Source organism: Dolichospermum sp. FACHB-1091, from assembly GCF_014697585.1.
Taxonomy (GTDB): Bacteria; Cyanobacteriota; Cyanobacteriia; order Cyanobacteriales; family Nostocaceae; genus Dolichospermum.
Genome location: NZ_JACJSB010000035.1, coordinates 1 through 46,785, shown reverse-complemented (window position 1 = coordinate 46,785; position 46,785 = coordinate 1). Strand labels below are relative to the sequence as shown.

Annotated in this window: 46 protein-coding genes and 1 pseudogene; 23 read left to right on the top strand and 24 right to left on the bottom strand. The window is 37.2% G+C overall.

The annotated features are described in order from the left end of the window. Positions 1–118: 118 nt before the first annotated feature. The gene (locus H6G25_RS18450) at positions 119–1,900 is read right to left on the bottom strand and encodes a M61 family metallopeptidase (protein WP_190393750.1); all 1,782 of its coding nucleotides are present in this window, start codon (positions 1,898–1,900) and stop codon (positions 119–121) included. Between the two features lie 202 nt (positions 1,901–2,102). On the opposite strand from H6G25_RS18450, the gene trpD reads away from it, so the two are divergent. Next, the gene (trpD, locus tag H6G25_RS18445) at positions 2,103–3,149 is read left to right on the top strand and encodes an anthranilate phosphoribosyltransferase (RefSeq protein ID WP_190393749.1); all 1,047 of its coding nucleotides are present in this window, start codon (positions 2,103–2,105) and stop codon (positions 3,147–3,149) included. 7 nt (positions 3,150–3,156) lie between these two features. Here trpD and H6G25_RS18440 read toward each other — a convergent pair whose 3' ends face one another. Then, positions 3,157–4,185, bottom strand: coding sequence for a retropepsin-like aspartic protease (locus H6G25_RS18440; protein WP_242035021.1), 1,029 nt, complete (start codon positions 4,183–4,185; stop codon positions 3,157–3,159). A gap of 132 nt (positions 4,186–4,317) precedes the next feature. On the opposite strand from H6G25_RS18440, the gene carA reads away from it, so the two are divergent. From carA to H6G25_RS18415, 5 genes are all read left to right on the top strand, one after another. Next, on the top strand, positions 4,318–5,463 hold the full coding sequence (carA, locus tag H6G25_RS18435) for a glutamine-hydrolyzing carbamoyl-phosphate synthase small subunit (protein ID WP_190393748.1): 1,146 nt from the start codon (positions 4,318–4,320) through the stop codon (positions 5,461–5,463). A gap of 255 nt (positions 5,464–5,718) precedes the next feature. After that, positions 5,719–6,063: an anti-sigma factor antagonist gene (locus tag H6G25_RS18430; RefSeq protein WP_190393747.1), complete on the top strand. Its 345-nt coding sequence runs from the start codon at positions 5,719–5,721 to the stop codon at positions 6,061–6,063. 740 nt (positions 6,064–6,803) lie between these two features. Beyond that, positions 6,804–7,283, top strand: a complete 480-nt coding sequence (locus H6G25_RS18425) for a ribonuclease III domain-containing protein (RefSeq protein WP_028083670.1) — start codon at positions 6,804–6,806, stop codon at positions 7,281–7,283. A 580-nt stretch (positions 7,284–7,863) separates the two neighbouring features. Then, a complete protein-coding gene (gene rlmB / locus H6G25_RS21375) occupies positions 7,864–8,736 on the top strand; it encodes a 23S rRNA (guanosine(2251)-2'-O)-methyltransferase RlmB (RefSeq protein WP_190393753.1) in 873 nt (290 codons plus the stop codon). A 158-nt stretch (positions 8,737–8,894) separates the two neighbouring features. Beyond that, entirely contained in the window at positions 8,895–9,197 is a 303-nt protein-coding gene (locus tag H6G25_RS18415) for a DUF1816 domain-containing protein (protein ID WP_190393746.1), read from the top strand. 488 nt (positions 9,198–9,685) lie between these two features. On the opposite strand, the gene H6G25_RS18410 is transcribed toward H6G25_RS18415, so the two are convergent. Continuing rightward, entirely contained in the window at positions 9,686–10,429 is a 744-nt protein-coding gene (locus H6G25_RS18410) for a DsbA family protein (protein WP_190393745.1), read from the bottom strand. A 149-nt stretch (positions 10,430–10,578) separates the two neighbouring features. Between H6G25_RS18410 and H6G25_RS18405 the strand changes: the two genes are divergently transcribed. The 3 genes from H6G25_RS18405 to H6G25_RS18395 all read left to right on the top strand — a co-directional run bounded on the left by H6G25_RS18405 (position 10,579) and on the right by H6G25_RS18395 (position 14,194). Next, positions 10,579–11,349 carry a pentapeptide repeat-containing protein gene (locus H6G25_RS18405; RefSeq protein WP_190393744.1) on the top strand — a complete coding sequence of 257 codons (771 nt, stop codon included), beginning with the start codon at positions 10,579–10,581 and terminating at the stop codon, positions 11,347–11,349. Positions 11,350–11,483: 134 nt separating this feature from the next. Further along, entirely contained in the window at positions 11,484–13,175 is a 1,692-nt protein-coding gene (ilvD, locus tag H6G25_RS18400) for a dihydroxy-acid dehydratase (protein ID WP_190393743.1), read from the top strand. Between the two features lie 104 nt (positions 13,176–13,279). Beyond that, the gene (locus tag H6G25_RS18395) at positions 13,280–14,194 is read left to right on the top strand and encodes a glutaminase (RefSeq protein WP_190393742.1); all 915 of its coding nucleotides are present in this window, start codon (positions 13,280–13,282) and stop codon (positions 14,192–14,194) included. Here the strand turns inward: H6G25_RS18395 and H6G25_RS18390 are convergent, their stop codons facing one another. Continuing rightward, entirely contained in the window at positions 14,195–15,574 is a 1,380-nt protein-coding gene (locus H6G25_RS18390) for a hypothetical protein (protein ID WP_190393741.1), read from the bottom strand. A gap of 529 nt (positions 15,575–16,103) precedes the next feature. On the opposite strand from H6G25_RS18390, the gene psaA reads away from it, so the two are divergent. From psaA to H6G25_RS18365, 5 genes are all read left to right on the top strand, one after another. Beyond that, positions 16,104–18,362 (top strand): photosystem I core protein PsaA, encoded by a 2,259-nt coding sequence (gene psaA, locus H6G25_RS18385; RefSeq protein ID WP_190393740.1) that lies wholly within the window; start codon positions 16,104–16,106, stop codon positions 18,360–18,362. Between the two features lie 120 nt (positions 18,363–18,482). Then, a complete protein-coding gene (gene psaB / locus H6G25_RS18380; RefSeq protein ID WP_190393739.1) occupies positions 18,483–20,714 on the top strand; it encodes a photosystem I core protein PsaB in 2,232 nt (743 codons plus the stop codon). Positions 20,715–21,090: 376 nt separating this feature from the next. Continuing rightward, positions 21,091–21,531: a transposase gene (locus H6G25_RS18375; protein WP_190393738.1), complete on the top strand. Its 441-nt coding sequence runs from the start codon at positions 21,091–21,093 to the stop codon at positions 21,529–21,531. Positions 21,532–21,940: 409 nt separating this feature from the next. Beyond that, on the top strand, positions 21,941–22,258 hold the full coding sequence (locus tag H6G25_RS18370; protein ID WP_190393737.1) for a hypothetical protein: 318 nt from the start codon (positions 21,941–21,943) through the stop codon (positions 22,256–22,258). Further along, on the top strand, positions 22,255–22,617 hold the full coding sequence (locus H6G25_RS18365) for an aspartyl protease (protein WP_190393736.1): 363 nt from the start codon (positions 22,255–22,257) through the stop codon (positions 22,615–22,617). Before H6G25_RS18370 ends, H6G25_RS18365 begins: the two co-directional genes overlap by 4 nt. A gap of 227 nt (positions 22,618–22,844) precedes the next feature. Here H6G25_RS18365 and H6G25_RS18360 read toward each other — a convergent pair. The 4 genes and pseudogenes from H6G25_RS18360 to H6G25_RS18345 form a co-directional block, all read right to left on the bottom strand. After that, a pseudogene (locus tag H6G25_RS18360) lies at positions 22,845–22,925 on the bottom strand (element excision factor XisH family protein); the annotation flags it as partial. A gap of 62 nt (positions 22,926–22,987) precedes the next feature. Then, positions 22,988–23,269, bottom strand: a complete 282-nt coding sequence (locus tag H6G25_RS18355) for a hypothetical protein (protein ID WP_242035020.1) — start codon at positions 23,267–23,269, stop codon at positions 22,988–22,990. 124 nt (positions 23,270–23,393) lie between these two features. Further along, positions 23,394–23,729 carry a XisI protein gene (locus H6G25_RS18350; RefSeq protein ID WP_190393735.1) on the bottom strand — a complete coding sequence of 112 codons (336 nt, stop codon included), beginning with the start codon at positions 23,727–23,729 and terminating at the stop codon, positions 23,394–23,396. Beyond that, positions 23,717–24,133, bottom strand: coding sequence for an element excision factor XisH family protein (locus tag H6G25_RS18345; RefSeq protein WP_168539227.1), 417 nt, complete (start codon positions 24,131–24,133; stop codon positions 23,717–23,719). Before H6G25_RS18345 ends, H6G25_RS18350 begins: the two co-directional genes overlap by 13 nt. Before the next feature lie 367 nt (positions 24,134–24,500). Between H6G25_RS18345 and H6G25_RS18340 the strand changes: the two genes are divergently transcribed. After that, the gene (locus tag H6G25_RS18340) at positions 24,501–26,081 is read left to right on the top strand and encodes a phospholipase D-like domain-containing protein (RefSeq protein ID WP_190393734.1); all 1,581 of its coding nucleotides are present in this window, start codon (positions 24,501–24,503) and stop codon (positions 26,079–26,081) included. Positions 26,082–26,330: 249 nt separating this feature from the next. On the opposite strand, the gene H6G25_RS18335 is transcribed toward H6G25_RS18340, so the two are convergent. The 6 genes from H6G25_RS18335 to H6G25_RS21370 form a co-directional block, all read right to left on the bottom strand. Next, positions 26,331–26,660 (bottom strand): XisI protein, encoded by a 330-nt coding sequence (locus H6G25_RS18335; protein WP_190393733.1) that lies wholly within the window; start codon positions 26,658–26,660, stop codon positions 26,331–26,333. Next, a complete protein-coding gene (locus tag H6G25_RS18330) occupies positions 26,648–27,064 on the bottom strand; it encodes a XisH family protein (protein ID WP_190393732.1) in 417 nt (138 codons plus the stop codon). The genes H6G25_RS18335 and H6G25_RS18330 overlap by 13 nt, the downstream gene beginning before the upstream one ends. 25 nt (positions 27,065–27,089) lie before the next feature. Further along, complete coding sequence (locus H6G25_RS18325; RefSeq protein WP_028082540.1) at positions 27,090–27,494, bottom strand: type II toxin-antitoxin system VapC family toxin; 405 nt, start codon at positions 27,492–27,494, stop codon at positions 27,090–27,092. Further along, positions 27,494–27,730, bottom strand: coding sequence for a hypothetical protein (locus tag H6G25_RS18320; RefSeq protein ID WP_190393731.1), 237 nt, complete (start codon positions 27,728–27,730; stop codon positions 27,494–27,496). Before H6G25_RS18320 ends, H6G25_RS18325 begins: the two co-directional genes overlap by 1 nt. Before the next feature lie 235 nt (positions 27,731–27,965). Next, positions 27,966–28,160: a type II toxin-antitoxin system HicB family antitoxin gene (locus tag H6G25_RS18315; RefSeq protein ID WP_236097086.1), complete on the bottom strand. Its 195-nt coding sequence runs from the start codon at positions 28,158–28,160 to the stop codon at positions 27,966–27,968. Between the two features lie 89 nt (positions 28,161–28,249). After that, positions 28,250–28,414, bottom strand: coding sequence for a type II toxin-antitoxin system HicA family toxin (locus tag H6G25_RS21370; protein WP_242035019.1), 165 nt, complete (start codon positions 28,412–28,414; stop codon positions 28,250–28,252). 252 nt (positions 28,415–28,666) lie between these two features. Between H6G25_RS21370 and H6G25_RS18305 the strand changes: the two genes are divergently transcribed. From H6G25_RS18305 to H6G25_RS18295, 3 genes are all read left to right on the top strand, one after another. Further along, a complete protein-coding gene (locus H6G25_RS18305; RefSeq protein WP_199319807.1) occupies positions 28,667–29,131 on the top strand; it encodes a hypothetical protein in 465 nt (154 codons plus the stop codon). Between the two features lie 80 nt (positions 29,132–29,211). Beyond that, positions 29,212–29,529: a hypothetical protein gene (locus tag H6G25_RS18300; protein WP_190393729.1), complete on the top strand. Its 318-nt coding sequence runs from the start codon at positions 29,212–29,214 to the stop codon at positions 29,527–29,529. Then, on the top strand, positions 29,526–29,888 hold the full coding sequence (locus H6G25_RS18295; RefSeq protein ID WP_190393728.1) for an aspartyl protease: 363 nt from the start codon (positions 29,526–29,528) through the stop codon (positions 29,886–29,888). Before H6G25_RS18300 ends, H6G25_RS18295 begins: the two co-directional genes overlap by 4 nt. 77 nt (positions 29,889–29,965) lie before the next feature. Here the strand turns inward: H6G25_RS18295 and H6G25_RS18290 are convergent, their stop codons facing one another. From H6G25_RS18290 to H6G25_RS18270, 5 genes are all read right to left on the bottom strand, one after another. Then, positions 29,966–30,187, bottom strand: a complete 222-nt coding sequence (locus H6G25_RS18290; RefSeq protein WP_190393727.1) for a type II toxin-antitoxin system HicB family antitoxin — start codon at positions 30,185–30,187, stop codon at positions 29,966–29,968. Next, positions 30,187–30,441: a type II toxin-antitoxin system HicA family toxin gene (locus H6G25_RS18285; protein WP_190393726.1), complete on the bottom strand. Its 255-nt coding sequence runs from the start codon at positions 30,439–30,441 to the stop codon at positions 30,187–30,189. Before H6G25_RS18285 ends, H6G25_RS18290 begins: the two co-directional genes overlap by 1 nt. 149 nt (positions 30,442–30,590) lie before the next feature. Continuing rightward, positions 30,591–31,982, bottom strand: coding sequence for a hypothetical protein (locus H6G25_RS18280; protein WP_190393725.1), 1,392 nt, complete (start codon positions 31,980–31,982; stop codon positions 30,591–30,593). A 135-nt stretch (positions 31,983–32,117) separates the two neighbouring features. Continuing rightward, positions 32,118–32,804, bottom strand: coding sequence for a DUF3226 domain-containing protein (locus tag H6G25_RS18275; RefSeq protein ID WP_190393724.1), 687 nt, complete (start codon positions 32,802–32,804; stop codon positions 32,118–32,120). Then, complete coding sequence (locus tag H6G25_RS18270; RefSeq protein ID WP_199319805.1) at positions 32,797–33,897, bottom strand: AAA family ATPase; 1,101 nt, start codon at positions 33,895–33,897, stop codon at positions 32,797–32,799. Before H6G25_RS18270 ends, H6G25_RS18275 begins: the two co-directional genes overlap by 8 nt. A gap of 664 nt (positions 33,898–34,561) precedes the next feature. On the opposite strand from H6G25_RS18270, the gene H6G25_RS18265 reads away from it, so the two are divergent. Beyond that, positions 34,562–36,064: a DNA methyltransferase gene (locus H6G25_RS18265; protein WP_190393723.1), complete on the top strand. Its 1,503-nt coding sequence runs from the start codon at positions 34,562–34,564 to the stop codon at positions 36,062–36,064. Positions 36,065–36,084: 20 nt separating this feature from the next. Then, on the top strand, positions 36,085–37,179 hold the full coding sequence (locus tag H6G25_RS18260; protein ID WP_190393722.1) for a hypothetical protein: 1,095 nt from the start codon (positions 36,085–36,087) through the stop codon (positions 37,177–37,179). A 69-nt stretch (positions 37,180–37,248) separates the two neighbouring features. Here H6G25_RS18260 and ahcY read toward each other — a convergent pair whose 3' ends face one another. Next, the gene (ahcY, locus tag H6G25_RS18255; RefSeq protein WP_190393721.1) at positions 37,249–38,523 is read right to left on the bottom strand and encodes an adenosylhomocysteinase; all 1,275 of its coding nucleotides are present in this window, start codon (positions 38,521–38,523) and stop codon (positions 37,249–37,251) included. 331 nt (positions 38,524–38,854) lie between these two features. On the opposite strand from ahcY, the gene H6G25_RS18250 reads away from it, so the two are divergent. Continuing rightward, the gene (locus H6G25_RS18250; RefSeq protein WP_190393720.1) at positions 38,855–40,207 is read left to right on the top strand and encodes a mechanosensitive ion channel family protein; all 1,353 of its coding nucleotides are present in this window, start codon (positions 38,855–38,857) and stop codon (positions 40,205–40,207) included. Positions 40,208–40,650: 443 nt separating this feature from the next. Then, on the top strand, positions 40,651–40,902 hold the full coding sequence (locus H6G25_RS18245) for a hypothetical protein (RefSeq protein WP_190393719.1): 252 nt from the start codon (positions 40,651–40,653) through the stop codon (positions 40,900–40,902). A 392-nt stretch (positions 40,903–41,294) separates the two neighbouring features. On the opposite strand, the gene H6G25_RS18240 is transcribed toward H6G25_RS18245, so the two are convergent. Further along, positions 41,295–42,827: a YifB family Mg chelatase-like AAA ATPase gene (locus tag H6G25_RS18240; RefSeq protein WP_190393718.1), complete on the bottom strand. Its 1,533-nt coding sequence runs from the start codon at positions 42,825–42,827 to the stop codon at positions 41,295–41,297. A gap of 445 nt (positions 42,828–43,272) precedes the next feature. Continuing rightward, a complete protein-coding gene (locus tag H6G25_RS18235) occupies positions 43,273–43,368 on the bottom strand; it encodes a cytochrome b6-f complex subunit PetL (protein ID WP_190393717.1) in 96 nt (31 codons plus the stop codon). A 134-nt stretch (positions 43,369–43,502) separates the two neighbouring features. On the opposite strand from H6G25_RS18235, the gene aroB reads away from it, so the two are divergent. Further along, on the top strand, positions 43,503–44,597 hold the full coding sequence (gene aroB, locus H6G25_RS18230) for a 3-dehydroquinate synthase (protein WP_190393716.1): 1,095 nt from the start codon (positions 43,503–43,505) through the stop codon (positions 44,595–44,597). A 117-nt stretch (positions 44,598–44,714) separates the two neighbouring features. Here the strand turns inward: aroB and H6G25_RS18225 are convergent, their stop codons facing one another. Further along, positions 44,715–45,080, bottom strand: a complete 366-nt coding sequence (locus tag H6G25_RS18225) for a hypothetical protein (RefSeq protein ID WP_190393715.1) — start codon at positions 45,078–45,080, stop codon at positions 44,715–44,717. A gap of 289 nt (positions 45,081–45,369) precedes the next feature. Beyond that, positions 45,370–46,785, bottom strand: a 1,416-nt coding sequence (locus H6G25_RS18220) for a C2 family cysteine protease (protein ID WP_190393714.1), incomplete at its 5' end; no start/stop codon positions are given.

Here is a 46,785-nt window from a genome sequence, read left to right as displayed (position 1 = left end):
CCCCTCCTCGCACCCCCCTCAATCCCCCCGCTGCGGGGGGAAGAAAAGGATAAACTTTTGATATTGGAGGGGGTTGGGGGTGGGGTTCTTGTACCTCATAACATCGGGAAGTGCTATATTACTGAATAGTTGACAGCGGTACACCTAACCAACCGACAAAGTTCTCCATTTCTCTAGAAGAGGGATTTTCCACAGATTTAAGTTGATATTTACCGGGAATTGCTGCTGCTAGGGTGATAGAATAAGTTCGCAATTCATCTTGATGGAAAACAGTAACTTGGATCAAATCATTTGCTTGATAATCCTTCAATCGTGCATTTAACTGATTTCCTACCTTAATTCCATCAATAGCTAATAATTCATCTCCTGCATCAATTCCTGCTTTTTGTGCTGGTGAATCTGCTTCCACAAATTTAATTATTTCTCGACCATTTTCGCTATTTATCCTCACACCTAAATAAGGTTCTTCGTTCTTTTCTTCTACTAATTGTAAACCAAAATGTTGCAAATATTGATTAAATGGTAAATCTTCGAGTCCATGGAGATAACGTTTAAAGAAATCTCCTAAATCCATATCCGCTACAGATTCAATTACCTCCTCTAATTGTTCGGGAGTATAACCAATTTCTGCCTGGCCAAATTGCTGCCACATTTGCCGCATGACATCATCTAAAGAACGTTTATTTTCATGATGAACGCGAATTAATAGATCTAACAAAAGTGATACCATTTCCCCTTTTAAATAATAGGAGATTTGGGAATTACCACTATTAGCATCTGGACGATAAAGTTTAATCCAAGCGTCAAAACTTGACTCAGATAAAGGTTGTACTTTGCGTCCGGGAGTCATCAAATATCTGGTAATTTCCTTACTCAAATAATTCAAATATGCCTGGGTATTATAAATACCTGCCCGTAAAGGAATAATTAAATCATAATAACTGGTTGTTCCCTCACAAAACCATAAAGATGGTGTATAGTTTTCCTGATCATAATCGAATATCTCTAAACCTTGGGGACGAATTCTTTTCACATTCCATAAATGAAAAAATTCATGGGCAACTAATTGTAAAAATGGCTCATATTTATCTGGAGTCCGAAATCCAAATCTTTGATAAATTAAAGAACAAGAGTTTTTATGTTCTAAACCACCAAAAGCTTGTTGAAATAAATGCAGTAAAAACACATATCTATCATAAGGTAAACCATCAAATATTTGCGCTTCTATTTCAATGATTTTTTGGAAATCATTAATCATTTTTTGTGGTTGAAAATTACCTTTTCCCCAAATTGCTAACTCATGGGGTTTATTCAAAACCTCAAATTTATGTAATTGATGACAACCAATTTCAAAAGGACTATCAACTAAAGTATCAAAATCTGCGGCTAAAAAAGTATTTTTTGTCTCTGAAACAGTTGGTAAAGCAGTGGTTATTTGCCATTGGGGGTGAGGGGGAATCACAGTTATTTTTAAAGGTAAATTCTCCCAATTAGGGATTCTAAAAAACAGCGCTGCACCATTAAAATAACCGTGATTGGCATCTAAATGATTTGTTCTTACTGATAGTTCATTAGCAAAAATACGATAAGATAAAGTTACCTGAGAAATATCAGCTTTTTCTACTTGCCAATGATTTTTACTAACTTTTCGCCAAGGTAAATGTTCAGTATTCGCAAAAGCGGTAAAATCTTGTAAATTTCTTGCATATTCCCGCACCAAATATGATCCAGGTGTCCACACTGGCATTTTTAAATCAAGAATTTCTGAGGTATAATTAACAATGTGTAATGTCACTTCAAACAGATGGGTTTCTGGTTGAGACATTGCCACTAAATAATGAATTTGGGGAGCTATTTCTGGAAGTTGATTATTTAAAAGTGGTGCAGTTGGTTTAGTCATCTTGTTTGTGAGTTTTGATAAATGGGTAAATATCATGATCTGGCAATTACAATATAATAGCATGAGCAATTATAAACAAAAATTACCAAAATTTAAACTTATTACTTAAACCTCATCTTTGCCTTCTTTCTCCGCACCTCCGCGCGAAACAAAAAGCCATTTTTCGGTAGAATTACATCTAACATCATTAAAAACCCGAACAATGGATTTCACTATTTGGTCTAACTTACTCAAACAATTATTGGAAGGTCAATCATTATCCCGCACCCAAGCAGCGGAATTAATGCAAGGGTGGATAAAGGAAGCTATTCCCCCAGAATTATCCGGAGCGATTTTAATGGCTTTAAATTTTAAAAGTGTTTGTGCTGAAGAATTAACAGGCATGGCAGAAGTCTTAAAATCTCTGTCTTCCGTAACTATAAACAAAAGCGACCATACCCAATTTCTGCCATTAATTGATACTTGTGGTACTGGTGGTGACGGTGCTTCTACATTTAATATTTCCACCGCTGTGGCTTTTGTGGTCGCTGCTGCTGGTGTACGGGTCGCTAAACATGGTAGTCGTTCTGCTTCTAGTCTCACGGGAAGCGCTGATGTTTTAGAAGCATTGGGAGTTAATTTGACTGCTACCAGTGAAAAAGTCCAAGCAGCAGTCGAAGAGGTGGGAATTACCTTTTTATTTGCACCGGGGTGGCACCCAGCACTGAAAGCAGTTGCCCCTTTACGGCGAAATCTCAAGGTAAGAACTGTATTTAATTTACTAGGTCCTTTAGTAAATCCCCTGAATCCTACTGGCCAGGTGATTGGTGTGTTTGATCCGAAACTGATAGCTACTATGGCTGAAGCTTTGCATCTCCTGGGGACACAAACGGCTATTGTTTTACATGGTAGAGAAAAATTAGACGAGGCTGGTTTGGGTGATATTACTGATTTGGCAATCTTGAAGGATAGTCAAGTATCCTTAACTACTCTTAATCCCCAGGAGGTAAATGTCAAAACTGCTGACATTACCGCTGTTAAGGGTGGTAATGTAAAAGAAAATGCTGTGATTCTCAAAGAAGTTTTGCAGGGAAAAGGTACATCACAACAACAGGATATAGTAGCGTTAAATGCCGCCCTAGCATTGCAAGTAGCCGGGGTTGTTCCCTGGTTAAATCATACTCAGGGAGTGACTCTAGCTAAAGAAATTTTACAAAGCGGTAGTCCCTGGACAAAGTTGGAACAGTTAGTTAAATTTCTGGGTGATTAGCCTATTACTAAGTTTGGGGACGAAATTCCACAACATTACGTTTTATGGTTACATCATAATTACCGAAGAAATCATGTCCTAAAAGTCCAGTTTCTAATTCCGTACCAGCGATCGCTACTGGAACTTTATTTACTGTCATTCCCCCGACTTCCATGGAATCAAGGTAGCCAATGGGAAATTCCACAGCTTTAGCACTAGCAGTATTGGCTTTAGCTTTCCCTGTTGGTACTACACCTAAAGCTGCTGCTATATTTTCAGTAATTACAGTCCCACTTGCACCTGTATCTACAATCATTTCAAATCGCTGTGTACCATTGAAAGTAACTTCAATAATTGGTGTACCACCCATTCGCCGCTTAATTGGGACAATAAATACCTCATTTTTGCTAGGGAGCATTGCTAATGGAACGGTGGTAGAAGATAAAAATGGTTTTGAGCTTTTGATAGTAGTTTGTGGTTTGGGAACATCAATTATCAGCGGTTGTGGCTGGGTAACGGATGATGTTAAATTTGTTGGTTTAGCTTGTTGACGAGCATAAGCAATTTCACGACGATACTCAACAATTTGACTTTGAGCAAAAGTGAAATTGCTACTATCACGCTTAATCTTTTTCATGAGAGCGATCGCATCTTGAAACAGACTGATTACCAAATTCCAATCATCCACAGATACAGCAGATTGACTGATACTTTTAGCACCAGCAGCTTTATCGAGAGCCATTTCCAAAGTGCTTAATTGAGCTGGAGAAGATTCTAGTGGGTTTGATGTTGGACTGACTAACGGTTGTTTAAACTGACTAGGAGAATGAATTGCGGCCAAACTCCCAGTAGCCAAAGATGGCTTAGATTCATCCGTGGTTATTTTCTGCTGATCTTGATTACAAGCAGCAGTTAGAAATGCTAAACTAACCGAACAAGGAATGAGGGCTAGACGAGACAAAGAGTATTTAAGCATAATGGATATTTTAACCGCCCTGGCTGCTCTTACCAAGTTTAACCCCGCCACCAAATTAAAAATGCTTGGCCGTTTAATCATTGCAATTTTTAATTAATTCTGACTGAAAATCTAAAACCCCGAACTCATGGGATAATAAACAGTCGCAGTGAGAGACTGGAAAAGAAATCAATTCAAAATTCAAAAAAACTTTTACCCATTATCCAATTATCTATGCCTCTATCTGAAACAATTCCGGCTTTACTGGTCTTAGCAGACGGCTCTACTTATCGCGGTTGGTCCTTCGGTGCTACGGGGACCGCCATTGGAGAAATCGTATTTAACACTGGTATGACCGGATATCAAGAAGTGTTAACCGATCCTAGTTACTGTGGACAAATCGTTATTTTTACTTATCCTGAATTAGGTAATACTGGTATTAATTCCGAAGATGAAGAGTCTAATAAACCTCATGTTCAGGGAGCGATCGCCCGGAATATTTGTCACAAACCGAGTAACTGGCGTTCCACCCAATCCCTACCAAAATACCTGCAAAAGCACCAAATACCAGGCATTTATGGCATAGATACCCGGTCACTAACCCGGAAAATTCGGATGTGTGGAGCGATGAATGGTGGTATTTCCACAGCAATTCTCGATGAAACAGAATTGTTAGAAATGGTACAAGCTGCTCCCAACATGACAGGTTTAAACTTAGTCAAAAAAGTAACTACAAAAGCCGTTTATGAATGGCAAGAAACCACAACAGCCCCTTGGGAATTTAACCCCGAAGCCGTAGCTAAAATTAGGGAAACCTACACCGTTGTGGCCTTAGACTTTGGAATCAAGCGGAATATCTTGCGGCGTTTAGCCAGTTATGGTTGTCGTATTATAGTTGTTCCTGCCGATACACAACCAGAAGAAATTCTCAAATACAATCCAGATGGTATTTTTCTCTCCAACGGACCTGGAGACCCTGCCGCAGTCACAGAAGGTATCAACACCACCAGAGCCTTACTAGACAGCCAAAAACCCATGTTTGGCATTTGTATGGGACACCAAATTTTAGGTCACGCGCTCGGAGCAGAAACCTTTAAACTAAAATTTGGACATCGGGGTTTAAATCAACCGGCGGGACTGCAAAAGCGAGTAGAAATTACCAGCCAAAATCACAGTTTTGCCCTTGACCCAGACTCCCTACCAACTACAACCGTTGAAGTCAGCCATTTAAACCTCAACGATTTAACTGTGGCAGGAGTGCGACACAAATCTCTACCTGTGTTTTCTGTTCAGTATCATCCAGAGGCCAGTCCTGGACCCCATGATGCTGATTACCTGTTTGAACAGTTTGTGCTAGAAATGCAAGCAGCACGTCAATAAATTTTAGATTTTGGGTTGCCGATTTGAGATTGAACCCCCGGATTAAACCACAAAGGCCAGGAGTTACGCATTGACAGCTGGGATTTATGCCAGCCAGCAGTGCTAAAACCTAAACCCAAAACAATCTCAAATCTCAAATCTCAAATCTCGAATTTTTAGTCATGGACAAATTGCCCACAAACCATCTATACTAGAACGTTTACTTTTAGTAAAAAGCATGAGGAGGAAATTATAGCTGAACCACTAAATCTAACCGTGAGCCTGAGAGGTACACGCGAACTCCGGGATAACTGTCAGCTATTCCGCCTCACAGGCTTATTAGACGCTTTCTCTGAGCCAACATTTCGGAAGACACTCGGTAGTAAAATTGATGAAGGTCCAAAACACATAATTTTGGATCTTTCACAAATAGACTTTGTGGATAGTTCTGGATTGGGTGCGCTTGTACAGCTGGCAAAGCAAGCTCAAACTGCCAATGGCACTTTACAAATTGTCACTAATGCCCGCGTCACCCAAACCGTTAAGCTTGTTCGTTTAGAAAAGTTCCTTTCCCTACAAGTGTCAGTTGAGGCGGCCTTAGAAAATCTCAAGGCATCTTAATTGTTTGAGTAGAAAATCTAGGTTAGGCTATCCGATGTCAAAGGATAGCTTAATTTTTATAGAGCAAAAATCTATCTCTTAGTCTAGTAATCAAGTAAAAACACTTAATTTAATGTGAAATTTTCAAAAAATTGTAGGTTGGGTAGAACGGAGTGAAACCCAACATTGGCAGGTACTTTTCCATCTTCGGATTTGTCGTATGAAATACAGCACTTCCCGATGTTATGAGGTACAAGAACCCCAACCCCCTCCAATATCAAAAGTTTATCCTTTTCTTCCCCCCGCTGCGGGGGGATTGAGGGGGGTGCGAGGAGGGGGCTTAAGATGTACCTCATAAGAGCGGAAACCCCTGTAATTTTTTGAGTTGGGTAGAACGGAGTGAAACCCAACATTGGCAGAAGTTGATCAGATTTTGTTCCTCAAACCAATCTCCATAAACCTGGAATTTCCGACTTAAAGGAAACATATTCTAATATAATAGAAATTCTGAAATTTTGATAGCAACACTATCCTAGTCGAAAATACTAACTGTGAATAAACTTAAATCATCTGGTTTACGTGACGCTACACTATGACAGTCCACCAACTTAGTTGATAGGTCGAGAAAACAATACCAGTAAATTTTGGTTATCGTTACTAATTTATAATATGCTCAGTATGCGAACATTGCTTTTGCCATCAGAGTAATGTTGGCAAAAATTATCTCCCGATGTAGTGCTTTTTTAAGGAATGATTAATCTGTGAAGTCGAAGGAGGAAACAGCCCAACATGAAGAAGATGAAACTACCGCGCAGGATTCATCAGACATTAACCCATGGTTGGTAAATGCGACCCAACTGCCTCAGCAAATATCCCCAGATCAAATAAAACAGATATCTCCTTCCGCTTTAGCTTATTTGGGGGACGCAATTTATGAATTATATGTTAGAATGTTTTTTCTGTGGCCACAACAACGACTGGAAAACTACCATCGTTCCGTAGTGGATCAGGTAAGAGCAGAAACACAAGCGATACATTTGCGAATGTTAACTCCTTACTTGAGGAGTAACGAATTAGAAATTGTCCGCAGAGGTCGTAACTCTGCCCATTGTCGTCATAAACGACTCAATCCCGAAATTTATCAACAGGCAACTAGTCTAGAAACCCTAGTTGGCTATTTATATCTTACTGATTACCCCCGTTTAACCGAACTTTTACAAAAACTCCCTCTGGAAAAATAGTCAGAAGCTGCATCTGGCAATTATTACTGATTTGTAATGGTTCATTAAATGAATGTCATCGGGCTGTTCACTGATTTAAATCAAACCTCAATACTGAAATACTGCTATGGCAAGTCAACCCAAAAAAAATAATTCCGCGAACCAATCTAAGCGTGGGCAACCCGTAAAAATCAAGGGTAAGCGCGTTGTTCCTCACTCTGTCCGTAATCAAGGCAAAAGTGAAAGTAAACCTCGCACCTCTCGTTATGGTGCTGATAAATCCCCAGAAGTTAGATTAAATAGAGAAGATAAGTCTGATGTTCCTAAACTCCGCATATCTCGTTATGGTGCTGATAAATCCCCAGAAGTTAGATTAAATAGAGAAGACAAGCCTTATACTCCTAAACCTCGCACCTCTCGCTATGGTGCTGATAAATCCCCAGAAATTAGATTAAATAGAGAAGACAAGCCTTATACTCCTAAACCTCGCACCTCTCGCTATGGTGCTGATAAATCCCCAGAAATTAGATTAAATAGAGAAGACAAGCCTTATACTCCTAAACCTCGCACCTCTGGCTATGGTTCTGAGCAGTCTTCAGAAATCACATTAGCTGAAGGTAAACCCTTCAATGCTAGATACCGTCCCTCTTACCCATCTTCTCAGCCGTCTTCAGAAATTACACCCACGGAAGAAAGTGATCTCATTTACGGTCGTCACCCAGTTTTAACTGCTTTGGAAAATGAACGTAGTATTAACAAGCTGTGGATTACTACCCGCCTCCGTTATGATCCCAGATTTCATCATTTGATTTTGCAAGCTAAGGATAATGGCGCAGTTATTGATGAAGTTGAACCCATGCGGTTAGACCAAATTACTGGTCGGGCTAATCACCAAGGAATAGCCGCTCAAATTTCTCCTTATTCCTATACTGAATTAGAGGATCTGATTACTAAGGCTAAATCTATTACTGATCCTGTAATTGTTGTTGCCGATGGTATTACTGATCCCCACAACTTAGGGGCAATTATTCGCACAGCAGAAGCTATTGGCGCTCATGGTTTGGTGATTCCCCAAAGAAGAGCGGCAGGAATTACTTCAACGGTGGTGAAAGTGGCAGCGGGAGCATTAGAAACCTTTCCTGTAGCTAGAGTTGTTAATCTCGGTCGGGCTTTAGAACAGTTAAAAGAAGAAGGTTTTTGGATTTACGGCACTGCTGTTACAGGTAGCGAACCATTGCAAAGCGTTAAATTTAGTGGTCCGGTGGTTTTAGTTGTGGGTGGTGAGGGTGAAGGTCTGGGAATGTTAACACAACGTTCTTGTGATGTTTTGGTATCTATTCCCTTACAGGGTAAGACTCCTAGCCTCAATGCTTCCGTGGCAACTGGTATGGCACTTTACGAAATTTATCGTCAAAAATCGCAAAATACGCTGTACTTTGATAAACTACAAACAATTGCTTTGACAAAAGAATAATCAAAGGGTTTGTAGTTAAACCAGTCGGGGTAAAATTGGACAAAGCTGATTTAGTGGACAAATATCCACGAAATCAGCAACTATAAAGAAATGTAAAAGATAATAAATTTAACCTATTCTCACACACTCAGTCACACCTTTATCATTCAGCGGAAACCATGAAAACAATTTGGAGTAACCTTCAAGAAGGGTTGATTAATACATTAAATGTCCTGGGACTTGCTTGGTGGGTGAAAATTATCACACAAAATCCCAAATGTACATACTACTTCGGTCCATTTTTCAGTTCTGTGGAAGCAAATAAAGCCAGTCTTGGCTATATAGAAGACCTGGAAATTGAAGGGGCGCAGGGAATTATAGTCAATGTAGAACGCTGTAAACCTAGTGTGTTGACAATTGCTGAAGATTTGGGGGAATGGATTGACCGTAAAGTAAAGCCTGTCTTTAGCGGTCAATTATAGTCTAACAAGCAATTGGGCTGTCACAGTTCCCGGGCTAATCCTGGGAACGAACTGCGTCTAATCCGGACTTTAATTCTAACCCATATTCCGCACTTCATAATGTATTATGAGCCTTTTCAAGAATTATGCTTAATAATGGTTAAATGATTAAGTATTAAAACTGAAAATTTTTGATAACATAAGTATTGTTAAAAACAATATAAAATAAAATTAAGGAAATATTCGTATATTACAACCCATGTTCCGCAGATACTAAGGCAAATTTAGGAATTAAAAATTTAGAGAAAGTGAAGCCTGAAAAGATTGCCTAACAAAGATTTAGGAATTGAGAAGTGATAAGTATAACTTTTCACTTCTCATAAGACTACTCCTTACACTTATGGTAATTAGAACAGATAATCAATAAGTGCAACCTCTAGCTAAAGATGCAGATTTGTTGACAATGGCAATAAAGTTGGTATAAAGTATTACCAATTCATCAAATATGATTATTTACCCCCCAATATTTCTTCAACTTCTGTTAACTTCACAGGTCCAGAAAAATTCTCACTGGTAATAATAAAAGAAGGTGTTCCCCCCAGTCCTAATTTTTGTGCTAATAATAGGTCATTTTGGATAGGTTTAATGGCTAATTTGCGGTCACTAGCAAATTTTGTGAGATTTAATTTTAGCTTTTTAGCTGTATCTAAATATAAAGTCTCACCCAATTGTTTTTGATTTGTAAACAAGGCATCATGATATTCCCAGAACTTACCTTGTTGAAATGCTGCCCAAGCTGCTGTAGCTGCTGGTAATGCTTGTTCATGAATTTGATAAAGGGGAAAATGTTTATAAACTAATGTGAATTTATTAGGATATTTTGCTAATAAATCTTTTAGCTTTTTATGTGCTTCTGCACAATAAGGACATTCAAAATCAGAGAATTCTATCAATACAGTTTTTGATTGAGTCGCACCAATTGTAGGAGAATCACCAATTGTAGTTTTGGGATTTGTTTGCAAATTATTGATAAATTCTTGTCGTGATTGTTGTAGTTTCTGTTGTTGCTGCTGCTGATATGCTTCCACAGATTCAATAATTATTTCTGGGTTTTTGCGAATAATTTCTAGAACTTGTTGTTCAAGTTGGGGATCTATTTTAGTATCAGCTTGAACGGGGAGTGACCAGCTTAAAATTAGGCAGATAAAGCTGAAAATTACTAAATTTCGGAAATTAGTAAAAATTTTGAACATTTGTCAATATTATAGAATTAGCAATGTAATTTTATCAACTAACGGAGAAAACGGCAATTATCCCAATTTTAGGGAATTATGCCTTTTATGAAAATTTATATTTAAAACATATTTTAAAATTAAAACTGGGGTGAATACAAAAATAAATCATGAACAGTAGAATTTTGGCCGTATCTGTATTTTTATTTACGGCCAGCCTAGTCAGTACAGTTGAAGCTGCAAATTATGAAGATATAAGACAGTTATTAGCAAGTAAAGAATGTCCAAGATGTCTTCTCACCAATGCTGGTTTAGTCATGGCTGACTTAGCCGGAGCAAATTTAAGCGGTGCTAATCTTGCTGGTGCGAATCTGAGTCGTGCTAACTTGACTGGTGCGGATTTACGAGGGGCAAATTTAAGCGGAGCAAATTTATTTGGTGTGAATTTAAGCGAAGCTAAACTCAGTGGTGCAAACTTAACTGGTGCTGATTTAAGAAACACCTTGTTAATGAATGCTGAGTTGAAAGGTGCTAATATAACAGGGACAAACTTTCAAGGTGCGGTAGGGATACCTTCGCAAATTGCAAAAGCAGAAGATTTTTACGCCTGGGGTTTAGCAGATGCAGAAAAAGGTAATCTTAAATCAGCTATTGATTATTTTAGCCAAGCGATCGCTCTCAAACCAGATTATGCTGGAGCATATTTAGCCCGTGGTGTCGCTAGTTATCAAGGTTTAGACAGAAAAAGGGCTTTAGAAGATGCCCAAAAAGCAGCAGAATTATTTGCAGAAGTCAAAAATACTGAAGGACTGAAAACAGCGCAAGCTTTCATTATAGAATTAAAAACGCCCTACACAGAAAAAGTCAATGTGGGTAAACCCAGCTTTATGGATTTTGTGGGGAGTTTAGGTTCAGTCTTATTACAGTTTCTACCCTTCTAATCTAAAATTCATTCAATCATCATTTTCTATCTGCGTTCATCTGCGTTCATCTGCGGTTAATTACCCTAGAAATCTGATTAAATTTAGTAGGATACTCACAACTAAACAATAATCCTAAACAAGGAAAAAAATAGATGCCAGACAATTTTAAGAGTAAAGCTATCACACAGGGGGTACAGCGATCGCCAAATCGAGCCATGTTGAGGGCTGTTGGTTTTCAAGACGGAGATTTTGACAAAGCCATTGTCGGTATTGCCAATGGATACAGTACCATTACCCCTTGTAACATGGGGATTAACCAACTGGCACAAAGGGCAGAAACCGCTGTAAAAAATGCCGGAGCAATGCCGCAAATTTTCGGTACAATTACTATTAGTGATGGTATTTCCATGGGAACAGAAGGGATGAAATACTCCCTAGTATCACGGGAAGTTATCGCTGACTCCATTGAAACAGCCTGTACAGGGCAAAGTATGGATGGTGTATTGGCCATTGGTGGTTGTGATAAAAATATGCCAGGGGCAATGTTAGCCATGGCCAGAATGAATATTCCTGCCATCTTTGTTTACGGTGGCACAATCAAACCCGGACATTATGACGGTAAAGACTTAACTGTTGTTAGTTCCTTTGAAGCCGTTGGACAGTACAGTGCGGGAAAAATTGACGAAAATGAACTGTTAGCTGTTGAACGTAGTGCCTGTCCCGGTGCAGGGTCTTGTGGAGGAATGTTTACAGCCAATACCATGTCTTCAGCATTTGAAGCAATGGGCATGAGTTTACCCTATTCCTCTACCATGGCCGCAGAAGACCCAGAAAAAGCCGACAGTACGGAAAAATCGGCCATTGTCCTGGTTGAAGCCATTCGCAAACAAATATTACCTCGGACAATCATCACCCGTAAATCTATTGAAAATGCCATTTCTGTCATTATGGCGGTAGGTGGTTCTACTAATGCAGTTTTACATTTTCTGGCCATTGCCCGCGCTGCTGGTGTAGAACTAACAATAGACGACTTTGAAACCATTCGCGGCCGTGTTCCCGTTTTGTGTGATTTAAAACCTAGCGGTAGATATGTAGCTACAGATTTACACAAAGCCGGCGGTATTCCCCAAGTCATGAAAATGCTATTGGCACATGACTTACTCCATGGTGACTGTATGACGATTTCCGGGCAAACAGTGGCCGAAGTTTTAGCGGATATCCCCGCAGAACCACGGACAGACCAAGATGTAATTCGTCCCTGGAATAATCCCATGTATGCTCAAGGACACTTAGCTATCCTCAAGGGAAATTTGGCTACGGAAGGAGCAGTAGCAAAAATTACTGGAGTTAAAAAGCCTGTCATTACCGGACCAGCAAGAGTATTTGAGTCAGAAGAGTCCTGTTTAGATGCGATTTTAGCAGGGAAAATCAAAGCAGGGGATGTGATTATTATCCGTTACGAAGGACCAAAGGGCGGACCTGGTATGAGAGAAATGCTGGCCCCTACCTCTGCTATTATTGGTGCCGGTTTAGGAGACTCTGTAGGATTAATTACCGACGGGCGTTTTTCTGGTGGTACTTACGGTATGGTGGTCGGTCATGTTGCCCCAGAAGCGGCTGTAGGTGGTAATATAGCCTTAGTGGCAGAAGGTGATAGCATTACTATTGATGCTCATGCCCGGTTGTTACAACTTAATGTATCAGATCAAGAATTAGCTACTCGTCGTGCAAATTGGCAACCACTTCCACCCCGATATACTAAAGGGGTATTAGGAAAATATGCCAAACTGGTATCTTCTAGTAGTGTGGGCGCTGTGACAGATTTGAATTTATTTACTAATTAGTAAGAACTGATTATATCACATCCCGGATTTATTGAATAAGTCCGGGATTTGTATTTTGTATTAGGATATTTTATATTTTTTATCTTGATTTGAGGACTAAGGTTTTGATAGGAATAAAAAACATCAATATACATGATTTATCTATTTGGGTGGAACAAGCAAAAACCCAAGCAGCACAAGGAAAAGTTATTGAACGCATTCCCCAATTAGCTATGGCTAATCCTGACTGGTTTGCTGTTAATATAATTTGTAAATCAGATGAAAATTACAGTTTAGGAAATACAGATTGTATATTTCCATTTATGAGTGCAATTAAACCGTTTTCTCTACTCTATTTATTGGAAAAATTCACTACAAAACGGATTTTACAATGGGTTGGTATTCAACCCTCGACTGCACCTTTCAATTCTTTAGCGGAATTAATAGCAGATAATGGACATCCTCGTAATTCAATGATCAATAGTGGTGCTATTACTCTCGCTGATAAGTTTCCAGGAAAAGATAGCCATGAATCTACACAATTGTTTTGTACATGGTTAAATAAGTTAGCAGGTACTAATCTATATATAGATTTATATGTTCTTACTTCAGTTCGTGCTAATCGTTCTCCTATAAATATAGATATTACTAATTGTCTCTATGAAGCTGGAAATGTCAATAATATTAAATTTGCTCTTGAAGTTTATGAACAAATATGCTGTATATCTGGAACAGTACAAGATTTAGCGAAACTGGGAAAAATACTAGCCTGTGAAAGCGGTTTGATCAATAATCAAAATCGTCAAATTGTGAATGCAGTCATGTTAACTTGTGGTTTATATGAAGCTTCCGCAGAATATAGTATCAAAATTGGTTTACCCATGAAATCAGGTATTAGTGGTGGACTTGTAACTATAGTACCAAATCAGGGAGCAATAGCCAGCTACAGTCCTGCTTTAGATCATGCTGGTAATTCTGTAGCTGGTTTAGCACTAATGGAAATTTTATCTCAAAATTTACAATTGAGTATTTTTTATTAATTACTCTTTAAGTTGAGATTTGATATTTCCCATTGTTTGAGGAACTGAATCTGTATCTACTTGCTTTGGATTTGATTCTAGTGATTCTTTTACCTCTGACTGTTGTTCTGTTTTTGGTGCTGGTGTTTCTGTAACGTCAGCAGGTTTAACTTCGGGAATTGATTGTTGTTCTGTTTTTGGTGCTGGTGTTTCTGTAACGTCAGCAGGTTTGACTTCGGGAATTGATTGTTGTTCTGTTTTTGGTGCTGGTGTTTCTGTAACGTCAGCAGGTTTGACTTCGGGAATTGATTGTTGTTCTGTTTTTGGTGCTGGTGTTTCTGTAACGTCAGCAGGTTTAACTTCGGGAATTGATTGTTGTTCTGTTTTTGGTGCTGGTGTTTCTGTAGAACTAGGTTGAGTAACTGGAGTTTTAACTGTATAATTCTGGTCTACAATGCCACGGACTTCATCTGCTGTCAATTCTCCTCTAACAATTTTTGAAAGAGTATCTTGACCATTGGGTTGATAGTTAATTAATCTGACAGTGGTGTTAAAGGCATTTTTTACAGGTTGTCCTTGATTATCGAGAAATTCTAGTTTTACCCAATTTTTGCCAGGTTTAAAGCCTTTAAGATAAATTGGTTGCCAACGATCAAGAATAAAACTTTCACCGTTAACTGTGCTACGAATACGCCAGTTGCTCATCATATCATCAGGATTAGTTTCCGCGACACTGTGCAACGGTGCATTAGTTAAGTAGAAATCCAACATAATTGGTTCTGCACCATAATTACCATTAGGACGGCTGTAGGTAAGTAAAGGTAATTTAGCATCAGGATTATTTTCCTCAGTTCTCGTCAAAATATGAAATGTGGTTTGAGCATACGCACCTTCATTTTTAAAACTTTCATGCCACGGACGAGAAGCAAAAACGCGGAGAGTATGAGTACCTGGAGATAAATTTGGTAATACTACCGATTGATTTAAGTCGTAAACGGCTATATAAGGTTCGTTATCTAAAATTAGGTGCAAATGGGGTCCAAGTTGCCATTGAGGGTCTTTAAATATTGGTAAGTCCTTAACCTGCAAACGCACGTTAACGGTATTTTCCTGAAGAACTTCATCTATTTGGGGACTGAGAATACTAACTTGGGGTTGATAACCTTCTAGACTAGGACGCAATGCTTGAATAACATCTGGTGGTGCAGTTTCCGAAAACGTCCCCGAAATTTCTGAAGCTGGTGGTGCTTTAACTTGGGGCTGAATAGATGGTTCTTTGCTGCTTGCTGCTTCAGCGCAACTGCTTAAACTCACAACTAGAACTAACGCGACAACCCATTTAATAATTGGGAGTCTCTTTGACAAAAGTTGCTGAAAAGATTTTCTCCACCCAGTGTTCATGTTTTGATCCTGTAATAGTTTTTAACAATTAACGCAATCATTGTGACGCAAATTATGACTCATGGACTATGGAATAAAAACATAAATCTATGGCCGGAGTTATAAATTTACTGACTTTTTTCTGATTACAATGGCAAATAAGTAATTTTTTTGACTGAATTTCCGGACAAGAATTTGCTTTTAGACTGCCAAATTTGTTCAAAAGTCCTTGAATAGCAAGGTTTTAAGCTGCTTTAAGTATAAATCATAATTTTTACAAATCGTTGTTATTTGTAAATTAAATGAAGAATCTATTGACATTTGGACAATATATGAATTTGTAAAGTAGATGAGACCATAAATTTGGCTATTTTTAATTATTGTTAACAGGTGTATAACAATGTGCAAGTTCAGACTCTATAATTCAACAGAAACAACTTTTCTTTTCCACACGACAACCGCATCGCCAGACCAGAGCAATCTGAAAACAGCGACTGTGTTATTCTAGGTGGTATTCATGATTCCCCATTCCTTATAGAGAGGAGGTCGAATGACGATTAGTCCTCCGGAGCGAGAGGAAAAAAAGGCAAGAGTGATCGTTGACAATGACCCGGTTCCTACCTCATTTGAAAAATGGGCAAAGCCAGGGCATTTTGACAGATCCTTAAGCAGAGGACCAAAAACCACAACCTGGATTTGGGACCTCCACGCCCTCGCCCATGATTTTGATACACATACAAGCGATTTAGAAGACATCTCCCGCAAGATATTCGCCGCTCACTTCGGCCATTTGGCTGTAGTAGCAATCTGGTTGAGCGGAATGTTATTCCATGGCGCTAAGTTCTCTAACTACGAAGCTTGGCTGGCTGATCCATTAGGAGTCAAGCCCAGCGCTCAGACAGTTTGGTCTATTGTTGGACAAGACATTTTAAACGGTGATATGGGCGGCGGTTTCCGCGGCATTCAAACCACCTCCGGCTTGTTCCAAGTATGGCGTGGCTGGGGTATCACTAGCTCCTACCAGCTATATGTAACTGCAATTGGCGGCTTGGTATTAGCAGGCTTGTTCTTATTTGCTGGCTGGTTTCATTACCACAAACGCGCTCCTAAACTGGAATGGTTCCAGAATGTGGAGTCAATGCTGAACCATCACTTATCAGTGTTGCTAGGCTGCGGTTCTTTGGGATGGGCTGGTCACTTAATCCATGTATCTGCACCAATCAACAAACTGTTAGATGCAGGTGTAGCAGCTAAGGACATCCCTCTGCCTCATGAGTTGCTGTTTGATACAGCAAAAATGGCAGAACTTTACCCTGGTTTCGCTAGTGGTTTAACACCTTTCTTCACCTTAAATTGGGGAGCTTATGCTGATATCCTCACATTTAAGGGTGGTTTAAACCCAGTTACAGGCGGCTTGTGGATGACTGATATTTCTCATCACCACCTAGCGATCGCTGTACTGTTCATCGTTGCTGGTCATATGTACCGTACCAACTGGGGTATCGGTCATAGCATCAAAGATATTCTAGAAGCTCATAAAGGTCCTTTCACTGGCGAAGGTCACAAAGGTCTTTACGAAAACCTCACCACCTCTTGGCACGCTCAATTGGCTACTAACCTAGCTTTCTTGGGTTCATTGACAATCATCATCGCCCATCATATGTACGCGATGCCTCCCTATCCTTACTTGGCGACGGACTACGCAACACAATTGTGTATCTTCACTCACCATATTTGGATCGGTGGTTTCTTGATTGTTGGTGGTGCGGCTCACGCAGCCATCTTCATGGTGCGGGATTACGATCCTGTTGTTAACCAAAACAACGTATTAGATCGCGTGATTCGTCACCGTGACGCTATCATTTCTCACCTTAACTGGGTTTGTATTTTCTTAGGCTTCCACAGCTTTGGTTTGTACATTCACAATGACACCATGCGTGCTTTGGGTCGTCCCCAAGATATGTTCTCCGACAGCGCAATTCAATTACAGCCAGTATTTGCTCAGTGGGTGCAAAACCTGCACACATTAGCTCCTGGTAACACAGCACCTAACGCTCTCCAAGTAGTTAGTCATGCTTTTGGTGGTGGAATTGTAGCTATCGGCGATAAGATCGCTATGATGCCCATTACATTGGGTACAGCGGACTTCATGGTTCACCACATCCACGCATTCACCATTCACGTTACTGTTCTCATCTTGCTTAAAGGTGTATTGTACGCCCGCAGTTCTCGTCTGATTCCAGACAAGGCTAATTTAGGCTTCCGATTCCCTTGCGATGGTCCAGGTCGTGGCGGTACTTGCCAAGTTTCCGGTTGGGATCATATCTTCCTGGGACTGTTCTGGATGTATAACTCCCTATCAATTGTAATTTTCCACTTTAGCTGGAAGATGCAATCTGATGTCTGGGGAACAGTAGACCCAGATGGCACAGTAAACCACATTACTGGTGGCAACTTTGCAGAAAGCGCTATCACCATCAATGGTTGGTTACGTGACTTCCTGTGGGCGCAAGCTACACAAGTAATTAACTCCTACGGAACAGAATTGTCCGCTTACGGGCTAATGTTCTTAGGCGCTCACTTTGTTTGGGCGTTCAGCTTAATGTTCTTGTTCAGCGGTCGTGGCTACTGGCAAGAATTAATTGAGTCCATCGTTTGGGCGCACAATAAACTGAAAGTAGCCCCAACAATTCAGCCTCGCGCACTGAGCATCACTCAAGGTCGGGCTGTAGGTGTGGCTCACTACCTATTAGGAGGAATCGCCACCACTTGGGCATTCTTCCACGCACACATCCTTTCAGTAGGATAAAAATCAGTAGAATTTTGGGTTTTGGATTCTAAGATTTTAGATTCAATCCAAAATCCAAAATCTAGAATCTAAAATTTTGCTGACACTTGATGGCTAAAGGTCAGAGGACAGATCACACCTATGGCAACAAAATTTCCAAAATTTAGCCAGGATCTCGCACAGGACCCGACTACGCGTCGGATTTGGTATGCGATCGCTACAGGCAACGACTTTGAAAGCCACGATGGCATGACGGAAGAGAATCTTTACCAAAAGATTTTCGCTACGCACTTCGGTCACTTGGCAATCATCTTCCTGTGGGCATCGAGCCTCCTGTTCCACGTGGCCTGGCAAGGTAACTTTGAACAGTGGATTAAAGATCCCCTGCACGTCCGTCCCATTGCCCATGCAATTTGGGATCCTCACTTCGGTGAAGCAGCAATTGAAGCTTTCACCCAAGCGGGTGCAAGCAACCCCGTAAACATCGCTTACTCCGGTGTTTACCACTGGTGGTACACCATCGGGATGCGGACAAACACAGAACTATACACTGGTTCCGTTGGTTTGCTCCTGTTGGCAGCATTGTTCCTATTTGCTGGTTGGTTACATTTACAACCCAAGTTCCGTCCTAGCCTCTCTTGGTTCAAGAGCGCTGAACCCCGTCTGAACCACCACCTCGCTGGTTTGTTCGGTGTTAGCTCCTTAGCTTGGACTGGTCACTTGGTTCACGTTGCTATTCCTGAATCCCGTGGTATTCACGTGGGTTGGGATAACTTCCTGAATGTAGCTCCCCATCCAGCAGGTTTAACTCCTTTCTTCACAGGTAACTGGGGCGTTTACGCTCAAAACCCTGACACCGCTGGCCATTTATTTGGTACTTCCACCGGTGCTGGGACTGCGATTCTCACCTTCTTGGGCGGTTTCCACCCCCAAACAGAATCCTTGTGGTTGACTGACATGGCTCACCACCACTTGGCGATCGCAGTTTTGTTCATCATTGCTGGTCATATGTACCGGACTAACTTCGGAATTGGTCACAGCATCAAAGAAATGCTGAACTCCAAATCTGGTTTAGTTCCCGGTAGCAAGAGCGAAGGTCAGTTCAACCTGCCCCACCAAGGTCTTTACGACACCATCAACAATTCCCTGCACTTCCAGTTGTCATTAGCTTTGGCATCTTTGGGAACTATTTGTTCCTTGGTAGCGCAGCATATGTACGCTCTGCCTCCTTATGCCTTCATCGCTAAGGACTACACAACACAAGCAGCGCTGTACACCCACCACCAGTACATCGCTGGTTTCTTGATGGTTGGTGCTTTTGCTCACGCAGCAATCTTCTGGGTTCGTGACTACGACCCCGAACAAAACAAAGGTAACGTTCTTGACCGGATGTTACAGCACAAAGAAGCGATCATCTCCCACCTTAGCTGGGTATCTCTCTTCTTAGGCTTCCACACCTTGGGCTTATACGTTCACAACGACGTAGTTGTGGCCTTCGGTACTCCTGAAAAACAAATCTTGATTGAGCCAGTATTTGCTCAATTCATCCAAGCTGCCCAAGGTAAAGCTTTGTATGGCTTGAATGTACTGTTGTCTAACCCCGACAGTATTGCTTACACCGCTTACCCCAATGCTGGTAACGTTTGGTTGTCTGGCTGGTTAGATGCCATCAACTCAGGCACAAATTCCTTGTTCCTGACCATTGGCCCTGGCGACTTCTTGGTTCACCACGCTTTCGCTTTGGCTATCCACACCACCACCTTGGTACTCGTTAAGGGTGCTTTGGATGCCCGTGGTTCTAAACTGATGCCCGATAAAAAGGACTTCGGTTATGCGTTCCCCTGCGACGGTCCAGGCCGTGGCGGTACTTGCGATATCTCCGCATGGGACTCTTTCTACCTGTCTATGTTCTGGATGTTGAACACCATTGGTTGGGTAACTTTCTACTGGCACTGGAAACATCTAGGGATTTGGCAAGGTAACGTTGCTCAGTTCAACGAAAACTCTACCTACCTCATGGGCTGGTTCCGTGATTACCTCTGGGCTAACTCTGCTCAGTTGATTAACGGTTACAACCCTTACGGCATGAATAACTTGTCTGTTTGGGCTTGGATGTTCCTTTTTGGACACCTCATCTGGGCTACTGGTTTCATGTTCCTCATCTCTTGGAGAGGTTACTGGCAAGAGTTAATTGAAACTTTGGTTTGGGCGCACGAACGTACTCCTTTAGCTAACTTGGTTCGCTGGAAGGACAAGCCCGTTGCTCTCTCCATTGTTCAAGCTCGTGTGGTTGGTTTAGCTCACTTCACTGTTGGCTACATCGTTACCTATGCAGCGTTCCTCATTGCTTCTACTGCTGGTAAGTTCGGTTGATCTTAACTACTGGTTGTAGGTAATTAAAAATCCCCTGCCTCAAGGTGGGGGATTTTTTTTAATGGGCGGGCAAGATGCCCACCCCACAAGAGGATTTTTTTAATGGGCGGGCAGGATGCCCACCCCACAAGAGGTGTAAACTATAAGAACTCCACAAGAGGTGTAAACTATAAGAACTCCACAAGAGGTATAAACTATAAGAACTCCACAAGAGGTATAAACTATAAGAACCCCACAAGAGGTGTAAACTATAAGAGATGTATATAAACTACAAAAAATAAAAAGAATGTAATTTTCTGTTTAGAGGATGGGAAATATAAAGATAGGGCAGGCAAGATGCCTATCCTACAATAAACCTAGAAAATATTTTTCTGTTATGGAAGAAGCAAGGTTAAAAATTTACCATAGGATGTTACCTCATTGGGAGTTAGATGGGGCAAGTTATTTTATTACTTTTAATACTTGGGAAAAGTTAGAACTTAACCCAGAAGCTAGGGAAATAGTTTTGAATAGTTGTTTATTTTTTAATAATCAAAGATATAAGATATTTGTCTTTGTGGTGATGATAGATCATGTACATTTACTGATGCAGCCTTTACTTAAATCAGAAAATGAGTATTGGTCTCTTAGTAGCATTATGAGTAGTATCAAAGGTTATAGTGCTAAACAGATGGCCAAGGTGATGAAACATATAGGCACTGTGTGGCAAGATGAGCGATATGACAGAATTGTTAGAAATGAGCAGGATTTTCAAGCATATTGGCAATATATCCCACATTCCGCACCCCCCAGTGTCACAATCGGTAATTATGGCTAACGCCACGCTCCGCTATCGGATTTCTGAAGACCTTTGAGGATAATTTTAATACAAAATGGTCTAAAGTTTAGGTAGCGATAGCGAAGCGCTGCTGCAAGCAGTTCGCCAATCTCAAATCCCCAAATGACCATTTTTCGTTGTGTGACAGTTTAGGGTGCGGAAGGTGGGATATATCAGACAAAATCCTGTAGAAGCAGGACTATCATCAACACCAGATATGTTTGTTTTGATGCTCTCTTTAATTTTTCTCTACGTAATTTACCTCTTTGACAGTTTGGGGTGCGGAATGTGGGTTTAATGATGAAACTAAAAAGGGAAAATTAAGTTAAAATTTATGTTTAAATAATGATAAAAGTTGCAATTAAGCACAATTTAAGTTACTCTAATAACTAGAGTTTAAGTTAATAGTATGAATCACATAACATCAAAAAAAGTGGTAAGAAGAGGAAGAATTTTTCCTGAATTAACTATATCACCAGAAGAATTAGCTAGACGAGAAGCGGAAGATGAAATATTTTATCAACGTTGTCGAGCAATTTTTGAGCGTGTCCGTCCTGAATATATTGAAAGTAACTATGGTTGGTATATTGCTATAGAACCAGATAGTGGAGAATATTTAATTGATCAGGATAGGATGCAATCTCATAAAAGAATGTTGGAAAAATATCCTCAAGCTAGACATTTCGTTTTTGGTTTGAATGAAACGGGGACAACTGGCACAATATGATAGATGGTTATTTTGGAGATAATGGGCAATTATTTTTTGAGATTGAATTAGTTACTAATGATGGCTTAAATCTTCCTATAGATGCCCTATTTGATACGGGCTTTGCAGGTTTCATGGCTATTAATACACAAGATTTAGATGGATTAGAATGGGTGTATAGTGGTGAGGAAATGTTACGGACTGCTAAAGGTGAATCAAAATTTCAGATTTATTTAGGTCAAGTGATATTAGACGGAAAGCAGTATCAAATTCCTGTGAATGTGGGTAAAGGAATTAATGAAGTTTTATTGGGTTCTGAGTGGTTGAAATTTTTGCGTTTGGTGGTGGATTTTCCAGAGGATATTTTAACTTTGGGTTGAAGAGTTTTATCTCACGCAAAGACGCAAAGGAAGAATACAAAAAATTTAACCCTCTGCAAAACCAGTAAACTATAAAGTTATGAAGCTATTTGATAAATTACAGGTTTATATCTTGCTTCGGGAATGGGTTTACCTGCTATTTCCGACATAAATAACAGCTAAATGGAAAATCAACATGAAAAAAATTTTCAACTTGACATAAAAGTAAGTTTGCAACAAAGAAACAATAAAGGATCATCAGTAATTAACCAACCATATTTTTCTAAAGCTAACCTAACTGCATTGTGAAAAAAATCTTTCGCGGACATATAAAATTAAAGTGATGATGTTTAATTATGTTACTTCCCAGTCTTGTAATTGTATAAGTAAATCATGAGAATGCTTCTCTTTCAGGTTGTTCTAATTGTGGATGTCTAATAAATGTTTCATCTTGGATACAACCATAAAAATCACTCACTTTCATGGTTTGTTCTGTTGCTGTTTCTTCTTTTGGTACAGCTATTTCATAAATAACAATAATATCAAATTCAGTTCCTTCTTTAGCCTGTGGTAAATGAATTTTTAATAGTCCATCTTTACCAATGCGCGATCGCAGTCTTAAACTTTCCATTTTTAATTTTACTTTCTCTAGTAATTTGCGATTTTTCGACATTACTTTATTTTATCATTTTTTTACCTTAAATTCTATCCTACTTTCATTATTCTTTATCTAGTGATAATTCTTAGGTTGGGTTAAGCTGCAACGAAAAACCAAAGGCTTCAACTAAAGTTTTAAACTAACTAATTGCAAATTCTGTATATTGTCTGATATCGGCTGGTTGGAAGGCTAAAACTATTTGATTTTTAGGAATACCAGCGTTAACAAGTTCGTTGGCTATACCGTATTCTGTTCCGTCTCTTTGAATCCAGATTTTATCGTTGATTATGTCAATATGAACTAAGCAACCATGCACTCGTTGATTATTTTCCCAGCCTAATGTTAGTAGTAGGTAATGATTGGCGGTTTGGTCTATGATTAGTTGTCTTTCTAGTTCACCGTAAGCGTAGGGAAGTTGAGAATATTCGGTTAAGATTTTTTGAATGATTTGGCGATAATTATTTAAGGTATCCATTGCAGTATAATCTCTTGTTTGGAGTCGAAGACAAGTAAACAAAGGCGTTGATTTTCTAATAATATTTTACCAACTGGTTCTTGAAATAGTTCTGAGTAGGTTTCTTGACGAATAGCGAGATATAAGCGGCGTTCAGGTTCTAAGCGTGTGAGAATGTCGTAATATAAGATATATTGCCCTAAAGCGTTTTCTAGGTCGGTAACTGGAGAAGCACCTATAAAGCTTTTAATTTCGACTGCTATTTTCTGTCCAGTTTTTTCGGCTGCTATGAGTTTTTCTGCACCTAAGTCTATATATAAATCTCTTATACCCCATTTGAGAACAAATGGATCTTTGGTGATTTGCCAATTATCTTTTTCTAGGGCATTTCTAACGGTATTATGGTAAATGTCTTTGGCTGGCATAGGGATAAATTTATACTGCAATATATCGTATATTAATTTGGGTATTTACAATAAAATATTAATTGTAGTTCTGTTACTTTGGTTAAATAATTTTCTGTGTGTTTTGTTAATACTGTTTTCACTAATTCAGGATAATTCATTGTTTCTATAAAATAATCTCCTGTTTGATGGGTGGAAATACTAGCAATTTTAATTGATGTAAGGTATAATAGTTTCAATCTTTTATTTTCGTAGGTTGGGTTAAGCGAAGCACAACGCACTTAAATTATAAAGATGTTGGGTTTTGTTTCTCAACCCAACCTACATAACTATCATTATTTTTTTGCAATCTTACGAACTAAAACAAATTAATACCTACTGAGAGATTATGCTTACCTTATTTAATGAACCAAATTCCACTTCGTTACTAAGTTTTATAACACAAAAAGTTAAATCACTTAACACGCAAGATAATAATAGTTGGATATTCTATGCTATTACTTGCTACTTCAATCCCAAAACATTTAAAAATTTAATAGCTGAACTCAAAAAAATACTAGGTAATAAAGGTAATAAATTATCAGGAGTGCATATATTAATTGATAGTAAAGAATGGGTCAAAAAAGTTCAGAATAAGGATGATTATATCAAAGAAATTAGTGCAAATACACAAATACCTTCCAGCCAAATTACATTGACACCTATTGATTATCAAAATAAACTTTTTCATGCTAAAGGATACGCAATGATTAGTTCTTTAGATACCAATGTTGAAAATCAACCTGAAGGTTTTGCTATTATCACTTCTGGAAATTTAACTGAATCAGGTTTGAATTCAAATATTGAACTTGGAAAAATTGTTTATGATAGTAATTCGCTTGAAGAGTTCATGAACATTTTTGTTCAGTTGCAAAATAATTATTCATTATCACCACAAAAAGAAGCTGAACTAAGAAAATATCAGATTATTGCAAAAGGCACTTTTTATCATCAATGGCATCCTACAATTAATTTAAAAATTAGACTTGAATTGTCTTCGGAAGAGAAGAAAAGATTATACGAACTGACCAATAACGAAGAAACTAGGAAGAAGTTAGAAATATTTAAACTAAAAAAACAGGAATCAATAACTGATGAACCAATAAATATACACTCAGTTTTTAAAATTTGTCCAAAGCCTATTCCTCGTGATATCTGGGCGCAATACAGTATTGATACTTTGTTAGGTCAATGGCTACCGTCTGAGATTAGTAAACTAATTGAGGAAGAAGTAGAAGAAAGTAAAAAAATTTTGAAACCACTTTTACAGGAAATTGGTGATTCCGAAAAAATAGCTCAATATACTAGAGAATTTAACGAATACGTAGACCGTAAAATGAGAGAAAATTTTATTGAGTTTAGTACAGATAATTTATTCGCTACTAAAAAATGGCAAGAAAGAGTAACAGCTTTCTTTGCAGATGATAATTTATTAAACGTTTTTATCTGTGACTATGAAAAAATTAATGTATCAGTCAATAAAATTAAATTCGATTTAATTAAGGAAATTCATAACCGCATTCAAGATTTTTATTACTCTCCTAATAGACATATAGGTTTAGGAAGAACTTTTGCCAACTTGAAAAATGAAAGTAAGCAAATAGAATTTGATAAAGAAATATCTGAAGTCAAAGAAAAATTAAAAGGAAATAGGCTAGGAGAATTATATGATGAATTACAACAAAATAATCAAACTCCCACTCCAAAAAATACAGGAAATAACCATCTTCAACCAGGTGATATTTTTATTGCTTTTGAAATAATCAATAATAACGAAGAAATTAAATACGAAAGGTTAGATGGTGTTTTTATACGTCTTGATAAATCTCATGAAGACGGCACAGTAGACACTCTAATTTACAAAACCTCTGAAAGTAGTAAAGAAAAGAGTATAGCAATAAATAAATTGAGAACTTTCAAAAAACAATAGCTCTCCTAGAATTTGTTGTTTCAATAACAATATCTCTGAACGTTCTATCACTATAACGAAGTAAATAACCTGTTTTCATTCCCAAAATATTTTCTAGTTTAACTCGGTCAAGGTTTGATATATCTGCGATTTTACCAATAGTTCTTGTAGAAATTTACTGTGCATTATGATTACACCATGATATACAAATTAGGGATAAGCAAAAAGCCTATCCCCAAAAAATCAAGTTATTAAAATTGAATAAAAAATCTAAACTGATGCAAAACCTGTAAATTGTCTCACATAAGGTGATCTAAAACCTAAAACAATATCTGTTTTTGGTACACCTAACTCTACCAACTCATTAGCTACTCCTTCCTCTGTAAAATCACACTGTATCCAGATTTTTCCATCCTTAATATCAACATGAATAACCGAACCATAAGTCCGTTTTTCACCTTCCCAACCTAGATGAATTACTAAATAGTGATTTTTTTGATCATCAAATATTAATTGTATTTCCGTTCCCTTAGCTAAATGACTTTCTGTATGTCTTGCTAATACTGTTTGTACTAATTCAGGGTAATTTATTCCTTCCATAAAACAATCTCCTCCTTCCTAGTTTCAAATATCAATAATTTTAATTTATATTCAGCAATTATTTCTTGAATCACAGGTATCAGAAAAAAAGCTGTATAGATTTCATAACTAATTGCTAAATATAAAATACGATCAGGTGCTTCTCTTCCTAAAATATAACGGTAATTAAGTGTTTGTCCTAAAGCTGTATGAAATTCACTAATCGCTGATTTTTCCAAAAAAGATTTTATTTCAACTGCTATTTTTTCTCCTTCTTTTTCTGCTGCTATAAGTCTTTCCGCTCCTAAATCAAGACGAAATTCTATAGTATCTACTATAAATCTTAACGGATCATCAGTAATTAACCAACCATCTTTTTCTAAAGCTAACCTAACTGCATTGTGAAAAAAATCTTTCGCGGACATATAAAATTAAAGTGATGATGTTTAATTATGTTACTTCCCAGTCTTGTAATTGTAATTGAGGAATGCGGGAAAACTCCCTAGTATTGTGTGTAACTAATATCAAATTATTAGCTAAAGCAATAGCAGCAATTTGTAAATCATAACCACCAATGGGTGTTCCTTTGCTAGTAAGTTCAGCACGAATATTACCGAAAATTATAGCTGCTTCATCATTAAAGGGTAAAGAGACGAATTTATCAAGAAATCCTTGTTGTAATTTTAAATTACTCTCCGGTTTAGCACTCCGCATAGCACCATAGAATAATTCACTTTTGACAATGGAACAAACTGCAATTTCTGAAATTGAGATACTATCTAATTTCTCTTTTAGATGAATATTTTTACCTTTAAGATAAATAATACAGGTATTGGTATCTAATAAGTAAATCATCAGAATGCTTCTCTTTCAGGTTGTTCTAATTGTGGATGTCTAATAAATGTTTCATCTTGGATACAACCATAAAAATCACTCACTTTCATGGTTTGTTCTGTTGCTGTTTCTTCTTTTGGTACAGCTATTTCATAAATAACAATAATATCAAATTCAGTTCCTTCTTTAGCCTGTGGTAAATGAATTTTTAATAGTCCATCTTTACCAATGCGCGATCGCAGTCTTAAACTTTCCATTTTTAATTTTCCTTTCTCCAGTAATTTACGCTTTTTTGACATTACTTTATTTTATCATTTTATCATTGTTTTACATTAATTTATATCCTACTCTCATTATTCTTTACCTAGTAATAATTCGTAGGTTGGGTTAAGCGAAGCGCAACCCAACGCAATTAAATTATAATGTTGTTGGGTTTCGTTCCTCAACCCAACCTACATAAATAACTATGAAGCTATCTGATAAATTACAGGTTTATATCTTGCTTGGTGGAATGGGTTTACCTTCTATTTCCGCAGCTTCTAACCAAGCAGTTTTAGCTTTGAGAACTTCTTGTAGTGCTTCTTCTTCAGTTAAACCAAATCCTGAACAATATTTTAAATCAGGAATATCAGCAATATAACCTTCATCTTCTTGACTGTAGAAAATATTAATGTGATAGTGTTTCATTATTCATTCTCCATAGTTAAGGAATATTTTTCAATTAATATTAAAAATTGCCGAATTTGATAAGGAATAGCTTTACCATTGCGATTTTGTCAGTTAATAAGTTCAGGGATAGTTGGATGTGTAAAAATGTGATGACTACCGTTGATAGGTGATAGGGAAAAACCAAAGGCTTCAACTAAAGTCACTAAATCATCAAATTGAAGATTTTTAGAGCCAGAAAGGACTTTCTCTAGTAACTTACGCTTTTTTGACATCACTCTATTTTATCATTGTTTCACATCAAATTTTATCCTACTCTCATTATTCTTTACTTAGACTAAACTCCTGTCCAAAAGTAGATGGAACAAGATAAAATAGAGTGTTAGCAACAGCATAACGATAACGGAAAAATGAAACCCGAAACAAAAACCTTTGTTTCGGTATTGACAAATAATAAGGATTACGTATAATAGTACGTAATATCATATATTAAGTCAGCGTTTCTGGAAAACGCAGGTATCATGTCAATGGCAATTTTTAGCAATGCTTACTCAGATGAGTTAGTGACAGCTACTGAGTTGAATCGTCAACCTGGAAAGGTTTTAGACAAAGCTTATGAACACCCAATTACAATTACTAGAAATGACCAATCTTTTGCGCTGTTGCGTCGTGAGGATGTAGCTTATTTAGTGAAGGGGGTAACACAAAGTAAGGCTGTTTTTGAGGTGTTATCGGTAGCGTTTCGGTTATTATTAGGACAAAAAATAGGTTATGAGCATCCTTATGGATGGTTGAGCGTATTTGATGCTGATGAATTGCAAGATTTTATCAAAGAAGTGAGTGAGGCTTTTCGCTTAACTGATACTTCTAATGAGGCTTGGGATTTGATTGATGCTACTATTCATGAATGGCATGAAAGTGCGATCGCAATCACCAGTCCTGATCTAGCAGCAGCTTTTAATGATGAAACTAAAAAGGGAAAATTAAGTTAAAATTTATGTTTAAATAATGATAAGATTTGCAATTAAGCACAATTTAAGTTAAAATAATAATTAGAGTTCAAGTTAATAGTATGAATCACATAACATCAAAAAAAGTGGTAAGAAGAGGAAGAATTTTTCCTGAATTAACTATACCACCAGAAGAATTAGCTAGACGAGAAGCGGAAGATGAAATATTTTATCAACGTTGTCGAGCAATTTTTGAGCGTGTCCGTCCTGAATATATTGAAAGTAACTATGGTTGGTATATTGCTATAGAACCAGATAGTGGTGAATACTTTCTTGATCAAGATAATATTCAAGCTCATAAAAAAGTCCTTGAGAAATACCCAAAGGCTAAGAATTATGTGTTTTGCTTAAATGAAACAGGAACGACTGGGAGAATATGATTCAGGGAAATTTTGGTAGTGAGGGGCAGCTATTTTTCGAGCTTGATTTGATTACTGCTGATGGGTTAAATCTACCTGTGGATGCGATGTTAGATACAGGATTTACCAAGTTTATGGCAATTAATACTCAAGATTTGGATGGACTGGATTGGGTTTTTCTTGGTAATGAACCTATGCAAACAGCACAAGGTGAATCAAGGTTTAATATCTATTTAGGTAAGGTAATATTGGATGGTAAGGAATATGAAATTCCTGTTCATGTGGGGGATAATATTACAGAAGTTTTATTAGGTTCTGAATGGTTGAAATTTTTGCGTTTGGTGGTGGATTTTCCAGAGGATATTTTAACTTTGGGTTGAAGAGTTTTTTCTCATGCAAAGACGCAAAGGAAGAATACAAAAAATTTAACCCTCTGCAAAACCAGTAAACTATAAAGTTATGAAGCTATCTGATAAATTACAGGTTTATATCTTGCTTCGGGAATCGGTTTACCTTGTATTTCCGCAGCCTCTAACCAAGCAGTTTTAGCTTTGAGAACTTCTTGCAGTGCTTCTTCTTCAGTTAAACCAAATCCTGAACAATATTTTAAATCAGGAATATCAGCAATATAACCTTCATCTTCTTGACTGTAGAAAATATTGATGTGATAGTGTTTCATTATTCATTCTCCATAGTTAAGGAATATTTTTCAATCAAAATCAAAAATTGACGAACCTGATAAGGAATAGCTTTACCATTGCGATTTTGTAAGTTAATAAGTTCAGGGATAGTTGGATGTGTAAAAATGTGATGACTACCGTTGATACGTGATAGGGAAAACCCAAAGGATTCAATTAATGTCACTAAATCATCAAATTGAAGATTTTTAGATCCTGAAAGAACTTTCTCCAGTAATTTACGCTTTTTTGACATCACTTCATTTTATCATTGTTTTACATTAAATTCTATCCTACTATCATTATTCTTTACCTAGTAATAATTCGTAGGTTGGGTTAAGCAAAGCGCAACCCAACGCAATAAAATTATAAAGATGTTGGGTTTTCTCAACCCAACCTACATAACTAGAAAACAACATTAGGATTAAAGTCCTCATCAAATTCTTCATCAAGTTCTCCAATTAGTGTTTCTCGAATTTCCGTAAAATCCTGAACTAAGGTAAAAAGTTCTTCGGTTTTTTGAAGCATTGGAGAATTAGTTTCTTTATCAATATCTCTCAGCTTTTTAATATTATCAAACAAAGTTTGATCAGAATACCATGCCATTCCAAATTGCAGTTCCTTAATTTTGATTTTATTCTTATCTTCAATTAGCTCCTGGAGGTTTTTCAGTGTACTTTCAGCTATTGTGAGAGATTGGTTATGTTCTATTACTACCGGACGTTTTCTAGCTTTACGATTACGAATACGTTTTTGTTTGCCTTGAATCTGCTCTTTTAATGCTTGAATTATTTGTTCAGCTTCCTCTTTCTTTTGTTCATTAATTTTATTTAATCTCTCCTGTCTTTTTTCACTAGGACTTTTTTCTTTAGGATATTTATCTAGATAAGCTGCTACAGCTTGTTCTTGATATTCCTTGATGTTATTGTCAATTTTAAAAGTATTTGCAAATAATTCGACTAACAGTTGAATAGTTTCTTTATTTTGACCAGCCCATATATAAAGTGGCGTGGTTTGTGAATACTTACTCCTAAGTTCTGAAATATTTTCTTGGCGACTTTTAATATATGCTTTGTGATGTGTCATTTCTTGCTGAGAGTATTTACTTGCTTTTTTTATGTATTTTGCTGCTAGTTCATCAGACTGAAGATACAGTTTGTCTATCTTTTCTTGAGCATAATTTCCTAAATTACCTGTTTCTAAAGCTTTTTCTATTCCGATAAAACTACTTTTAACTTGTATAGGAAAATAACAATCATTCCATTTAATAATTACATCCCATCGCAAACCAACATCAGCGACACTATCAGATGGAGTTTGAGCCGCAGTAATTCCAGGAAGTGCATTCAAGGCACAACAAATAACATCAACAGTTTTTTGTCCATGTTCATGATTACTGCTTGTTTCCAAATAGCCTCCAAGAAATTCGTTACACATACTCCCAACAAATTCGGGAGATTGAGAATAGCATTTACCCCGGACACCATACAAATTTCGATCAATTCTACCGGAAAGTACAAAACGATTTTTGGCATCTTGAGATAATTCTAGACATCCAGCACTTTTTGAAAGTTCTATAAGACTGGGAACAAGTGATTTACTGTCTACTTTAGATTCTTTAATTTTTTGCTGCTGCAAGAAAACCAAACATTTTTCTAGTAGCAATTTTTGCTGATCTTTTGTAAGTGATTGCCACCATTTATTAGTGGCAATTCCATCATTTATACCGTTTTGCCACTCTAAAAGTACATCAGTGGGAATAGAAATTGGTAAGTTTAAATTAAAATTTATTATCATAGGATAATTCTCCAGTGTTAGATAAGTGATTAAATTATTTCAAATCTTGATAAATTAATCATATTAAGAAAGTTTCTTAATACAAGTTAATACACCAGATTAGCAATAAATACATTACCGACAAATATAGATTAATTAACTAAACATCTGCAAAAAAGCCTTCAAATCATTTAATATAGGATGTTCAAAATCCCATATTTTTGATTTATCGGACATTGCATATTTAAAACTACATTTTTCCTTTGCTTGATTTCTTTCTCTTTTGGAACAAGTATCAAATCTTAAATATATAGAAACCCAAAACTTATTAAAATCCTTAATCTTGATTTTTTTTCCATGACTTTCTAAACAATCTTTCCAACTTTCTAAGCAGTCAGCATAAATCGAATTTTCTTTCTTAATCATTTTTAAAACTGTTTCTAACTCTCCTTCTCCATTAACATTCGTAAAGTAACAAGCTAGTTGAAAATTAAAACTATCAAAATTTATATCCACAAAATTATTAATTTCTGTCAATAATTGTGTTCCTGGAAAAACCGATTGAATGCAATCATTAACAAAATTAATTCTCTCAATTTCTTGTTTATCATCAATATCAATAACAATACCTATTCGTTCAACTTTACCTTTTTGTATATCCGCTTTTAAATCATCGAGAGCTTTTTTGAGTTCTTTAGGACTTAACCCTTCCATGGATTTATAATCGTCCTCCGAAATCATAATTGCAGGAGCAACTTCTATATTAAAATTAAGGTAACGAATAATTGCCTGTAAAAAATATTGATCATTTGGACTTTCTACAATCAAAATATTGCTACTCACCTCTGACCTCCTTATTGTGACTTATACCATACTCTAAAGTATCTAAATCTCTCTTAATAGCAACTATTTTACCAGTTTTCAAATTTCTAGTTAACTCAAAATGAGCAGCCATATTTTCATACTTAGTACCAGCTTCAATAAAAGATTTAATCATTTCTAAACTGTGAGTTGTAGCAAATATTTGTACATCTAACTCCTTAGCTAATCTGTACAAAATACTCCAAAAAGCAACTTGATTTGAGTGATGAATACCATTTTCTATCTCATCAATTAATATAATACTATTCTCATTATTCACAATCCTTAAAATAATATCCGCGATACGATTTATGGCATCACCAAACAAAGCTAAAGGCAACCTTTTTTTTCCTTCTTTCCTCACCCAAATATTTCCTTCACCAATAGTCATTGTCTCTATACTAATAATAGCAGGATCAATAACTTGAAAGGTTCTGAGAAGTTCTTGATCTTTATCTTTTAAACGAGATTTATCAAATTCCTCTGCCAGTTCCCTGCTACCAACTCTTAAGAAGGAGGGGATAAAAAAAGCATCTTTAATATCAGGAACTTTAATATCTCTGGCTATAATACCCTTAACACTAGACATGATTAATGTTTCAAATGCTTCTCCATTATTAATTGTTGTTTTTAGGTGCATTACAGATTTTACAGACTCACTTCTTGAAAAAAGACTGATAAGTTTTTCGTTATCATCATTATTATCCTGTTGATATGTATCTTCTAAATTTTGCACAGATTCATCTACAAATACTTCAATTTTTTTGGATGAATCATTTTCTAGGATAGCTTCAATCTCTATTGGATTATTTTTATTTTCTTCAAAAAAGAAGTAATTCCAAGTATTTTCTGGTAAAGATTGTCTAAACTTTGATGATTCTCTTCTTATTTGTCTTAGTAAAAAAATAGTATCTGGTCTTGGTTTACTATTAAGAAATAATGCTTCTAATAATGCAGTTTTACCAATATTATTTTTTCCACTAATTAAATTAATTTTGTCGAAACCAGATATTTTTAATTCCTCAAAATATCTAAAATTTTGAATCCTAATATTTTTAATCACTGTAACCTCCATGCTACGTTATCATTCCCAGTTGGGTTATCGGTTTGACGTTAAGTTGACACCAATTGCTAAACCCCTACATTTTATAGACTAAAGTCACTCAATCATCGAATTGAATATTTCTAGAGCCAGAAAGGACTTTCTCCAGTAATTTACGCTTTTTTGACATCACTTCATTTTATCATTGTTTTACATTAAATTCTATCCTAATTTCATTATAATGATTTCTGGGATGATATAATATTAATTGTAGTTTTGTTACTTTGGTTAAATAATTTTCTGTGTGTTTTGTTAATACTGTTTTGACTAATTCAGGATAATTTATTGTTTCCATAAAATAATCTCCTGTTTGATGAGTGGAAATACTAGCAGGTGTAATTTAAGTAAGGTATAATAATTTCAATCTTTTATTTTCGTAGTTTGGTTTAAGCAAAGCGCAACCAAACGCAATAATCTTATAAAGATGTTGGTTTTTGTCATATCAACCTACATCTACTCTTTATCCACTTTTTTCGGATGCTATGTGTCTGTGTAGATGTGAATTATATTCGCCTAGTTATAAAAACTTTTTGTTAAATTTTATTAACAACTGATAATTTAAGAATTTATGTTATAATACATTTTGTATAAATTAATCCGTGTCTTTAAATAAAACATAATTTTGATTACATAAATAATGAAATCTAGCGTTAAACAATTAAGTCTATTTGAATTAGAATTTACAAAAACAAATCCTGAAACAATAGTATTACCAAAAGGCTATAAAGGATTAGCTGCTTTTCATAAATATTGGGGTAAAAAACCAATTGAATGTTTAGCATTTTTAATTGAAAACTTAACAGAAAAAGGTGATATTGTTTTAGACCCATTTTTAGGATCAGGTTTAGTTGCTCGTGAAGCAGTAATTAGGGAAAGACGATTTATAGGTATTGACATTAATCCTGTAGCCGTAGAATTATCTAATTTATTAGTAAATTTACCAAATCCAGATATTTTTAAAAAAGCCCTTGATGAATTAGAAATAAGTGTTAAATCAGAAATATATAAAACTTACTTACTACAAGATGGAAAATTTGCAACTCACTATTTATGGAATGGAAATGAACTAAATTCAGTTTGGCATTTATCGCCAAGAAGAAATGAAAGTGATAAAAAGATACCAACTAATTATGACTATCAAGTATTTAAACACTTTGAGGAATACGAACCTAAAATACCTCGACCAATTAAATTATTTCAAAATAGCCGTATAAATACAAATGATTCTTTAACACTAAAAGATTTATTTACTGGTCGTGCATTACATAATATAGATTTGTTGCTTAATGCAATTCACAAACAACCAGATTCTATCAAATCTGCATTATTGCTATCATTAACTGCTGCTTCTGGTCAAATGTCTAAAATGGTTTTTGCAATTACAGGAAGAGGTAAAACAAAATCTGAACCAACAAATAAAATAGAAGTTGGTAGTTGGGTGATAGGATATTGGCGACCAACGTTACATTTTGAAATTAATGTGTGGAATTGTTTTATTAAACGTGCAAACAGTTTACTAAAATCTATTCAAGAAGATGAATTTAAAAAAGGTTATTGTGTATCTAAAAGATTAACAGATGTTATGGATAATAAAGCAGATGTAGCAATTTTTCAAGGTGATAATCGAAAAGTTCTTAATAATTGCCCTGATGAAACTATTTCTTTGATATTAACTGATCCTCCACATAGTGATAGGATTCCATACTTAGAATTGAGTGAAATGTGGAATTGTTTAATAGATAAAGAGCCGGATTTTTCTCAAGAAATTGTAGTTTCTAATGCTCGTAGTCGAGGGAAGAATAAAAACAATTATGTGAATGAAATGATGGAATTTATGCAAACTGCTACTCGTATCCTGAAATCTGGTGGAATATTAGCTCTATTTTTTAATGCTAGAGATGCTGATAGTTGGCAGTTTTTAAAAGAGGTAATACCATCTGATAATCAATTACAATTTCGAGGATTATTTCCTATGAACTATTCAGCTAATTCAGTAATACAAGACAACAGAAAAGGGGGTTTAAAAAATGATTTCGTTTTAATCTATCAAAAACCTGGAAATGAAGATAATATAAAATTGATTTTTTTAGAAAAATTACCTAATTGGTCGAAAGAAATACCTAATATTCACTCAAAATAATCTTAAATTTGAAAAATAAAATGAGTTACACATTTTCTGAACTTTCTCGGCTCTATGATGAAAATAAATTTTTTGAATTAACATCATCTTCTGAAGGATTATATTTTTTAAAATTACGTTCTTTAGCTCGGAAAGATTATTATTTGCATTTATTTCAAAAAGCACAAATATCTTCACATAATTTAGGAGTAAAGCAGTATCTTGAAACACTTTTTAAATCTAATATTTCTTTAGAAACCATTCATGATTCTATTAATCAAATATATGAAGGACAAAGGGAAGAACGTCGCATAAATGAACAAGACTTACTAGCAGAATTATATAAGCTACGAGTTTTTGACTGGGGTGGTATCCATCAAAATGATATTAATAAGTATCTAGTTGATAACTACATAAAAAAGATTACTAATTATGATAATTTAATAGAAAAAGTAAAAAATGAAATTTTACATAGTTTAAAAGGTTTTGTTCTGTGTTCTTGGTATAATAATTGGACATCAATTATTATTGAGGATATTTTTAAAGACCATGAGCGTGTTTTACCAACTGTGGGGCTAATTAAACAAGTTGATTTTTTTATTGATGATATACCTTTTGATCTCAAGGTAACTTATTTTCCAAAAGGTTTTATGGAAAATCAGAGAAGGAACAGAAAACTAACAATTAAGGAATTATCAGAGTTAAAGAAGACAGCCAAAATATTTAATCTTCCTTTTGATCAAAATCGTCCTGATGATGAACTATTGATTGATTTAATTACAGCTTTTGCTGAAAGTTCCCAGCAGGACGTAAAAGATTTTTATGATAATTTTGTGAAAATTAGAAGAGATATTATCAATGACACATTAAAACAACCACGTGAACTTTTGCGCTGGTTGTATGAAAATCAAGGTTCTCAAAGATTTGATGCAAGTAATAGGTTATTTTTAGTTCTTGTGGATACTAATTCTTTAGAAGATAGTTGGAAGCTAAAAAGAGATTATACTTTGTTAAAAAATAAAATTGATGAATATCTAAATACACGCTCTTTTAATAAGGATGAACTGTTATTAAATTGGTCTTTTAATAACAATCAATACCAAAGCTATGCTGATGTTTTATTTGTACTAAAGTAACACCAATAAATTATAAAAAAAGGGATAAGCCCAAAAGCCTATCCCCCAAAAAATCAACTAATTAATGACTTACGTTCCAGAAGTCCAAGAATTGATATAGTCAATTTGATCTGCTGTCAAACTGTCAATGAAAATGCCCATAGCTTGCAACTTCAAACGAGCAATTTCTTCATCTACTTCTCTAGGAATAGAGTGCAAACCAGCAGCTAAACTACCCTTATTCTTCACCAGGTATTCAACAGCTAATGCTTGGTTAGCAAAACTCATGTCCATAACCGCGCTGGGGTGTCCTTCAGCAGCAGCCAAATTAATCAAACGTCCTTGTCCGAGTACAACTACGGATTTACCATTTGTCAATTTATACTCTTCTGTGAAAGGACGAACATCCTTGATTTCCTTAGCATTAGCAGCTAAGTATTTCAAATCAAGTTCTAAATCGAAGTGACCAGAGTTACAAACGATCGCACCGTCTTTCATGACATCGAAGTGTTCACCGCGAACGACGTGCTTGTTACCTGTGACAGTAATGAAGATATCACCGTGAGGCGCTGCTTCTGCCATTGGGAGGACGCGGAAACCGTCCATAACGGCTTCAATTGCCTTGATGTGGTCAATTTCGGTGACAATGACGTTTGCACCCATACCACGGGCGCGGAGGGCTGTTCCCTTACCACACCAGCCATAACCGACAACAACAACAGTTTTACCAGCTAATAAGATGTTTGTAGCGCGGATAATTCCGTCTAAGGTAGATTGACCAGTACCATAGCGGTTATCAAAGAAGTGTTTGGTGTCTGCGTCGTTGACGTTCATCGCAGGGAAGGTAAGAACGCCTTCTTTAAACATGGCGCGTAACCGTACGATACCAGTTGTGGTTTCTTCGGTGCTACCAATTAAATCAGCTATTTGGTGTTGACGATGTTGGACTAATTCTGCTACCACGTCGCTACCGTCATCAACAATGATGTTGGGGCGATGATCTAATGCGATTTGCACGTGGCGGTTATAGGTGGCGCTATCTTCGCCTTTTTGAGCAAATACAGCAATACCATGATCAGCTACAAGGCTTGCAGCTACGTCATCTTGAGTTGATAAGGGGTTACTTGCAATTAAAACTGCATCAGCACCACCGGCTTTGAGAGCAATCGCTAAATGTGCTGTTTCTGTAGTAACGTGGGCGCAAGCAACTAAGCGTAAACCAGCAAAAGGCTTTTCAATAGCAAAGCGATCGCGGATTTGCTTCAATACGGGCATTTCTCGTCCAGCCCATTCAATACGTTGTCTTCCCAAGGGAGCGAGAGCGAGGTCTTTAACCTCGTGCTTTAAGGGAGCAGCTACAGTCATGAAAATTATCCTCTAAAAGATGATGATTCGGTCATTATTCCACACAGTCCCCCGGAGGGACTATGTTAGTATAGCCTCAAAATTTTAATTTTATTTTGAGGTCTTTACGTACTGTACAAGGTTTTCTTATTCCTAGCCATATTTTCTGGTAATTAGTAACCAGCGAGGGAGAAAGTCTGGGAAACTAGCTTCACCTCTGGTATGAGCAATGTTAAGGCCCTATCTGACTTTTGGCTTTTCAATCATTCTCTGGTATTGTGGCAACTGATTGGTAATGGGTTATGGGTTATGTCCAGTTCCTATTTCCCCATTGACACAAGGAGGTGTTTTCATGATACTTCGATTTTTAGCGATCGCCGGAACAATGGCAATCACCATTGGCTCTGTCAACAAAGCTACAGCCCAGATTTCTCCTTTACCTTTGGTGTCCACTACCAGTATTTTCAGCAATAGGGTAGATGAAAAAGAATATACTAAACGAGCAAACCCATTAATATTGGTAAATAAAATTCATGATGGGTTGCAACACAATCCAAAAGAAGCAAATCAAGAACAACAAACTCGGTTTTTAGTGCAGCAAGGGGGAATTGCTGCTGTCAGCACACTAGCAATAATAGCAGTTAGTTGGAGTATGGGACGTTGGCAAAAACGTTTAAGCAAAAATGAAAATCAATCTACTCTGCCTACTTCCATAGAGACGCAACCAATAACTACACTATTAAATCAAAAACAACAGCAGCATCTTCAAGAAGTCAAAAAAAGACTGTTTCAAACTGCACAAGTAATGCTTTGGGGCGGCGGTACTTTGATCATTTTGGGACTATTTCCCTACACCAAACCCTTACAAATTGGGATTCTCGCTATTGCTCAAATTCCTATTAAGTTAACTATTGTGGCTGTGGGAACTTACGTAGCTATACGGTTTACCTATGCCTTAATAGATCACTTTACCTCAACAATAGTTAGTGGTGGTGCTTTATTAACCCCAGAAACATCCGCACGCTTACAACTCAGAATATCTACATTTTCCAGCGTGACTAAAAGTATCACTACCATAATTTGGGTAGGAGTAGGTAGCTTATTAGCACTGACATCTTTAGGTATAAATATCGTGCCACTTTTAGCCAGCGCAGGTTTACTTGGTGTAGCCCTATCCCTTCCTTCTCAAAACTTAATCAAAGACGCAATTAACGGCTTTTTGATTATTTTTGAAGACCAATACGCCCTTGGTGATATGATTACAGTTGGTACTGTAGGCGGTTTAGTCGAAAAATTGAATTTACGAATGACTCAAGTTCGAGATTCCGAAGGACGCTTAATCACCATTCCCAACAGCGAAGTCAAAATTGTCGCTAATCTTTCCAGTCGCTGGTCACGGGCTGATTTAACTATTCCGGTTTCTTACCAAGCTAATGTAGATCAAGCCCTGACACTGATCGAAGATGTGGGTTTAGACATGACTCAAGACCCCGAATGGCAAGATCAAATTCTCGAAAAACCTAATGTATTGGGAATAGATAATTTTAGCGATCGCGGTATCATGATTAGAATCTTAATTAAAACCCAACCCCTCAAACAATGGGCTGTAGCGCGAGAATATCGTCGTCGGCTCAAAATCACTTTAGACGCAGCCGGAATTAATATTCCCGTACCGCAACAAGCAAATTGGGTAAATGAGGTATAATCACTAAATTCTCAAAAGCGAGTTCTCGTAATTTCACTTAAATCCTATTTGCGTTCATCTACGGTTAAAAAACTCCGAAATCAGAACATTTTCAAAGTTAGTGAATGAAAGCATGAATTTATCTCACCCAGAGGCGCAAAGGACGAGAGAGGAAGAGTTGAAGAATCAGTGAACCTCGTCCCAACCCTTCTTTGATACACAGGAGGGGCATTTTAAAAACTCATTATCAGGATAAATTTAGGTTCTTAAGCCTCTCCCCATGGACAGGGGGAGGTTTGGAGTGGGATTAAATAATAGTGGTCAAACTCACGTACTAGGAGAGGCAATTTTTGAGAAGCAATTTTCGATGATTCTCTTGCCATATTAGTAAATTTGTACTATACTATGAGAATAGCTTCAAAGCTGGAAAGACTGAGGGAACAGGGATTTTAAGGACTATGCCCATGATGAAGTATTATATTCTCAATCTTAACCCCACCGCCAAGCACGAATGGGACCGTTGTATTATCCGTGATCCTTTAACTGCAAAACGTCCAGATATAGCTAAATTAATCTCCGAAGCTGTAGGTGCAGATACAGGCAGTTATTTAGTCGGTGTAAATATTGAAGTTACAGTATTGCAAGAAGCATCTACACCATCAGCAGTGTCATTTCCCGAAATATCTGTACCCACCCAACAGAGGGAAGCAGCATAGAAATTGCAAAGTATTAGCTTTAGCAGATTTTATCGTAGGTTGGGTTGACATACTGCTGCTTAGGTGCAAAAATCAAAAACAGCCCAAGCAGATTATACCCATAATAATAGCACAAAAAGTCAAGGGGCATTTATCAATGCTGAAACAACGTATTTACGTTAACTTATTGACAACATTCTCAAGATTATTGAGAATAGAGGGAATTTATTCTCAGTGAACATCAAGTTTACCAATTTTGTAAAAATGCCCATTTAAAAAACTTATATAGGAATCATAGATGATATTTGGATATTTCCCCTTTTCTCTTCCTCTGGGATTTCAGTGCCTCTGCGGTTCGTTGCTCTCTTAAACTATTTCTGTATCAGAGTTAATCTTTTTTGAGCAAGCCCTACTTATTGCATTCTATCAATTGTCCGATATTGAATTGCTTCTGCTACGTGCTGGGGTTTGAGATTTTCATCACCTGCTAAATCTGCTATAGTTCGTGCTACTTTGATAATACGATCACTTGCTCTTGCAGACAATCCTAATTTCCTAATTGCCGCTTCTAATAAATTACGACTAGGATCATCTAATTTACACCATTTTTGCAGATGACGACTTTGCATTTGGGCATTACATCGTAAATTTCCTTCTTCTTGAAACCGAATTATAGAAAGTTGTCTGGCTTTTTCCACTCTTTGGGCTACAGATTTTGATGTTTCTCCTGTTGGTTGTTGGGTTATTTCCTCTGGCTTCAAACGATTTACAGCTACTTGTAAATCAATTCTATCCATTAATGGTCCAGACAATTTTGCCCAATATTGCTCTCGTTGTCGAGGTGAACAAGTGCAGGCTTGAATTGTATCACCATAATAACCACAAGGACAGGGATTTGTACTAGCTACTAATGTAAATTGAGCGGGAAAAGTGACAGATTGCTTAGTTCTAGAAATTGTCACATAACCATCTTCTAAAGGTTGACGTAAAAACTCTAAAACGTCTCTTTTAAATTCGGTTAATTCATCTAGAAAAAGTACACCTCTATGGGATAATGAAATTTCACCAGGACGGGGAAAAGTACCACCACCAACTAAAGAAGGACCAGAGGCAGAATGGTGGGGACTACGAAAAGGACGATCTTTTACTAAAGAACCACGATTCTTTAATAATCCAGCCACAGAATGAATGCGCGTTACCTCCAGAGATTCGGAAAAAGTTAAAGGTGGTAAAATTCCTGATAACCGTCGTGCTAACATTGTTTTCCCGCTTCCAGGCGGTCCGACAAAAATCAAATTGTGTCCCCCCGCAGCAGCAATTTCTAAAGCTCTTCTAGCGTGGGCTTGTCCTTTTACATCTTGTAAATCTGCCAAATTTGAAGATATTTCTTGGGAAATTTCTAGTGTTTTATTGAACTGTACAGGTTTGTAATTTTTGGGATTATTCAATAAGTCTACTACATCGGCAATGTGTTGACAACCATAAACAGATAAACCTTCGACAACAGCCCCTTCTTGAGCATTATCAACAGGGACAATTAGACCCGAAATTCCCATTTTTTGTGCAGTTGCAGCAATAGGTAGAACACCAGCAACAGGTCGCAAACTACCGTCCAAGGAAACTTCTCCCAAAAATAAAAAATCTCCCAACAAATCGGCGTTAACTTGTTCAGAAGCTGCTAAGATTCCTATACTAATCGGTAAATCAAAAGCCGGTCCTTCCTTGCGTAAATCTGCGGGAGTCAGGTTAATGACAATCTTCCGAATGGGAAAAGCAAAACCCGCATTTTTCAAAGTTGCTTTTACCCGTTCTTTAGATTCCTGAATGGCCGAATCTGGTAAACCCAAAATCACGATTCCTGGTAAACCCCCGGAAACATCAACTTCCACACCCACCTTAACCGCGTCTATTCCGACAATAGATGCACTCCAAACTCTAGCAAGCATTTTTTATATATGAATAAACTTTATAGATATCAAAGCAGATTCGTCGGTAAATTAACAATAAGTTAAATTACTCAAGATGATTGTTTATATTTAATAATATATATACTTGTATACTAAATAAGGCATTCATAAATCACTCGTGTGCATTTAACCTCACTAAGTAGGTGAACGGAAAAAAACCGAAATATGTAACGAAAAGTAAAGTTCCCCAAAACCTCTTCCCTGTTCCCTTGTCATAACGACAATTTTTCATGCCAACCTACTTACCTCCGCTTTGTCTTTGACTTTCTTTTGAGTGCATTAGCACTATTGGTAGCATCTTGTAGATAAGGTGATCGCTTGTGGTGAGATTTTGGCAGGGCGATAGCGAAGCGCATGGAAAGTATCGCCTTGAGATCAATATTAAACCCACATAAAGTGGGTTTAATAACATCTAATTGTAGGTCTAGATTATTTTAGCGGAACGCAGACCAAATAGTAATCCAACAGCTAAACCTAAAAACGCACCTAAAAATAGAACATATTCAATTGCACCAATCATGTCATTTACTCCAAATTAGTTACTTGTTTATATTCAATCATCAATAACTGTCAAAGGGAATAGGGAACAAAGAGGAAAGAATTTGCCAAATTGCGGTAAAATACCCAGGCAAGTGCTTATATTAGGGTTAGAAAATGAATTCTGTAATTAAAGTGGATATATCAGAAAGATCTTATGATATTACCATTGCACCAGGAAGTTTAGAGCAACTAGGTGATAATATGAAAAATTTGGAACTAAGTAATAAAGTATTACTAGTTTCCAACCCCATGATATTTAAACATTATGGACCAAGAGCGATCGCCTCTTTGGAAAATGCCGGTTTTCAAGTTGTCAGTTATAACTTACCCCCCGGAGAACGTTACAAAACCCTCAACTCCATTCAAAAACTCTATGATATCGCCTTGGAAAATCGCCTAGAACGCTCCTCCACAATGGTCGCCTTGGGGGGAGGTGTAATTGGTGATATGACAGGCTTTGCCGCCGCTACATGGCTCAGAGGCATCAATGTTGTCCAAGTTCCCACCAGTCTCCTAGCGATGGTAGACTCGGCTATTGGTGGTAAAACTGGTGTAAATCATCCCCATGGCAAAAACCTCATAGGTGCATTCCATCAGCCCAGTTTAGTCTTAATTGACCCAGAAGTCTTAAAAACCCTCCCAGCTAGAGAATTTCGAGCAGGAATGGCAGAGGTGATCAAATACGGTATCATTTGGGATGCCGAATTGTTTACTCAATTAGCAGCAAGTAAACATCTTGATCAACTCCGCTATGTAAAATCCGACCTGATAAACAGCATATTAACTCATTCCTGCCAAGCAAAGGCAGATGTTGTCAGCAAAGACGAAAAAGAATCTGGATTAAGAGCAATTTTAAATTATGGTCATACCATTGGCCATGCGGTGGAAAGTCTCACAGGCTATCGCTTGTTGAAACACGGTGAAGCCGTAGGTATTGGTATGGTAGCAGCAGGAGAAATTGCTGTAAAATTAGGAATTTGTCCACAAGCAGACACAGAACGTCAAAACTCCTTAATTAAAAAAGCAGGTTTACCCACCCAAATACCCGCCGCCTTAGACGTTGAAGCAATTATTGATGCTTTGCAATTAGACAAAAAAGTCAAATCTGGTAAAGTTCGGTTTGTACTACCAACCCAAATTGGTGCTGTGAAAGTTACAGACGAAGTACCAACAGAGATAATCAGGGAAGTGTTGGTGGGTAATAGGTAATAGGTAATAGGTAATAGGTAATAGGTAATAGGTAATAGGTAATAGGTAATAGGTAATAGGTAATAGGTAATAGGTAAATAGGTAAGAAAAAATTCTTCCCAGTCACCCAATCACCTATTAAACTGGTAAAGGTGCTAAACCATTCAATTGACGAGCAGCATTAATACAAACTGGGCAATCACAGCCAAATAACTTGATAGCCAGATCACTTTCCGCATCAGAAAATTCTAATTCTTTAGGGTTACTTGTTTGCGTTTGTGCTACTTGTACTGGTGATTTCTTTACAGCCAGAAGAGTATTACTTACTTGTATACATACCTGTTTCGGAATTGCTGAATGAGGGGAAAGGACACAGGATAGATGAGTACCAGTAGTATCAGACCCCTGACTAGCATGAGCAGGTCTAGGCATCATCACCATAGATAACATAGATGTGAACAATACGGGGCTAGAAATCAAGGTTAAAATAAATCTTTTGTTCATGTACTCTTAGAAATCTTGTAATTGGGGGAATAAACTAATTTATCTTTTCCGAGAACTTGGTTATTAATCAGTCTATCTTATCTAAAACAGATATGGCCAGATTTCGATAATCACTAACTACACCCACACTTTAACAAATCAGAAAATAGACACAGAAATTATCTCTTTGCGCCTCCGCGCCTCTGCGTGCGACAAAAATTGATTTTTACCTAACAAGTAACTGATCTTAAATCAATAAACAGCAGTACAAATAATTAATAATTAATATTCGTACTGCTGCCAATAATGTCTACGTATTAGACCACTGAATAATCGCGCTCAAAGATAACAATTGACTCCAAGTTACATCAGCGTGGTAACTTCCCCAAGGGTTACGTAAATGGAAAGTTCCAGTGGAGGAATTATAGGAAGTGATCGTGTAAGCATGACCATTAACCACACCATAACCACCACCATAAACAAAACCTGCTGTTAAAATTTGACTAGAATTAACCAAATTAATCAGTTGAGTTTGAGTCATATTGCTGACAGATTGGGAAGTAGCACTTAATCCTGTGACTTGACCAATTACTACATCCATCCAACCACCTTCTATGGCTGCGTAGGAATTATTTTGAGTACCACTGTAAGTACGACTCCAACCAGATTCAGCTAACTGTGCATAGGCTTTTTCAGCTAAAGCTACCCAAAGTTCATTACTGGTGGAAGTAGAAGAACCTCCTCCCCAATCAGCATAGACAGCATAACCTGATGAATTAGTTGGTAAGTAACGATCTACTGTGACATAATCAGCTACACCATTGTTATAAAAACGCACGGTGAAGGTATTATCACCATTATCAAGGAACATATTTTGAATGTAATCAGGTTTTTCCTGGGCAATAGAAGCTAAAGTTGCTACATAATAGCAGTCTCCCACCGCTCCTTGATAAATGTCATCAGCACTTAGACCATTTTGGAATAGAGAACCACTAACATACTGATAGCTATAACTGGAACTAGTTAAATCAGGTCTATCATTTCCTAAGAACCACTTACCAATCAGATTTTCCATTTGGGTATCACTACTACCGGCAAACAAATTACCAAAACCGGAACGAGTGTTAGCTGCATCACCATTTGCAATCTTATTAGATAAGACCTTCACAGAATCAACCATAGTGAAGAGGGTTGAGTTACTAACAAGAGTCCGTAAGTCAGTTAACTCACTGGCATCAATTACACTACCATCTTTAGCATCGCGGAAAATGGAAATCATGTCATTGCGACTCAAATTACCATCAGCAGCTAAGGAACTGGTTAAAGTGATAATTTGAGCATCTAGTAGATTTTGACTATACCAATCTGTCGGAATCGGTGTGGGAGTTGGTGTGGGAGTTGGTGTGGGAGTTGGTGTGGGAGTTGGTGTGGGAGTTGGTGTGGGAGTTGGTGTGGGAGTTGGTGTGGGAGTTGGTGTGGGAGTTGGTGTGGGAGCTGGTGCAACATCAGTAGCATTTAAGGACAAACTGTAGTTAGTGTTGCCACTGTATGGATATACCCGTACATAATAAGTACCTGCACTCAACTGACTGTTAATCGATTCAGAAGTAGCGCCACCATTCTCAGAACTGGAAATATACCCACCAAAACTATCGAGTAATTGAACATCCGCATCGGCACTCAAACCTGTTAAACTCAAACTAAAGTTACTTTGTGTTCCCACATT

What these genes read in the sequence shown, in the direction of transcription:
- H6G25_RS18450 (WP_190393750.1), bottom strand. Translation starts at nt 1,900, where the DNA reads ATGACTAAACCAACTGCACCACTTTTAAATAATCAACTTCCAGAAATA.
- trpD (WP_190393749.1), top strand. Translation starts at nt 2,103, where the DNA reads ATGGATTTCACTATTTGGTCTAACTTACTCAAACAATTATTGGAAGGT.
- H6G25_RS18440 (WP_242035021.1), bottom strand. Translation starts at nt 4,185, where the DNA reads ATGATTAAACGGCCAAGCATTTTTAATTTGGTGGCGGGGTTAAACTTG.
- carA (WP_190393748.1), top strand. Translation starts at nt 4,318, where the DNA reads ATGCCTCTATCTGAAACAATTCCGGCTTTACTGGTCTTAGCAGACGGC.
- H6G25_RS18415 (WP_190393746.1), top strand. Translation starts at nt 8,895, where the DNA reads ATGAAAACAATTTGGAGTAACCTTCAAGAAGGGTTGATTAATACATTA.
- H6G25_RS18410 (WP_190393745.1), bottom strand. Translation starts at nt 10,429, where the DNA reads ATGTTCAAAATTTTTACTAATTTCCGAAATTTAGTAATTTTCAGCTTT.
- H6G25_RS18405 (WP_190393744.1), top strand. Translation starts at nt 10,579, where the DNA reads ATGAACAGTAGAATTTTGGCCGTATCTGTATTTTTATTTACGGCCAGC.
- ilvD (WP_190393743.1), top strand. Translation starts at nt 11,484, where the DNA reads ATGCCAGACAATTTTAAGAGTAAAGCTATCACACAGGGGGTACAGCGA.
- H6G25_RS18390 (WP_190393741.1), bottom strand. Translation starts at nt 15,574, where the DNA reads ATGAACACTGGGTGGAGAAAATCTTTTCAGCAACTTTTGTCAAAGAGA.
- psaA (WP_190393740.1), top strand. Translation starts at nt 16,104, where the DNA reads ATGACGATTAGTCCTCCGGAGCGAGAGGAAAAAAAGGCAAGAGTGATC.
- psaB (WP_190393739.1), top strand. Translation starts at nt 18,483, where the DNA reads ATGGCAACAAAATTTCCAAAATTTAGCCAGGATCTCGCACAGGACCCG.
- H6G25_RS18375 (WP_190393738.1), top strand. Translation starts at nt 21,091, where the DNA reads ATGGAAGAAGCAAGGTTAAAAATTTACCATAGGATGTTACCTCATTGG.
- H6G25_RS18370 (WP_190393737.1), top strand. Translation starts at nt 21,941, where the DNA reads ATGAATCACATAACATCAAAAAAAGTGGTAAGAAGAGGAAGAATTTTT.
- H6G25_RS18365 (WP_190393736.1), top strand. Translation starts at nt 22,255, where the DNA reads ATGATAGATGGTTATTTTGGAGATAATGGGCAATTATTTTTTGAGATT.
- H6G25_RS18355 (WP_242035020.1), bottom strand. Translation starts at nt 23,269, where the DNA reads ATGTCGAAAAATCGCAAATTACTAGAGAAAGTAAAATTAAAAATGGAA.
- H6G25_RS18350 (WP_190393735.1), bottom strand. Translation starts at nt 23,729, where the DNA reads ATGGATACCTTAAATAATTATCGCCAAATCATTCAAAAAATCTTAACC.
- H6G25_RS18345 (WP_168539227.1), bottom strand. Translation starts at nt 24,133, where the DNA reads ATGCCAGCCAAAGACATTTACCATAATACCGTTAGAAATGCCCTAGAA.
- H6G25_RS18340 (WP_190393734.1), top strand. Translation starts at nt 24,501, where the DNA reads ATGCTTACCTTATTTAATGAACCAAATTCCACTTCGTTACTAAGTTTT.
- H6G25_RS18335 (WP_190393733.1), bottom strand. Translation starts at nt 26,660, where the DNA reads ATGGAAGGAATAAATTACCCTGAATTAGTACAAACAGTATTAGCAAGA.
- H6G25_RS18330 (WP_190393732.1), bottom strand. Translation starts at nt 27,064, where the DNA reads ATGTCCGCGAAAGATTTTTTTCACAATGCAGTTAGGTTAGCTTTAGAA.
- H6G25_RS18325 (WP_028082540.1), bottom strand. Translation starts at nt 27,494, where the DNA reads ATGATTTACTTATTAGATACCAATACCTGTATTATTTATCTTAAAGGT.
- H6G25_RS18320 (WP_190393731.1), bottom strand. Translation starts at nt 27,730, where the DNA reads ATGGAAAGTTTAAGACTGCGATCGCGCATTGGTAAAGATGGACTATTA.
- H6G25_RS18315 (WP_236097086.1), bottom strand. Translation starts at nt 28,160, where the DNA reads ATGAAACACTATCACATTAATATTTTCTACAGTCAAGAAGATGAAGGT.
- H6G25_RS21370 (WP_242035019.1), bottom strand. Translation starts at nt 28,414, where the DNA reads ATGTCAAAAAAGCGTAAGTTACTAGAGAAAGTCCTTTCTGGCTCTAAA.
- H6G25_RS18305 (WP_199319807.1), top strand. Translation starts at nt 28,667, where the DNA reads ATGGCAATTTTTAGCAATGCTTACTCAGATGAGTTAGTGACAGCTACT.
- H6G25_RS18300 (WP_190393729.1), top strand. Translation starts at nt 29,212, where the DNA reads ATGAATCACATAACATCAAAAAAAGTGGTAAGAAGAGGAAGAATTTTT.
- H6G25_RS18295 (WP_190393728.1), top strand. Translation starts at nt 29,526, where the DNA reads ATGATTCAGGGAAATTTTGGTAGTGAGGGGCAGCTATTTTTCGAGCTT.
- H6G25_RS18290 (WP_190393727.1), bottom strand. Translation starts at nt 30,187, where the DNA reads ATGAAACACTATCACATCAATATTTTCTACAGTCAAGAAGATGAAGGT.
- H6G25_RS18285 (WP_190393726.1), bottom strand. Translation starts at nt 30,441, where the DNA reads ATGTCAAAAAAGCGTAAATTACTGGAGAAAGTTCTTTCAGGATCTAAA.
- H6G25_RS18280 (WP_190393725.1), bottom strand. Translation starts at nt 31,982, where the DNA reads ATGATAATAAATTTTAATTTAAACTTACCAATTTCTATTCCCACTGAT.
- H6G25_RS18270 (WP_199319805.1), bottom strand. Translation starts at nt 33,897, where the DNA reads ATGGAGGTTACAGTGATTAAAAATATTAGGATTCAAAATTTTAGATAT.
- H6G25_RS18265 (WP_190393723.1), top strand. Translation starts at nt 34,562, where the DNA reads ATGAAATCTAGCGTTAAACAATTAAGTCTATTTGAATTAGAATTTACA.
- H6G25_RS18260 (WP_190393722.1), top strand. Translation starts at nt 36,085, where the DNA reads ATGAGTTACACATTTTCTGAACTTTCTCGGCTCTATGATGAAAATAAA.
- ahcY (WP_190393721.1), bottom strand. Translation starts at nt 38,523, where the DNA reads ATGACTGTAGCTGCTCCCTTAAAGCACGAGGTTAAAGACCTCGCTCTC.
- H6G25_RS18250 (WP_190393720.1), top strand. Translation starts at nt 38,855, where the DNA reads ATGATACTTCGATTTTTAGCGATCGCCGGAACAATGGCAATCACCATT.
- H6G25_RS18245 (WP_190393719.1), top strand. Translation starts at nt 40,651, where the DNA reads ATGATGAAGTATTATATTCTCAATCTTAACCCCACCGCCAAGCACGAA.
- H6G25_RS18240 (WP_190393718.1), bottom strand. Translation starts at nt 42,827, where the DNA reads ATGCTTGCTAGAGTTTGGAGTGCATCTATTGTCGGAATAGACGCGGTT.
- H6G25_RS18235 (WP_190393717.1), bottom strand. Translation starts at nt 43,368, where the DNA reads ATGATTGGTGCAATTGAATATGTTCTATTTTTAGGTGCGTTTTTAGGT.
- aroB (WP_190393716.1), top strand. Translation starts at nt 43,503, where the DNA reads ATGAATTCTGTAATTAAAGTGGATATATCAGAAAGATCTTATGATATT.
- H6G25_RS18225 (WP_190393715.1), bottom strand. Translation starts at nt 45,080, where the DNA reads ATGAACAAAAGATTTATTTTAACCTTGATTTCTAGCCCCGTATTGTTC.